Annotated in this window: 45 protein-coding genes and 1 tRNA gene (2 of these 46 cut by a window edge); 27 read left to right on the plus strand and 19 right to left on the minus strand. The window is 49.2% G+C overall.

From position 1 onward, the window contains the following. Both H579_RS24415 and speE read left to right on the plus strand, forming a co-directional pair. Positions 1-804, plus strand: the 3' portion of a protein-coding gene (locus tag H579_RS24415; protein ID WP_051227351.1) for an SEL1-like repeat protein. Its footprint begins 294 nt before the window's first position; only the last 804 of its 1,098 coding nucleotides appear in the window; its start codon lies off the left edge, out of view; the stop codon is at positions 802-804. A gap of 193 nt (positions 805-997) precedes the next feature. After that, on the plus strand, positions 998-1,858 hold the full coding sequence (gene speE, locus H579_RS0105775; protein WP_028299894.1) for a polyamine aminopropyltransferase: 861 nt from the start codon (positions 998-1,000) through the stop codon (positions 1,856-1,858). Between the two features lie 153 nt (positions 1,859-2,011). On the opposite strand, the gene H579_RS24420 is transcribed toward speE, so the two are convergent. The 5 genes from H579_RS24420 to H579_RS0105805 form a co-directional block, all read right to left on the minus strand. Continuing rightward, positions 2,012-3,058: an extracellular catalytic domain type 2 short-chain-length polyhydroxyalkanoate depolymerase gene (locus tag H579_RS24420; protein ID WP_051227352.1), complete on the minus strand. Its 1,047-nt coding sequence runs from the start codon at positions 3,056-3,058 to the stop codon at positions 2,012-2,014. 303 nt (positions 3,059-3,361) lie between these two features. Further along, the gene (locus tag H579_RS0105785) at positions 3,362-4,429 is read right to left on the minus strand and encodes an HD domain-containing phosphohydrolase (protein ID WP_028299895.1); all 1,068 of its coding nucleotides are present in this window, start codon (positions 4,427-4,429) and stop codon (positions 3,362-3,364) included. Beyond that, positions 4,429-7,137 (minus strand): PAS domain S-box protein, encoded by a 2,709-nt coding sequence (locus H579_RS27660; protein ID WP_051227353.1) that lies wholly within the window; start codon positions 7,135-7,137, stop codon positions 4,429-4,431. The genes H579_RS0105785 and H579_RS27660 overlap by 1 nt, the downstream gene beginning before the upstream one ends. Positions 7,138-7,892: 755 nt before the next feature. Continuing rightward, positions 7,893-8,387, minus strand: coding sequence for a Panacea domain-containing protein (locus tag H579_RS0105800; RefSeq protein ID WP_211224671.1), 495 nt, complete (start codon positions 8,385-8,387; stop codon positions 7,893-7,895). Positions 8,388-8,640: 253 nt separating this feature from the next. Beyond that, positions 8,641-8,717, minus strand: a tRNA-Arg gene (locus H579_RS0105805). 328 nt (positions 8,718-9,045) lie between these two features. Here H579_RS0105805 and H579_RS0105810 point away from each other — a divergent pair. Further along, positions 9,046-9,465 carry a c-type cytochrome gene (locus H579_RS0105810; RefSeq protein ID WP_245583219.1) on the plus strand — a complete coding sequence of 140 codons (420 nt, stop codon included), beginning with the start codon at positions 9,046-9,048 and terminating at the stop codon, positions 9,463-9,465. 154 nt (positions 9,466-9,619) lie between these two features. On the opposite strand, the gene rep is transcribed toward H579_RS0105810, so the two are convergent. The 3 genes from rep to H579_RS0105825 all read right to left on the minus strand — a co-directional run bounded on the left by rep (position 9,620) and on the right by H579_RS0105825 (position 14,020). Continuing rightward, positions 9,620-11,638, minus strand: a complete 2,019-nt coding sequence (rep, locus tag H579_RS0105815) for a DNA helicase Rep (RefSeq protein ID WP_245583220.1) — start codon at positions 11,636-11,638, stop codon at positions 9,620-9,622. Positions 11,639-12,265: 627 nt separating this feature from the next. Further along, the gene (locus H579_RS0105820; protein WP_028299900.1) at positions 12,266-13,195 is read right to left on the minus strand and encodes a porin; all 930 of its coding nucleotides are present in this window, start codon (positions 13,193-13,195) and stop codon (positions 12,266-12,268) included. Between the two features lie 525 nt (positions 13,196-13,720). After that, entirely contained in the window at positions 13,721-14,020 is a 300-nt protein-coding gene (locus H579_RS0105825) for a hypothetical protein (RefSeq protein WP_028299901.1), read from the minus strand. A gap of 470 nt (positions 14,021-14,490) precedes the next feature. Here H579_RS0105825 and H579_RS24430 point away from each other — a divergent pair, with 470 nt between their 5' ends. After that, complete coding sequence (locus H579_RS24430; protein ID WP_084623965.1) at positions 14,491-15,456, plus strand: LysR family transcriptional regulator; 966 nt, start codon at positions 14,491-14,493, stop codon at positions 15,454-15,456. 154 nt (positions 15,457-15,610) lie between these two features. Here H579_RS24430 and H579_RS0105835 read toward each other — a convergent pair whose 3' ends face one another. From H579_RS0105835 to H579_RS0105855, 5 genes are all read right to left on the minus strand, one after another. Then, complete coding sequence (locus H579_RS0105835; protein WP_028299902.1) at positions 15,611-18,811, minus strand: efflux RND transporter permease subunit; 3,201 nt, start codon at positions 18,809-18,811, stop codon at positions 15,611-15,613. Positions 18,812-18,814: 3 nt separating this feature from the next. Beyond that, positions 18,815-20,035, minus strand: coding sequence for an efflux RND transporter periplasmic adaptor subunit (locus H579_RS24435; protein WP_051227354.1), 1,221 nt, complete (start codon positions 20,033-20,035; stop codon positions 18,815-18,817). Between the two features lie 347 nt (positions 20,036-20,382). Continuing rightward, on the minus strand, positions 20,383-21,417 hold the full coding sequence (locus tag H579_RS0105845) for an ABC transporter substrate-binding protein (RefSeq protein WP_028299903.1): 1,035 nt from the start codon (positions 21,415-21,417) through the stop codon (positions 20,383-20,385). Beyond that, positions 21,417-23,594, minus strand: a complete 2,178-nt coding sequence (locus H579_RS0105850; protein ID WP_028299904.1) for an MFS transporter — start codon at positions 23,592-23,594, stop codon at positions 21,417-21,419. The genes H579_RS0105845 and H579_RS0105850 overlap by 1 nt, the downstream gene beginning before the upstream one ends. Continuing rightward, positions 23,591-24,424 carry a hypothetical protein gene (locus H579_RS0105855; RefSeq protein WP_245583221.1) on the minus strand — a complete coding sequence of 278 codons (834 nt, stop codon included), beginning with the start codon at positions 24,422-24,424 and terminating at the stop codon, positions 23,591-23,593. Before H579_RS0105855 ends, H579_RS0105850 begins: the two co-directional genes overlap by 4 nt. A 329-nt stretch (positions 24,425-24,753) precedes the next feature. Here H579_RS0105855 and H579_RS0105860 point away from each other — a divergent pair, with 329 nt between their 5' ends. Genes H579_RS0105860 through H579_RS0105870 form a run of 3 tightly spaced genes read left to right on the plus strand, consistent with a single transcriptional unit; the run spans position 24,754 to position 27,726 of the window. After that, positions 24,754-26,814 carry a type VI secretion system Vgr family protein gene (locus H579_RS0105860; protein ID WP_028299906.1) on the plus strand — a complete coding sequence of 687 codons (2,061 nt, stop codon included), beginning with the start codon at positions 24,754-24,756 and terminating at the stop codon, positions 26,812-26,814. Further along, positions 26,814-27,380, plus strand: coding sequence for a DUF6931 family protein (locus H579_RS0105865; RefSeq protein WP_028299907.1), 567 nt, complete (start codon positions 26,814-26,816; stop codon positions 27,378-27,380). The genes H579_RS0105860 and H579_RS0105865 overlap by 1 nt, the downstream gene beginning before the upstream one ends. Before the next feature lie 46 nt (positions 27,381-27,426). Then, positions 27,427-27,726, plus strand: coding sequence for a PAAR domain-containing protein (locus tag H579_RS0105870; protein WP_028299908.1), 300 nt, complete (start codon positions 27,427-27,429; stop codon positions 27,724-27,726). A gap of 127 nt (positions 27,727-27,853) precedes the next feature. Here H579_RS0105870 and H579_RS0105875 read toward each other — a convergent pair whose 3' ends face one another. Next, a complete protein-coding gene (locus H579_RS0105875) occupies positions 27,854-28,867 on the minus strand; it encodes a phosphatidylinositol-specific phospholipase C domain-containing protein (protein ID WP_028299909.1) in 1,014 nt (337 codons plus the stop codon). Between the two features lie 468 nt (positions 28,868-29,335). Between H579_RS0105875 and H579_RS24440 the strand changes: the two genes are divergently transcribed. The 16 genes from H579_RS24440 to H579_RS0105955 all read left to right on the plus strand — a co-directional run bounded on the left by H579_RS24440 (position 29,336) and on the right by H579_RS0105955 (position 49,816). After that, a complete protein-coding gene (locus H579_RS24440) occupies positions 29,336-30,703 on the plus strand; it encodes a type VI secretion system protein TssA (protein WP_036565502.1) in 1,368 nt (455 codons plus the stop codon). A gap of 47 nt (positions 30,704-30,750) precedes the next feature. Then, positions 30,751-31,275: an Hcp family type VI secretion system effector gene (locus H579_RS0105885; protein ID WP_028299910.1), complete on the plus strand. Its 525-nt coding sequence runs from the start codon at positions 30,751-30,753 to the stop codon at positions 31,273-31,275. 25 nt (positions 31,276-31,300) lie between these two features. After that, a complete protein-coding gene (gene tssB, locus H579_RS0105890) occupies positions 31,301-31,801 on the plus strand; it encodes a type VI secretion system contractile sheath small subunit (protein ID WP_028299911.1) in 501 nt (166 codons plus the stop codon). Continuing rightward, on the plus strand, positions 31,801-33,282 hold the full coding sequence (gene tssC, locus H579_RS0105895; protein WP_028299912.1) for a type VI secretion system contractile sheath large subunit: 1,482 nt from the start codon (positions 31,801-31,803) through the stop codon (positions 33,280-33,282). The genes tssB and tssC overlap by 1 nt, the downstream gene beginning before the upstream one ends. 92 nt (positions 33,283-33,374) lie before the next feature. Beyond that, positions 33,375-34,805: a type VI secretion system contractile sheath domain-containing protein gene (locus H579_RS0105900; RefSeq protein WP_028299913.1), complete on the plus strand. Its 1,431-nt coding sequence runs from the start codon at positions 33,375-33,377 to the stop codon at positions 34,803-34,805. A 37-nt stretch (positions 34,806-34,842) separates the two neighbouring features. Then, entirely contained in the window at positions 34,843-35,271 is a 429-nt protein-coding gene (tssE, locus tag H579_RS0105905; RefSeq protein WP_028299914.1) for a type VI secretion system baseplate subunit TssE, read from the plus strand. Next, positions 35,264-37,060 (plus strand): type VI secretion system baseplate subunit TssF, encoded by a 1,797-nt coding sequence (gene tssF / locus H579_RS0105910; protein ID WP_028299915.1) that lies wholly within the window; start codon positions 35,264-35,266, stop codon positions 37,058-37,060. The genes tssE and tssF overlap by 8 nt, the downstream gene beginning before the upstream one ends. Beyond that, positions 37,051-38,004: a type VI secretion system baseplate subunit TssG gene (locus H579_RS0105915; protein ID WP_028299916.1), complete on the plus strand. Its 954-nt coding sequence runs from the start codon at positions 37,051-37,053 to the stop codon at positions 38,002-38,004. Before tssF ends, H579_RS0105915 begins: the two co-directional genes overlap by 10 nt. A gap of 11 nt (positions 38,005-38,015) precedes the next feature. After that, positions 38,016-40,625, plus strand: coding sequence for a type VI secretion system ATPase TssH (gene tssH, locus H579_RS0105920; protein WP_028299917.1), 2,610 nt, complete (start codon positions 38,016-38,018; stop codon positions 40,623-40,625). Positions 40,626-40,762: 137 nt separating this feature from the next. Then, positions 40,763-41,479: a substrate-binding periplasmic protein gene (locus H579_RS0105925; RefSeq protein WP_036565503.1), complete on the plus strand. Its 717-nt coding sequence runs from the start codon at positions 40,763-40,765 to the stop codon at positions 41,477-41,479. A gap of 2 nt (positions 41,480-41,481) precedes the next feature. Continuing rightward, positions 41,482-42,477: a type VI secretion system-associated FHA domain protein gene (locus H579_RS0105930; RefSeq protein WP_028299919.1), complete on the plus strand. Its 996-nt coding sequence runs from the start codon at positions 41,482-41,484 to the stop codon at positions 42,475-42,477. Beyond that, positions 42,474-42,971 carry a type VI secretion system lipoprotein TssJ gene (gene tssJ / locus H579_RS0105935; RefSeq protein WP_028299920.1) on the plus strand — a complete coding sequence of 166 codons (498 nt, stop codon included), beginning with the start codon at positions 42,474-42,476 and terminating at the stop codon, positions 42,969-42,971. Before H579_RS0105930 ends, tssJ begins: the two co-directional genes overlap by 4 nt. Positions 42,972-43,016: 45 nt before the next feature. Then, positions 43,017-44,306 (plus strand): type VI secretion system baseplate subunit TssK, encoded by a 1,290-nt coding sequence (gene tssK / locus H579_RS0105940; RefSeq protein ID WP_051227355.1) that lies wholly within the window; start codon positions 43,017-43,019, stop codon positions 44,304-44,306. Between the two features lie 5 nt (positions 44,307-44,311). Continuing rightward, entirely contained in the window at positions 44,312-45,532 is a 1,221-nt protein-coding gene (icmH, locus tag H579_RS0105945) for a type IVB secretion system protein IcmH/DotU (protein WP_028299922.1), read from the plus strand. A 16-nt stretch (positions 45,533-45,548) separates the two neighbouring features. Further along, positions 45,549-49,019 (plus strand): type VI secretion system membrane subunit TssM, encoded by a 3,471-nt coding sequence (tssM, locus tag H579_RS0105950; protein ID WP_028299923.1) that lies wholly within the window; start codon positions 45,549-45,551, stop codon positions 49,017-49,019. Continuing rightward, positions 49,019-49,816, plus strand: coding sequence for a protein kinase domain-containing protein (locus H579_RS0105955; RefSeq protein ID WP_028299924.1), 798 nt, complete (start codon positions 49,019-49,021; stop codon positions 49,814-49,816). The genes tssM and H579_RS0105955 overlap by 1 nt, the downstream gene beginning before the upstream one ends. A 257-nt stretch (positions 49,817-50,073) precedes the next feature. On the opposite strand, the gene H579_RS0105960 is transcribed toward H579_RS0105955, so the two are convergent. Then, the gene (locus tag H579_RS0105960) at positions 50,074-51,591 is read right to left on the minus strand and encodes a YifB family Mg chelatase-like AAA ATPase (RefSeq protein WP_028299925.1); all 1,518 of its coding nucleotides are present in this window, start codon (positions 51,589-51,591) and stop codon (positions 50,074-50,076) included. A gap of 274 nt (positions 51,592-51,865) precedes the next feature. Continuing rightward, positions 51,866-52,123 (minus strand): accessory factor UbiK family protein, encoded by a 258-nt coding sequence (locus H579_RS0105965; protein ID WP_028299926.1) that lies wholly within the window; start codon positions 52,121-52,123, stop codon positions 51,866-51,868. Positions 52,124-52,614: 491 nt separating this feature from the next. On the opposite strand from H579_RS0105965, the gene glnK (H579_RS0105970) reads away from it, so the two are divergent. The 3 genes from glnK (H579_RS0105970) to glnK (H579_RS0105980) all read left to right on the plus strand — a co-directional run bounded on the left by glnK (H579_RS0105970) (position 52,615) and on the right by glnK (H579_RS0105980) (position 54,773). Beyond that, a complete protein-coding gene (gene glnK, locus H579_RS0105970) occupies positions 52,615-52,953 on the plus strand; it encodes a P-II family nitrogen regulator (RefSeq protein ID WP_028299927.1) in 339 nt (112 codons plus the stop codon). A gap of 58 nt (positions 52,954-53,011) precedes the next feature. Beyond that, positions 53,012-54,256: an ammonium transporter gene (locus tag H579_RS0105975; protein WP_028299928.1), complete on the plus strand. Its 1,245-nt coding sequence runs from the start codon at positions 53,012-53,014 to the stop codon at positions 54,254-54,256. 178 nt (positions 54,257-54,434) lie between these two features. After that, complete coding sequence (gene glnK, locus H579_RS0105980; protein ID WP_028299929.1) at positions 54,435-54,773, plus strand: P-II family nitrogen regulator; 339 nt, start codon at positions 54,435-54,437, stop codon at positions 54,771-54,773. A 285-nt stretch (positions 54,774-55,058) separates the two neighbouring features. Here the strand turns inward: glnK (H579_RS0105980) and H579_RS0105985 are convergent, their stop codons facing one another. The 3 genes from H579_RS0105985 to H579_RS27665 form a co-directional block, all read right to left on the minus strand. Beyond that, positions 55,059-55,505 (minus strand): copper chaperone PCu(A)C, encoded by a 447-nt coding sequence (locus tag H579_RS0105985; protein WP_028299930.1) that lies wholly within the window; start codon positions 55,503-55,505, stop codon positions 55,059-55,061. 76 nt (positions 55,506-55,581) lie between these two features. After that, a complete protein-coding gene (locus H579_RS0105990; RefSeq protein WP_028299931.1) occupies positions 55,582-56,187 on the minus strand; it encodes an SCO family protein in 606 nt (201 codons plus the stop codon). Positions 56,188-56,198: 11 nt separating this feature from the next. Next, the gene (locus H579_RS27665; protein WP_051227356.1) at positions 56,199-56,666 is read right to left on the minus strand and encodes a hypothetical protein; all 468 of its coding nucleotides are present in this window, start codon (positions 56,664-56,666) and stop codon (positions 56,199-56,201) included. A gap of 312 nt (positions 56,667-56,978) precedes the next feature. Here H579_RS27665 and H579_RS0106000 point away from each other — a divergent pair, with 312 nt between their 5' ends. Continuing rightward, on the plus strand, positions 56,979-57,671 hold the 5' portion of the coding sequence (locus H579_RS0106000) for an AEC family transporter (protein WP_028299932.1). It continues 237 nt past the right edge of the window; only the first 693 of its 930 coding nucleotides appear in the window; it begins with the start codon at positions 56,979-56,981; its stop codon lies off the right edge, out of view.

The raw sequence follows: 57,671 nt of genomic DNA on the forward strand, positions 1-57,671 counted from the left end.
ATGGCCAAGATGCATGACTTTGGTGACGGTATTCCCGAAGACAATGATCGGGCGATTTTCTGGTATCACAAAGCCGCTGAGCTGGGCCATGTTTCCTCAATGGTCAATCTTGGTGTCATTTATGATACCGGTGAAGGTGTTGAAGAAGACAACGCAAAAGCCCGTGCTTTTTACCTCAGTGCAGCACAACAGAAAGACTCTGATGCCCAATACAATCTGGGCCTGATGTATGAAAACGGTGAAGGCATTGAGCAGGACTACAAGCAGGCGGTGAATTGGTATCAGCTGGCCGCCAATCAGGGGGATCTGAATGCCATGGTTAATCTGGGGCGTCTGTACCATCTGGGTCAAGGCGTGGACCAGAGTGAACAACAGGCCCGTTACTGGTTCCTGAGAGCCGCAAAAGCCGGTGAGCCCAGTGCTCAGTTTAATCTGGCCGGTATCTATATGAGTCCGCAAGCGCAAGCGCCTGATTTTGAACAGGCCGCACGCTGGTATCGTCAGGCAGCCCATGGTGGTATTCGTCCGGCGATGTGGCAGCTGGCCAATATGTATCGTGTTGGATATGGCGTGAAAAAAGACAGCCGTCAAGCGTTTCGCTGGACTCATAAAGCCGCTTATTCCGGTATGGTTCCGGCGCAGTATCAGCTGGGTTTGATGTTTCTGCAGGGTGAAGGCACGCCTGTGAGTTTTAAACTGGGCATGCACTGGATCACTGTCGCTGCCCGCCAGGGGTATCCGCAGGCTCAGGCTTATGTCAGAGCGATTATGCAGGACCAGCAGGCGCAACCGATACAGATGTAGTGTGCTGCTTCCATTCGGGTCTTGCCTCTCTTTAAGTTTGGGCTTAAGTCGTTAATTTTTTCAGCGTTTGGGAAAAGTTAACGACTTTTTTAATGTATCCTGTTAAAAAGCACTTTGTTTCGGGCATAACATTCAGTATCGTTGCGCCCCTTCAAATTCTTTGCCTTTTTACACCCTTTGTTTTGAGGTCATCATGAGCGAACAACTGGATAACAGCTGGTTTACCGAAGTATTTTCTTCCTGTGGCTCTGCCTTTTCCATGAAGGTAAAAGCCAAGCTGCATGAGGAGCAAAGCCCTTATCAGAAACTGGAAATCTATGAGACAGAAACCTACGGTAATCTGATGGTTATTGATGGTTGTGTCATGCTGACGGATCGTGACAATTTCCTATATCACGAGATGATGTCTCACCCGGCACTGTTCACGCACCCTGATCCTAAGCGTGTGGTGATTATCGGTGGCGGTGACTGCGGTACGCTGCGTGAAGTACTGAAGCACCCAGGTGTTGAAAAAGTAACCCAGATCGATATCGATAAGTTGGTAACCGATCTGTCAGAGAAATACTTTCCTGCCCTGTGTGACAGCAACGATGATCCGCGTGCGGAGCTGCTGTTTGAGGATGGCGTGAAGTGGGTTGACGATTGTCCTGAAGAAAGCATCGATCTGATTATCGTAGATTCCACCGACCCTGTTGGTCCGGCTGAAGGTCTGTTTAAAGTAGACTTCTTCAAGCGTTGTTTCCGAATTCTGAAGCAAGGCGGCATTATGGTGCAGCAGTCTGAATCACCGCTGTACCATACCAATAGCATTATCCGTGACCTACACACTGATATGCAGGCAGCGGGTTTCTCAACCACGGCTACCCTGCCTTTCCCTCAGCCGGTTTACCCATCAGGCTGGTGGAGCTGCACCATGGCCGGTAAAGGTACAGATGTGAAAAGCTTCCGTAGTGATGAAGCGGAAGGTAAAGGCTTTGAGACCGAATACTACACGGCGGATATCCACCGTGGCGCTTTAAGCCTGCCACCGTTTATGAAAAAAGTACTGGGCTAATCGCCTGTATTGGAATATCAGCTGACAGCCTGATGTTCCTCCCTGCCTTTTCAGTCATAAAAATAGCCCCTGGCGTTTTGTCAGGGGCTATTTTTTTGTCGCCAGAGGTTTCGGATAATAAGTGCAGATGCTTGAGGGAATAACAGGCTTCCTTCAGGAGCGGCTGTGTAATTCTGTTTGTGGTTTGAGCTGTTGTATCATGCCGACAATCGCTTTGAGCTGTTGATTATCGCGGGTATAAAAGCGGTCTTTCTCATAACCCCACCAATCCCAACAGCCCTGTGGATTAGGCAGGCTCTTTTTCGCCTGTGGATAGAGTAATACGATGCGGTTGGTATCGGCCCAGCGATTAAAGCCGCTGTGCTGGAAAAAACTATTACCAATCACTTCAGCACTTTGACTGCAGCCGTGCAGTACCACATGCAGCTGGCACTCCTCTTCACCACTCTTACAAGCCTGCGGCAGATAGAGATAACCCCGGTCCAGCATGCCTTTACCTTCATAGAAGTCACTTTGCCCAAATTCGATCATGTCACCTTCCGGCTGATTGCTTGGGGCGTTGAGCTTGCCATACAGCACTCTGAGTGCCTCCCCTGCCCCATCAAAATGGCAGTTTTGCAGGTGGTTGCCATCTTCAACACCGCACTCAGTATTGGTTAACAGGGTTGGAAAGGCATGGCCGGCCTGAGGTAAGCCAGTAATTCGTATATTGTAAGAAGCGACCAGTTTTTGATAGAAACCGATCAGGCTTTCAGTGATTTCAGGCTTTACCACCTGATCTTTTTGACCATAGAAGATATACACAGGGTCATCGACCAGTAGAGCGGGGTCGCCAATCAAGCGCTTACGGCTGGCTCGGTGCAACATGGCCATACGTTCATCTAAGCTGGCAATAGGAAATTGGGTCTGCATACAGGACATCAATGCGTGGCTCAGCCCTTTCATGGCACAGCCCCAAGGGCCGGCAGAAAAGATAGCAGCCCCTTCAATCAGTTCGGGGTATGCCAGATGCAACTGGTTTGCCAGATAACCGCCCGATGAAAAACCGGAAACGGTGACCCTGGGATGATCGAGGCTGGGGAGGGAAGGAAGCCGGGAATAATGCGTATCCGGCTCACTGGAACTACAAGCTGTCAGTAGAAGCAGGCTCAATAGGAAAAAAATAACAAAAATAAATGGTGTTGATTGGCGACAGTGCATGTCTAAACCTGGGCTGAAGGGTATGACGCTAAAGATAACGAAAATAGGCTAAAAAGCCTATTAAGCCTTATGCTAATAGGCTGAGTTAAGGGAATCTGCTACCTATCTTGAGGTAGTTCTCCAACTCTTTTCTTTATCTGAACATGACTAAAAAGTGGACCTCTTTTACCCCGGAAAGAGCATCTGTATTTGCACCTTTTCCCAGAGGGCTGTGGTCAGAATATGGCGCTATCAGTTGTTATCCACAATTTTTATCCACGAGCTACCCATGGTTAACCACAAAGTTATCCACAGGTGAAGGGGTTATGTCCCAGGTTCTTTGTGGGTATCACGGATCATCAGAATTTCTGTCAGGTTATCCATAAAAGCATCCACTAATGCCGGATCAAAGTGCTTGCCTTTGTTTTCCTGAAGCAGGTTCAGTGCATCTTCTACCGGCCAGGCTTTCTTGTAAGGTCGTTCAGAGGTTAGAGCATCAAATACATCGGCGATGGCACATATACGGCCGACCAGCGGAATTTCATCCCCTTTCAGGCCATTAGGATAACCACTGCCATCCCACTTTTCATGGTGAGTCAGGGCAATGTCCCGCGCCATTTTTAGCAGCTCGGATTCAGCACCTTCCAGAATATCTGCTCCAATCTGAGCATGACTCTGCATGATCTCCCATTCATCCGGTTCAAACTTACCGGGTTTAAGTAGGATATGATCGGGAATACCGATTTTGCCGATATCGTGCATCGGGCTGGCGTTCAGCAACAGATCGCACTCGGATTCACTCATTCCCATCACCTCGCCCAGAAGACGGGAGATTTTGCTCATACGCACAATATGCAGGCCGGTTTCATTATCCCGATATTCTGCGGCACGACCCAGTCGGCGTACCACTTGCAGACGGGTTTCATTCAGCTCTGCGGTACGCTCCTGAACTTTATGCTCCAGAGACTCATTTAATCGCTCTAATGCTTCGCGGTAGAGCTTACTTTCCAGCAGGTTGCTGACCCGATGTAGCAGCTCGTTACGTTCAAACGGTTTGGTAACATAGTCTCGGGCGCCCAGTTCCAGCGCTTGCGTACGAAACTCCTGAGCACTCTGAGCTGTCAGAACCAGCACCTGAGGTGTACTGCCAAAGCGTTCTGTTAATGCCTTCATGACGGCAAAGCCATCCATATAAGGCATATTAAGATCCAGCAAAATCAGATCATAGTGATGTAACTCAAACAGATCGCAGACCAGACGGGGGTCCATGGTTGACTGAATACGCTCGTATCCTGCTTTGGCCAACGTACGTTCCAGCAGTTTTACATTGACTGGTTCATCATCAACTATCAGAAGCTTAGCGTTATATATGCTTATCTCGGATGCCGTCATTAATTCTGTCCTGTTTGTGCCTGATTGGCATCGGGTAGCCAGCTATCCAGGCGATCAAGGAATGGCTGGACCTCTATCGGTTTACTGATACATTCAGCGAAGCCTGCTTCGACACCCAGTATTGTGGCCTCTATCGATGTATCGGCCAAAATTGCGAACACTGGAATATCGTCTACTACTAAGTGCTCTCGCTGTTTTATTGCTGCCAGGAGGTCAAAGCGCCCCATGTCAGGAATACTGACCCCTAACAATACCAGATCTGGCTGTTGTTTGCTGATCATCGTCAGCCCTTCCCCAGCAGATACCGCATGCAGCAGTTGTATCTCTGGGCGTAGCTGAAAAATCTGCTGTAGCTGTTTAAAGTCGTTGTTGCTGTCTTCAATATAAAGAACAGTATATAGATTAGCTTGTTCCTGTTGATCCTGGTAATAAGGAATATCCAGCCAGAAGGTACTACCCTGGCCTTCCTGACTGACAAAACCCAGTTCACCACCCATGTTGTGTGCCAGTTTTTGGCTGATGACCAGGCCAATTCCTGTGCCCTCAATGTTTAAGGCTTCTGCACCCAGGCGGTGAAAAGGTTGGAAAATATCCCCTAGCTTGTCTTCTGCAATGCCTAAACCAGAGTCTTGAACTGAAATGCGAATCATCGATTCACCGGAGCGTGTGATATCCAGCTTAATATCACCACCATCTCGGTTGTATTTCACCGCATTGGATAATAGATTCAGCAGAATCTGTTTAACGCGCATACGATCAGCAAAAGCCGCTAAGTTCTGGTTTTTCTGTTCAGTGTAGAGGATAGTAATCTGACGACTATCGGCCTGGGTCTGGGTTAATGTCAGGCACTCATGCAGTATTTCCTGAAGTGATACCCTCTCCAGTGCAAGATCAACCCGGCCTGCTTCAATTTTAGCCAGGTCGAGCACTTCATTAATCAGTTCCAGCAGATGACGTCCGGCATTAACGATTTCATTAACGTTTTCCAGCTGGGTTTCATCCAACTCTTCCAGTTCGAGTAACTGAGCAAACCCTAAAATCGCATTCAGGGGCGTTCTTAGCTCATGACTCATACTGGAGAGAAATTGGGATTTTGCCACATTGGCCCGCTCTGCTTCCTCTTTAGCGGTAATCAACGCATGTTCAGTCTGACGCCGGTTAATACCCAGAGCGATCACATTACACAGTCGATAGAGCAGTTTCTCATCTTCTTCATTATGACTATCAAAGGCCCGCATGCTTAGCACCGCTGCACCAATGAGTTCGTTGTCCAGAGTCAGGGGGATAAGAATATGGCTATGAGCGGGTACCTGATTACAGTGGCGGCAGCTCAAGAGTGTTTGACTGGTTTTTTCTTCTGCCAGTTTTTCCAATGCGCTGTGCAGGTCAGGGTGATTAGCCAGGTTACTGTCACTGACAATATTTAGTTTGGCTAAAGCGCGCCATTGTCCATCGGGCTTTTGAGGAGCCAGGTGCACCGAGGCGATAGACATCAACCAAGGCAAGGACTCAAGAATAAGCTCCAATGCCCGGTGTAGATAGTGGCGAACAGAGCTGCCCTGTAAGGTCAGTTGGAAGAGTTGACCAATGAGTTGTTCCTGAGCGGCTGCCCGACGAATTTCAGCCTGTTGAGCCTTGATCTCACTGAGATCAACAAAAGCACCAACATAATGAGTGGTTTCACCAAAATCATTTTTTACTGCCGTGATTGTGAGCCACTCTGGATAAATTTCTCCATTCTTACGTTTATTCCAGATTTCACCATCCCAGCGTCCCAGCTGATTGATTGACTGCCACAGCTCCCGGTAAAACTGTTGATTTTGCCGGCCAGAATGCAGCACCTGGAAGGTTTTGCCAGCAATCTCATCAGGGCTGTAGCCTGTAATCTCACAGAAGGCGGCGTTCATCTCAAGGATAATGCCGTTGTGATCCGCAATCACAATGCCTTCATGGGATTCAAAAGCAGTGGCCAGCAGGCGCAGCTTCTCCTCATCCTTTTTACGGGCGCTAATATCGTGATAAGTGCCTAGAATACCGCTGACCTGGCCAGCATCATCGCGAATAATCTGCTTGTGGCCCCGTATCCACTGTACTTTACCGTTAATCTCAAGGGCTTCCTCAAACTCAACGCTTTCCTGTTGGCCGGATAGCAACAATTGGTCCTGTTGAGAGAACGTCAGGCGATTATGCTCTGACCAAGGCATCTGTTTGACCTGATGGCCCCTCAACTGATTAGGGTTTTGCATGCAGGCATCGGCCAGAAATGCCTGATTTGCACCAACATATTCCTGTTGTGTATTTTTCCAAAACACTCGGGTTGGGATGCGATCCATCACCAACTGCATCACATTATGACTGGTTAGACTGGGGTCAACGGGGTGATAGTTGTGCAGCTGCTGGGCAAAACACTGAGCCCAGGTTGGGCTAAATGCAGGCTGAGGCAGTTGGTCACTATAAAGCACAAAATCATTATTCAAGGGGATCTGCTGCAGACCTGACAGATCCGGTACCTCGGGTGAGGCACTACAGCCTGACTGGCTATGTTGAAACAGCAGTTTGCCCTTATGATCGGCAATATAAAGCGCCCCGGCTTGCCATTGTTTGGCAATAAAGGCCATGGTCTCGCATACCAGCTGTTCTTTTGCCGGATGAGCATAGCCCAGTGCAAACAGTTGCTCACTAAATTCCTGTGTGGTCATGGTCTGCATAGTAAAATGCTATTTTGCCTCTTTAAGCTGCTTCTAGCACAAAGCGCAGTTTGGCCAGATGAAAATATTGAACACAGAGCTTTCGAATTCAGTATCTTCTGTATCAGGGGTGACAACAAATGACTTTTTCAAAAATGCTCTAGATAGAACTATAGCGTTTCTTGAGCGAGAGAAAATCAGAAATTGTTAAATTTGAGATGGTTAAAGAGGAGTCGAGCGATTAAACCCCCTATGTGTTAAGCACCTACACAGAATCTTTCGACATATCCACCCTTATCGTCTCCGACCACGACAGTTATCAGAGAGCACAGATCAATCATGCTGCAGAAAGAAAGGCCAAGCGATGGTAGCGAATGGCTCTTACTTTACTTGGTAGCCACATCAGTGAAGAACTTCTTTATCTTGGGTGAAACGAATGGTGACTTTAGCAATCCCTGGCATACGTAGGCGTATACTGATTCAGAGACAGTACCATAGGGTTGGAACAGTTTTTGGTTAACACCTGTAACCAACTTCTGAACCTCAATGATTCTTGCCCTACGATAGTCCACGAAGCTGGGGCGCTTAATGGGGGTTAAGCACACAGCTGTCATCATATCGCTGGCCGTGCTTGATGCTGGATATGCTGACAATAAGCACCAGCTGTTCTTGAGTAACAGGATCCGTTAGCAAGATGAATAGATGTTTGCGGTCAGGGTCATGAGCTGGGCCAGAGGGAATCAGCAGCGTAGCTCGCTTTATTGGAAAGAACAGGCTCATAGACTGCCGAATAGCTGATCTAGTTTCCTCTGTTCTTGCAGGCTGGCGCTTAGGTTTTTGGCAGTGGCTGCATCGTAACCTACAGCCCGAAATATATCCTGATCTGATATAGGTCTGGAGCTACCATTAGGGTCTTGCCACTCAGGGCACTGGTCATGGGTGTAGTCCCGTATCTGCCACCGGGTCATGTGTCCGAACTCTTGCCAGACCTTTTCCATGACGGAAATCTCTGCTGGGCTTATCTCATCCAGATCGTCAATGGATGTCACCTGATGTGACAGAGCGACTTCATGGTTAGCCTTATCTGTTATCCATGACTCCCAACCACCTGCAACCGGTTCCACGTTACCGTCGATACATTCCAGTGTACGAGACAGCACAGGGCCGTGTGGCATGGAGACGGCGCAATCGTCAGAGATAGGAAAGCCATAATCCCGCATAGCTTCCCGGTCAGCAAGATACATCAGCTTCATAAGCTTTAGGTGCGACATTCTCCCGCCTCGTTTGAGAAGGAAAAAGGCAGCAATCTGTGCGGCTTTGCGTTCAGTAAACATGATGCTTATTTTCGACTGGCTTAAGGTTGGTATTAGGCAACTATAACGTCAGGCAGGTTCAGGATAAAGTTGTTTCATATTATGCATAGCCGTATCACTTTTGGCAGGCAGCTGGCAAAAAGCAATCCCGGTTTTGGGGAATGATTCACCGGTATGATGTGACTTAAAATGCCATTAAAGCAGGCTGAAATGGCCCGCTCGGCGCGATTTGAACGCGCGACCACCGCCTTCGGAGGGCGGTACTCTATCCAGCTGAGCTACGAGCGGGCAGTGGTGCAGCATTTTATGGAGTAATGAGGCGGATGTCTACCGGAAAACCGGTACAAATTTCGATAACCGTGTGTAATCCAAGCTTTTTGTTCGTTGAATTTGCTCTGTGAGCCGATTTTATTCATAGCCTGATAAATCAGGCAGTTAAATGTCAAAAAACGGCATTTATTTGACTTGATCAGGTATCTCAAGGCCCTACTATCCCTGTTGGCTATTTCCGCTAAGACTAATTGCCGCTATACTTCCGGCTTTTATGGTTTATAGAATACACACCCGAAGAGACGAGGTTCGTTTTTCTAGGGATCAGTGATTAGAGGTGGTGAGAGTGAAACGCAGCGGTATGATCGCAGGTGTAATGGGCGTGCTGATGGGTGCGGCTCTGAGTACATCAGTACAGGCGGCAGTATCTAAAGATGCAATTGCTGAGCGTCTGAAGCCAGTAGGTGACGTTTGTCTGCAAGGACAGGATTGTGGTGGTGCAGCTCCAGCTGCGGCAGCCGGTGGTAAATCTCCTGAAGACCTGTACGCAACTGTATGTGGCGCTTGTCACAACACAGGTGCCGCGGGTGCACCTAAGAAAGGTGGTGCAGGTGCTTGGGCTCCTCGTATTTCCCAAGGCATGGATACGTTGTACAACCATGCTATTAATGGTTTTAACGCTATGCCAGCAAAAGGTGGTAATCCTTCTCTGAGTGATGATGAAGTGAAGTCCATCGTGGATTACATTGTAGAAAACAGCAAGTAAGCTTCGCTTCACTTATTGTTGCTACAATAAAAAAACCGGCAGACCTGACTGCCGGTTTTTTTTATGCCTTGGATTTACGCAGAGACTCAGGATCGGTGTAATCAATCTCCCCCTCTCTTAGCCGATAGCGTTTAATCCTTATGCTCCAGAATCCCTATAACCCCAGGCTCTTTTTCAGGCTGTCCAATGCGGCATTGCCCCGTTCACGCTTGGCTTTTTCCGGCTCCTGCTCTTTCCCTTCCCAGGCGAGATCATCCGGTGGCAACTCGTCGAGAAAGCGGCTCGGCGTACAGTTCATCATCTCGCCAAACTGTTTACGCTGCTGAGCAAAGGTCAATGCCAGGGTGCGTTTAGCACGGGTAATACCCACATAGGCTAAACGGCGTTCCTCTTCGATATTACCATCATCGATGCTGTTTCTATGGGGCAGCAGATCCTCTTCCATGCCGATAATATAGACGTGAGGGTATTCCAGACCTTTTGACGAGTGCATGGTCATCAGCTGCACCCGGTCAGAATCATCTTCCTGCTCCTGCTGTTCCAGCATATCGCGCAGTACCAGACGGGCGATGGCATCTTCAATACCTGCTCCCTCATCATCTTCCTGCATGCGGCTCAGGGTATCCTGCAGGGAGTCCACCAGAGTCCAGACATTAGCCATGCGGCGTTCCGCGACCTGAGGCGAGCTGGAGTTTTGATACAGCCAACCCTCGTAGTCGATATCGTGGATCATCTCGCGAATCGCAGAGATGGAGTCATCCTGATAACAGCGCTGGCGGGTTTTCTCCAGCCAGTGGTTAAAACGCCCTAACTTTTCGACCTGTTTTTCGCTCATGGTTTGTTCCAGGCCCAGTTCGGAGCAGGCCTTAAACATACTGATATGGCGTTGATTGGCGTAGGTGCCCAGCTTTTCCAGGGTTGAGGGGCCAATCTCACGCCGGGGCATATTAATCACCCGCAGGAAGGCGTTATCGTCATCCGGGTTTACCAGCAGTTTCAGGTAACCCATGATATCTTTGATCTCATGACGGGCAAAAAACGAGGTGCCGCCACTGATCTTATAGGGTACCTGAAACGCCTGAAGTTTGATTTCTAATAGCCGGGCCTGGTGGTTACCGCGATAGAGAATGGCAAAGTCTTTATAGCTGGCATTTTGCTTGATACGGTTAGTCAGGATCTCCGTTACGACCCTTTCCGCTTCCGCATCTTCGTTACGACAGCTGATCACCCAGATCTGATCTCCTGCCCCCATCTCACTCCACAGGGTTTTCTCATAGACGTGAGGGTTGTTGGCGATTAAAGTGTTGGCCGCTCGCAGAATCAGTGAGGTGGAGCGGTAGTTCTGCTCCAGTTTCACAATACGCAGGCTGGGGAAATCTTCACCCAGTTTGACCAGGTTTTCCGGACGGGCCCCGCGCCAGGCATAGATCGACTGATCATCATCCCCTACTACGGTCAGCGCGCCGCGGAAGCCAATCAGCAGTTTCACCAGTAGGTACTGGCTGACGTTGGTATCCTGATACTCATCCACCAGCATATAGTGAATTTTGTTCTGCCAGCGCTCTAAAACTTCAGGGTAATCCCGAAGCAGGCGTACCGGCAGGCGGATCAGATCATCAAAGTCCACGGCATTGTAAGCCTGCGGGTGGCGGTCATACTCCCGATATACAGCGGCTGCTAAGCTCTCTTTATCGTTCTCGGCCAGGCCCAGGGCTTGTTCCGGTTCGATCAGATCGCTTTTCCAATTGGAAATCATACTCTGTACCAGACCGATAATTTCAGCGTCAGTCTGGAAATCTTTATGCATCAAGTCCTTGATCAGCGACTTGGTATCCTGATCATCAAACAGGGAAAAACCGGCCTTATAACCCAGGATTTTGTGTTCCTTGCGGATAATCGTCAGACCCAGATTATGGAAGGTGGAGACGGTTAAACCCCGGGAATCGGAGCCCTGCACCAGCTTGGTGACACGCTCTTTCATCTCCCGTGCGGCCTTATTGGTAAAGGTAACCGCAGCGATACGATGGGCCTTAATGCCGCATACCTTAATCAGATAAGCGATCTTGGTAGTGATTACACTGGTTTTACCACTGCCAGCACCGGCCAGCACCAGTAAGGGGCCACCGACATACTCAACAGCTTCACGTTGACGGTCATTCAGACGGGAGAGCATGGACAAGATTCCCATGGCAGTAGAGTTGATCAGAAAACGTTATTTTAGCAGCACACCAACAAAAATTAATGGCAATCGATAAATTTCCCTTGAGATAACGCTTGGCTTGGCAGATAGCGTTGGGGCGATAAGGTGTTAACCCTAAGGGCGAGGTATCTAATACTCAAGCATAAAAAAACCGGGCAAAGGGCCCGGTAAAACAACCGATTCTTAAGCAGCGCGAAAAAGATCGGTTTACGATTGAGTAGAAATTCGGAACTCGGTTTCTCTGATTGCTCGCCTCCTCTGTAGCCTAAATTCGTTACGATCAGTTTTTGCAGGAGCCCGGGTATACCCCGGTTTCCGGTGATCGGCCGGAATGTGCTGTAAAAAACTCAACAAAATGGTCTCGGATAGAGACAGTACCCATCTTGGCCCGTGTGATTTTTCGAAGGGGCCCAAAACCTTTTTGTTGAGCTGTTTATCCCTACCTATCACTACTGCTATTTTTTAGTTTCAGATCTTCTTGGTTTTGGAGTAAACCACCGGCCCAATTGGGGGATCAGACCGATGGTTTGTTTCTCTCAACCCAGGTAGCTATCCATATCTAAAGCAGTACTGCTATCTGGGTCGTTACCGCTCAACAACTTAGAACTTAACACGCATACCAGTCAGGAAGCCTGCATCGACGTTGTCTTCGTCAGTGTCTGCGATTTCAGCAAATACACTCACGTTTTTCTGTGCCGGGAAGTTGTAAGTTACGTTGGCGTACCATTCTGTGACATCGTCACCTGCTTCCGGTTCGATGTTAGTGGCACCAATCGCTACTTTTGTGGACTTGTTCACAGCGACTTTGGCAACGATATTAGCCTGATCGGCTGTGTCTTCGATGGCACTGAAATCTGCACCTACTTCAACCATACCTGCGTCATACATGGCGCTTACACCCCAGGTATCAACGGAATCTGCATTTGGCGTCACCTTCATGGTCTGATAAGCCGCCGCCAGTTGCAGGTTGTTTAGCTCGGTACTGGCAAACAGGTCAAATACTTCACCGTCGGCACTGGACTCGCCATCAGATTCCAGTTCAACAGAGGCAGTCAGATTAACCGCACCAAAGGCTGCATCCAGACGTACCACATCGTTACCGTGAGTGCCCTGACTGTCGAAACCATCTTCAGACAGAGTGTTCTCGTAGGCCGCTTCAACACCAAACTCATCGGAACCGAAGTCACGTTCACCGATAGACAGGGCAACGTTTTCGTAGGCTAAACCCACGTATGCCTCTTCCAGTTTGCTACCGTCTTTTTTGCCTTCTGCATCGTCTTTGAAACCAAAGTCCAGCTGACCAAATGCGGTCAGGCCATTACCCAGGTCATAAGTGATGCTGTTCTTAATCTCCAGATCATCAAATTCAACATCCAGGTTTTGGTCATCGCCTGCGTCCTGACGCAGTTGAATCTGCCAGTCACCCTTCATCTTGTAGGTCAGGCCATCTTTTTCGTAGATCGTGGCCGCATTGGCGGCACCGGCTACGCTGGCTGCTACAATTGCGCTCGCTAAAACTAGCTTCTTCATTTACTTCCTCCTGCTATAAGGACTCTGATCGAACGGTCATAACGCACCTAAAAAAGTACCTCGTTACCCTCCAGCCCAAAGGATGGCGAATACGGTAGTTTTTCAGGGAAACCTTTTTAGGCACTTTGTAAAAAGCTTTTAATTAAAAGATCTGTTTTGTTTAATTAAAATTCGTATTCCGTGAAATTTTTCTGTTCTTTATTAAAACTATTATTAATCAGAAATAATTTTTGATTAATTAGCAGGCAATAGAGTACCGTCAACACTAAATAACTTGAGTGTTAAAAGATTGTTTATTGCCTGGATAAAGCGATACCCCTAAACTGCTAAGCACAACGCTACAAATACACAGATACGTACCTTATGCTTAGATTTTAGTAGCGTGAGAGGCTATATCCTCAGATACTCGCGTCATCATCGCTATGTAATAGATGGTTCTATTGATATGCTTTTATTATTCTTGTCGTAGATATAAACAGAAGTCTATATTCAGCCTTCCAGGATGAACTCAACCTGAGGGTAGGATTACAGCAGCGCTTCCTTAGAATTTTCAGCAGGCTCCAATAGATCAGCAAACAGATTGCCAGAGCTAAAAGTTACTTTTGAATCAGCTAGTTGTGACTCAGAATTATGACTGGATGGATCCAGTGCTGAGAATACAGAAAGGTTAGAAGAAGCCGTTTTAGTCTGGGAAGTCATGATTGCTTCCTGAGAATTGGCTTGAGGTTCCAGGCCCGCAAATACAGCATTAGTGTTGCTGTCAGCCATAACTTGAGTAGACAGCGCGGTAGAAGTAATAACAAGTGCTTTAACAAATTTGTTCATTTTGAGAATCTCTCGGCTTAATGATGTTTGACAAGATGGGGCTATTTTATGCCGAGATATTTTTTTCAGAAGACCCTGATTCGTTATTATAGTGTTAACCAATAGTTAAAGCTGCATAAGGAACTTTTTCTGCACAGTGGAACTTTAAAAATTAAATAAAGTCACCATATTGTTTATATCATTATTTTTCCCTTGTCGCTGCTATAAACAGCAGCTTTGTCATTTTTCTGCCACACTTTATATTGGCATATTGGCATATTGGCTAAGCAGCGAAACATCAGAGTAATGTACACACCTACACAAAAGTGTTTTGATATTTTTTGACCAATGGCTGAAGCATGACGCCATTTACTAAAGAGAAACTTTTGTGTGAGTGCTTATCCTGCTCTCTGGATTTTTGGGTGAGTAGTGAATTTCGATCTGTTTTGCTACCTATTCCTATTTATCCGCTACGAACTTTGGAGCCCCACATGATTCCCAGTCAGCTTCCCGTGTTTATCTCGGTGGTTAACAATGGCAATTTCTCCGCCGCAGCCCGCCAGTTGGGTGTATCCTCGGCTGCGGTGAGTAAGTCGATCTCTCAATTAGAGAAAACGCTCAGTTTGCGCTTGTTCCATCGTACCACCCACTCCTTAACACTGACTGAAGATGGTCAGGATCTGCTACGCCGTACAGAGCCCTTGTTAAAAGAACTGGAAGATCAGATTCGTCTAAGCACGGATAAGCAGTTATCAGCCCATGGTAAGCTTAAGGTTAATCTGCCTGATAGTTTTGGTCGTCAGGTGGTGATGCCGTTACTACCGGGTTTTATGGAGAAATACCCGGATATTGAGTTCGAGCTGAACTTTGATGACGCAGTGAGCGATCTGGTTAAGGAAGGTGCCGATGTGGGTATCGGCGCCAAAATTAATGAGGATAGCCGTCTGATCGCCCGTCGTTACTATAATGTACAGCCGATTACGGTGGCGACGCGAGGTTATCTGGATAAACACGGTTGGCCGGAAACCCCGGAAGACTTAGCTCAACACAACTGTATCGGCTATCGCTCCTCTAATACCGGACGTGTTATGCCTTGGTCCTTTATGCGTGATGGTATTGAGCATCACTTTGAGCCGCGGGGTAATCTGGTGGTCAATAACTTCTCTGCTGCGATGAAAGCCGTTGAGATGGATATGGGAATCGCGACGGTCGGGGCGTGGTATGCCAAGGAATGCTTAAAAGAGGGTTGCCTGCAACGTCTGTTACCAGGCTATGCGCCAGACCCGGTGACTATCTGGATCTATTATTCGTCCCGTAGTTATCTGCCGGCAAAAACCCGTCTGTTTATCGATTATATGTTGGAAAACTCCATCGATGAGCAAGCGATGATCCTGGCGTGTGAGCAGGCTGAGTCCGCTCGCCAGACTGCGCTATTCAATCAGCACGTGGCCAGTTAATGCTTGCCTTTTTGATCATCTAAGCGTCTTGCTGTGGGCAGGAGCATAGCCTGTAAAGCAACCGCTGAAACGCAGACAAAAAAATAAGCCAGTGGATTAACTCACTGGCTTATTTGTTTTTGCATGATAGATTCAAACAGGTCTGGTTTTAGCTTTAACCTGCAGCCACCGTCTTTTCTTTTATATCCTCTAATTCCCCGGTATGGTCTTTGTTTTGAGCTTTTTTCTCACGTTCAAAACGTGTTACTGCCATATAGAAGACCGGCGTAAACAGCAGGCCAAAAAAGGTCACGCCCAGCATGCCGGAGAATACCGCAATGCCCATCGCCTGACGCATCTCTGCACCGGCACCGGTCGCCAGTACCAGAGGCACGACACCTGCCGTAAAGGCAATCGACGTCATCAGAATCGGACGTAAACGCAGACGACAGGCTTCCAGAATCGCATCCAGACGGCTTTGACCACTGAAGCGACGATCCCTGGCAAACTCCACCATCAGAATAGCGTTTTTACAAGCCAGTGCCACCAGTACGATCAGAGCAATCCGGGTAAAGATATTGTTATCTCCCTGCATCAGCCAGACCCCGGCCAGGGCTGATAGAATGGTCATCGGAATAATCAGCACGATGGCCAGTGGCAAGGTCAGACTCTCATACTGAGCCGCCAGCACCATAAACACCAGAAGTACCACCAGCGGGAAGATATAGATCATGGTATTACCCGCCAGGATCTGCTGATAGGTCACTTCAGTCCACTCAAAGGCCATACCATCCTGTAGTGTCTTGTTCAGGATCTTTTCAATCGCTGCCTGTGCCTGATCGGAACTGTAACCCGGTGCCGGACTACCATTCAGTTCAGCGCTTGGGTAGCCGTTATAGTGCATCACACGATCAGGCCCGATGGTCGGCTCTACGGTCAGTACTGCACCTAAAGGCACCATATCACCTGCCGCATTACGGACTTTCAGACGCAGAATCTGTTCCGGGTCCAAACGGTAATCTGCTTCAGCCTGAGCATTCACCTGATAGGTACGACCAAACAGATTAAAGTCATTCACATACAGTGAACCCAGATAGATCTGCAGGGCATCAAACACTTCCGATAGTGGCACACCTTGCAACAGCGCCTGCTCACGGTCGATATTGATATCCATCTGCGGTACCTGGATACGGAAGCTGGAGTAAATACCCATTAACACCGGATCTTTACGGGCTTCAGCCATTACCGCTTGCAGGTTATTAAACAGGGCATCAAAACCTTGATTGGTTCTATCTTCAATCTGCAGCTTAAAGCCACCGGTAGTACCCAGACCCAGAATCGGTGGTGGTGGGAAGACCGCCACAAAGGCTTCATCAATGGCGGCAAACTGAGCATTCAAACGACCCGCAATGGCACCGGCTGATAGCGACGGATCTTTACGCTCCGTGAAATCATCCAGGGTGACAAACACAATGCCGCTGTTAGAGCTGTTGGTAAAACCGTTCACCGACAAACCTGGGAAAGATACGGTTTGTTTAACACCTGGCGCTTCAAGTGCAATCTGTTCCATCTCACGCACCACTGCTTCGGTACGATCCAGACTGGCGGCATCCGGCAATTGAGCAATGGCGACCAGATACTGTTTATCCTGTAGTGGGATAAAACCACCGGGCACTTCATCAAACAGCTTAATCGTACCGCCGACCAGACCGATATAAACGACACCCACCACGATGCCCAGGCGAATCAGACGACGTACGCCTTTTTCATACAGGTCACCGCTGCGATCAAACACCTTGTTAAACGGTTTAAACAACCAGGCACCAAACAGCAGATTCATCAGACGGGTCAGCCAATCCGGCTTAGCATCATGGCCTTTCAGCAACAGCGCCGACAGCGCGGGTGACAGGGTTAACGAGTTAAACGCCGAAATCAGTGTGGAAATGGTAATGGTCAAGGCAAACTGTTTATAGAACTGACCACTCAAACCCTGAATAAAGGCCGTTGGGATAAATACCGCACACAGCACCAGGGCAATAGCGATAATCGGACCAGTCACTTCTGTCATCGCCTGTTTAGTGGCTTCCACCGGGCTCAGGCCCAGGCCGATATTACGTTCAACGTTCTCCACCACCACGATGGCGTCATCCACCACAATCCCGATAGCCAGCACCAGACCAAACAGCGATAGCGTATTGATGGATACGCCTAACCACTGCATCACGGCAAAGGTACCAATCAGAGATACCGGCACTGCAATTAACGGGATAATGGATGCACGCCAGGTCTGTAGGAACAAAATTACGACGATCACCACCAGCAGAATCGCTTCCAGCAGGGTATCAATCACCGCATCAATGGAACCACGAACAAATACCGTCGGGTCATAGGCGATCTTATATTCCACACCTTGCGGAAAACGCTCTGCCAGCTGATCCATGGTCTGACGCACCTGATTAGACAGCTCAATGGCATTCGACCCCGGACGCTGAAAGATAGGAATCGCAACGGCTGTCTGACCATTCAGCAGCGCGCGCAGTGAGTAGGAGTCTTCACCCAGCTCAACTCGCGCCACATCTTTCAGGCGGGTAATGGCACCTGATGGATCAACCTGTACGACAACTTGTTCAAACTCTTCCGGGCTTTGCAGTCGTCCCTTCACATTCAACAGCACCTGGAACTGTTTATCATTAGTGACAGGTTGAGCACCTAAGGTACCGGCTGCCACCTGACGGTTCTGTTCCCGTACCGCTTGCACAACATCACCCGGTGTCAGATTACGGGCCGCCAGTTCATCCGGTTGCAGCCACAGGCGCATGGAGTATTTACCGCCACCAAACAGCTGTACATCACCGACACCTGGCAAACGCGCCAGCTGATCTTTGATATTCAGATCGGCGTAGTTGGACAGATAACTGATCTCACGCTCACCGGTCGGAGAATACAGGTGTACCACCATGGTCAGGTTAGGTGAGGCTTTTTCGGCTACCACACCTAAGCGCTGTACCTCCTGAGGCAAACGCGGCAATGCCGAATTCACCCGGTTCTGCACCTGGACCTGAGCACGATCAAGATCCGTACCCAGCGCAAAGGTTGCTGTCAGGGTCATACGGCCATCGGTGGTGGCCTGAGAAAACATATACAGCATGTTTTCCACCCCGTTCAGCTCCTGCTCCAGTGGCGAGGCCACGGTTTCAGCAATCACTTTTGGGTTGGCACCAGGGTAATTGGCGGTCACCACCACGGTGGGTGGTACTACTTCCGGGTATTCACTGACCGGGAGCTGGAACAGAGACACCGCCCCGCCCAGCAGAATCAACAGTGACAGCACCGCCGCGAAAATAGGGCGCTGAATAAAGAAATGACTGAACTTCATGGCTTAACCTGCCTTCGCCAGCATCTGAGTATTTTTGGCTCGATCAGACTCTGACAACTTCTGTTCAGAGGCTTCTGGCATCAGTTTCATCTGACTCAGGTCACGACGATCAATTTCCACTTCACGGGGTTGAATCGGCATACCCGGACCAACACGGGCCGGGCCATTGACCGCAATACGCTCACCCTTGGCCAAACCTTGCTCAATCACACGTAGCTCACCGATACGCACACCGGCAGAGACTTTGCGATAGGTCAGGGTGTTGTTGGCATCAACGGTCAGCACAAACTGGTTTTCCAGATCGGTGCCTATAGCGCGATCCGGCACCACGACACTTAAACGCGCATGATCAGCCGCCATGCGTACACGGGCAAAAGCTCCCGGACGCAGCGCCGGTTGAGTCGCCTCAAAGGTCGCACGCACACGCAGGGTGCCTGTCCCCGGGTTCACGCGGTTATCGATAAAGTCCAGTTGACCCTGATAAGGGAAACCCTGATCACCACTCAGTTGCAGTGCGGCCATCAGACCAGATTGTGCGTCTACCTGCTGAAACTGACGATTCCAGGTCCGCTCATCCACATCAAAGTAAGCATGCAGTTGGTCGGTGGATACCAGAGTGGTCAGTACACTGCTACCGGCCTGCACGTTATTACCTGTGGTGATATAGGCATTAGAAACACGCCCTGAAATCGGCGCACGAATCTCGGTAAACTCCAGATTCAGCTCAGCAGCCTGTAATGCAGCAGACACAGAAGCCAGCTCGGCATGACGCTGACTGACCAGGAAGCCACGGGCTTCTGCCTGTTCATCCGACATCGCATTACGGGATTGCAGGCTTTTAGCCCGCTTCGCTTCGGTCTGCGCCTGACGTAGCGCAGCCGTCGCCCGGACACGCTCTGCTTTCAGACGCTCGACTTCGGCCTGAAAAGGGCGCGGATCAATGCGTACCAGCAGGTCGCCTTTTTTGACGTAACTGCCTTCCGTGAATTCCACAGAATCAATCACACCACTGATTCGTGGACGTAATTCAACCTGTTCAGGGGATTCAAGACGGGTCGTAAAGGTATGCCACTCAGTCACTTCAGTGTGCAGTACCGTTGCGACATCGACAGGTTGTAACGGACGTGCCTGTGCTGGGGCTTTGTCCTGGGAATCGGCTTCAGCGATACAGCCACTCAGGCTAACCACTGCAAGTGTCACGGCCAAATAGGAACGCCATGCCATAATCTGCCTCCGGAAAATAGGGTTTCAATGTGCGATTGAGAAAAGAGTAAGGGACATATTCTGGCAACACTGGTGACAGCTGCTGTCAGTAGAGTTGCCAGAACGAGTCTGTCAGATGGCGCAACTTTCGCAGAAAGCCCTTTAAACCTGTAGCAGGCAGAAGGTTTAATCGGTTTTAACTGTTGGTTTCATCAATGGTGATACGGTGGTAAACCAGAGCATTTATTGTTTGAGCGGACGTGATGAGCGTGGGTGCTGAGTAAGAGGTAGGGAAAGCTGGCAGCGGCAGAGCTCAACCTTGTGGATGGGGGCAAAGTAGATTGCCATGCACAAGGTTGAGCCAGTGTTCAACGTTCCTTATTGACCAGTTCTGAGAAACGGAGCAGCTGAATAGGAGGGTAAAGCTCCAGCTGTCGGGCAACGGCCATATTGATAAAAACAGAGTAACGGCTCATTGACGGGATACTCAGATTTCCTGGTACCTGCTGGTTAAACAATACCTTTTTGGCTTGGCTTCCCGCCAGGCGGCCAACATTGTAGTAATGGTTCGCGATGGATAACAGCGCATTGGACTTAGTCACCATCACCTCATAGGCACTGGCTACAGGCAGGCCATGATCATTAGCTGCGCTCGTAAACTCATCCCTGATTTGGCGGTTATAGGAGCTGGACCCCACATAGACAACCTCTGCTCCCTCATCTGCCAGCTCGCGCATCAGCTGCGAAACCTGGCCGGGAAGAGGCTTGCCTTTATCATCCAGGCGATAAGTCTTTTTAACCAGTTCAAAATCCATCTCCGGGGCCAGTTGCTCCAGCTTTTGGGTATTCAGCACAGAGTTCAGCTCTGCGGTGCTGTAGATCACCCCTATTTTTTTGGCATCCAGGTAATCTTTAATCGCCCTGATCTGGACCTCTTCCGGTACCCGGTTTCTGACCCCTGTGACATATTCACGTCCGCTACGCTCATAGGATTCAACGATACCTGCACCGACCGGGTCAGCAACTACCATAAAAAGTGCTGGAATATTACCCAAATAGCGTTCAGGGTTATTGCCATTGAGCGGGCCAATCATCTCTTTTGAGACCGATGTGCCCCAGGTAACCACCAGATCCGGTTTCAGGCTTTTGGCTTCCTGCAGAAAAGCAGAAATGCGGTTTTTGTCCTTGGCTGCATCACGAACAGTCACCTTGATAGGAAGGTTTTGCTCAGTCAGATACTGTTTGAAGCCCTGGCAGGCTTCTTCGCAGCCCCGCCAAACCACCATGAATACTTTTGCAGGATTCTGCTCAGAAAAGCTTTTTTCCTGAGCCGCTGCGGTGGAAAACCAGACAATTGGCAGTAGGCAAAGCAGCTGAATACTGGCTTTAATCAGGGCTCGCATTATGATGTTGCCTCCTGTTTTTTAGCGCTTAAATGCATAAAGACTCCCATCACAATACCTGTAATCACGATGCCGGTGCCGACAATAGCCATCGCTTCGGCAAAGCTGTAAACCACCAGCAGGCTGGCAACCATGACAGGACCTAAAACACTACCAATGCGCTCTGAGGTTCTTAACAGGCCCAACGCTGTAGTGCGGCCAACTTCAGGGGTTGCTTCTGCGGCTTCCATCGCTGCGGCAATCAGTGGTGCTTTCAAAATAGAGTGTGCTACACCCATCAAGGCAACGGCCAGAAGCATGCGTGCGACAGAATCTTCTCCATAAAGAGAGATCAGGATAATACCGGAAAGAATCGTACCCAGTACCACCAGCTGCTTCATCTGACCGCTGTAGTCTGCAAAGCGGGAAGCCAGAGGGCTCAGTGGGATAATCACCAGTGAGTAGACCATCATAATACGGCCGATTTCAGACTGACTGGCATCCAGAGACACCAGGTACAGCGGCACCATGTAGTAGAGAAAACCGGTCAGGATAATCTTGGCTGGGATTGCACAGAACAGCACGATAAAAGCAAACTGAGTATTGCGGAACAGCGCCATAGCACCGCCGCTGGCACCCGCTTTCTTGTCACTTTTTTTGCTGTCTTTATCAATATCAGAAGACAGCATCATCCAGGCCAATACACCGGCAAACGCCGCAAGGAAAGCAGATAGCAGGAAGACCGGTTGATAACCGATACGATCCGCGATGATTCCACCCAGTGCCGTACCACACATGGTGGCTGTCATGAGCACACCAACAAAGATCGCCATACCTTTGGCGCGATTATCGGAGGAGACAATGGCGGCGATATAGCCCTGACAGCTGATGGTGATAATGGCATAACCCAGGGCGGTGACACCACGCCAGAAAATAATGTCATACACATTCGATGCAAAAGCACAGCCCAGATAGCCAGCCAAAGCCGGAATCAGTCCCCAGAAGAACAGACGTTTATTACCCCAGCGATCCACCCAACTACCAGCGAAAGGTGTCGCAGCGGCGATCACAAACATAAACACCGAAATGGGCAGTCCCATAACGATATCTTTGCTGAACCAAGGATTTGGTTCATAAAACTCCGCCACAAAAAGCGGCATAAAGGACTTCTGCAGTTCCTCAGCGAAGGCAAAGACAAATAATGGAATCCGGGCATCCATAATACTGCCATGCTGCTCTTTCAGCACATTCATCAGGCTGAAACGTTCAGCAAGCTTACGCAGCCTGGTTCTGACCGGGCTTGAAGATGTTTTATCGGTAGGTGTGATCTCCTCCGGTGAAGAGATTACACGACCCTGACCTTCGCTAATCTGGTCCAGGGTATTGCGAAAACGTTGCTGGAGTTGCTGGGAGTCTTGATTCAGGCTACGAATATAACGGCCGATGGAGCCGGAGCCGTGCAGGTTCTGATTAACCGAAAAGTCGCCTGAGGCCTGACGTTTTAGCAGGGCTTCTGATTTTTGTACCGGCCCGGAGACGTAGAACATCACCACCACCATAACCACTTCAAACGAGACTAGGAGCACGGCAACCAGCACGATCGCGATATCGAAAAAAACATCAGTGAGCTGGGTGCGGATAAAACCAGTATCCAGGCCAACATGAACTGCACCGTAACGTTGGCCATTGTGCTCAAGAGGTAGCCAGATATTTTCTGCGGCTACACCACTTTTGTCTCCCAGAGGCAGTAGTTGGACCAATTCCATACTGCCCTGTAGCAGCCGGGTAAGGAAGTTAGCCTGCAACATATCCTGTGATGCCAGGTCTTGTTGTCCTGACATAGTACTCTGGAAGGATGCGTCAGATATCGTCCCACCTTGATAGACAATATCACCCTGTGCAGTGGTGATGGCCAGGTAAGTCAGTTCTGGATATTTCGCGACTGTATCTGACAGATAAGTATCCATGCCTTTGATCTTGTGAAAAGGCACGCCAACATCCACTGCCAGCGTTGTATCCTCCCGCACAACCTCGGCAACCGCGCTGGCTTTTTGTATCAGTAGCGGTTTCAGGGCGATATTAAACTCAGTCAGGGTATAGATGGCACTGATGACAGATGCGAGAATTGTGCTGACCAGCGTCAGAACCAGCAGACGCCGGTTAATAAATCCAGTGAGTCCATCGGCATGATCAGTCATGATACGCGCTTACCTTCTGACGAGTTAGGAGTGGCAGAGATCTTATCCAGTTCGGATTCCACCTGATGTTTCATTTCATTACTGCGGGAGATCTGATGGGCAAACTCATAAGCCATAGAGCCCGGTTTGAGCGAGGCAGGCATCTCCTTGTTGCCTTTGGCTGAGAGTTGCTGATTGATCAGCTTAAATACGCTGTTTACTTCACCAAAACCAAAGCGAACCGCGATGAAAATCAGCAGTGCAAAGACCGCAAAAATCATCAGAGTCATCTCAAGCAGGTGTAGCTTTACCTGAGCAACCGTGCTGCCATAAGACGCTTTGTTATAGGCGATGACAATGCTACCGATCAGTTGCTGGGTGCTGTCAAACAGCTGTTGCCCGCTATAGAGCGTGATCTCTTTTTCCAGCGTCCAGGAGGTCTCTTTACCTTTCAGTGCTTTTCTGAGCACCGCTTCGCTATCGTTATAATCCAGCCAGCGCTGATCAGTGGAGAAAAGTACATCGCCATTTTGATTGATGACAAGAATGCTCTTCACCTGAGGATCTCTGGATTTACTGCGTTGGAGCAGCTCTGGCAGGTTATCCATCTCTTTTAAAGGCAGCCCCAGTTGTTCAGCCTTAATGATGGAGCGCTCCAGTGACGAAGACATCACCTGTAACTGAGATGACACAACCCCGGAAATCAGGTTGTTGAACTTCATGTAGTTCATCAGGTACAGCAGACCCAGAACGCTGGCAAGGATGATCCAGATCGTCATCACCAGTTTTAAATGTACTTCGATAAAGGCTCTCATCTCATTCCCGGTAATTTCCAGAATTAAAAACGCCATAATGGCGAATTATAGGTTAATAATATTATTTTCTTTATTTCATTCAGTTACATTTGCACTCACAGCACTTTCTGTTTCATTGAATACAGAATACATAGAATAAAAAGATATAATATCAGTTTGTTGCCTGAGTTCTGGTATCGCCGTCTCGTTTTGAGATAAAGTTCCCGAACTCCTGATGGCTTTGATGCAGAATTTAACGTAACTTATAAATTCCCCTGCACTCTTTTTCTGACTTATCAGGCTGTTTTCTGAAAATTTCATGCGTCAGTTACTGGCAGGAGTGAAATAATATAATTCATCTGCGATGCATCTGAAAGGTACCCTTCATGTCGTCTGCAAGAGATTCAAAAAGCAGCTGCCTGGTGGCATCTTGCAATGGAAAAGAATATGTACTGACGCGCCTGAACTATCAGGAAAAGCTGTCGGGTCCCTGTACGATTGAAGCGGATGTGCTGTGTGAAAGCATGGTCGCAGCAGACTGGTTGGGTGAAACAGTCCAGTGTGAGCCGAAGGATGCGGTAGGTGACAGTGCCAGTACGCTCAGAACATTCTCAGGTGTAGTGACAGGAGTCGAGACTCTGGCCACAGCAGAACACGATAACTATTACCAATATCGCCTGCATCTGGAACCCTGGTTATTCCTGTTGCGTTATAGCCGAAACAGCCGGGTTTTTCAGAGCAAAAGTGGCAAGGATATCGTGTCGGAGATCTTTGATGATCTGGGCTTTAAAGGCTCTTACAGCATAGACTCCATGCCCTCAGATAAGCGTGAATATTGTTTACAATTGGATGAAAATGACCTGGATTTTGTACGCAGAATTCTAGCGGAGGAAGGCGTACATATTTACTCTGGCAGCGATAAAAACGCTGGAAAAATGTTATTGCATGATGCGGCTAAGCCTTTCAGTAAAACCGGCTGTGTTTCACTGGATGATGAGCGTACACCAAGCGGAGAATATCCTGTTATCGACCGCTGGTTACCAGGGCATCACTACCATGCGGGTAAGCTGACACTGTCTGGCTATGATTATGGTCAGAGCAAAATGGTTACTGGTACGAAAAAGCCAGGACAGACTGTGTCGGGGCATAGCAAGCTGGAAGATGCCAGGTATTATGAAACAGGCATTACCGGAACTTTCAGTGATTTGAAGTCTGCTGTGTTGGCCAGCCGTTTAGCCCAGATAGAATCTGAATACTGGCATATTAATGGTAGTACAGATAGTTATGAATTATTCATAGGGGGGCTTATTAAGCTGGAAAATCATCCGGATGATAGCCAGAAAGGGGAGTATCTGATTACGTCACTGAACTATGAGTTTACTGTGAATAGTCAGAATGCATTTGAACAGGTTTGCCGGTTCAGCTGTGTTCCTTCCAGTCATAAATATTACCCTGAGTTTATTGAAAAGCCTCGGGTGCATAGTATGCTGAGTGCGGCAGTGTCCGGAGATGGTTCAGATCCGGCATCTGATAAAGAGGGGCGTATTCGTATCAAATTTCACTGGGATAAAACGACCGGTGATAAGACCAGTTGTTGGGTACGTGTGGCTCAGTCTATGGCGGGCAATGGCTATGGCGTACAGTTTATTCCCCGTGAAGGACAGGAGGTGCTGGTCAGTTTTCTGAATGGGGATCCTGATCAGCCTGTTGTCACCGGTAGTCTGTATAACAGTAAGCATACTCCGCCCTATCCTGCCGCTAAAACCACTCTGTCAGGCATTAAAACCCAGCTATCCGGAAAATCGAATGAGCTGAGGTTTGATGACAATAAAGATAAAGAGCAACTTTATCTGCATGCGGCTAAAGACATGCTGACCGAAGTGGAAAACAATCAGGAAACAAAAATTCTGGCTGAAAGAAAGGTGCAGGTGACTAAAGATTCATCTCATAGTACAGATGAGAATCTGACCGTCAGTGCAAAGAAAAATATCAGCAGTTCGGCGGAAGAAAATTACGCCCGTAAGGCCGGCAAAGATGTATCGGATGATGCCGGTGATAATTACAGCCTGAAAACCGGAAAAGAGATTAGCCTGAGTGCTGGCAGTGACTATAGTCTGAATGCAGATGGTGATGCCAGCGTTAAAGCCAGCAATATCTATTTAAAGGCGGATTCTAAAATAGAGCTGAGTGTTGGCAGCAGTAAAATCACTATGAGCGGCTCGAAGATAGAGATTAAATCGACCAATATTGAGATTAATGGCAGTGCTAAAGTAGATATCAAATCATCGGGTGCGGTGAATGTGAAATCCACTGGAAATCTGAAATTATCCGGGTTGAATGCTGAGCTGGCAGGCAGTGTCAGCGCTAAGGTATCAGGTGGTGCGACAGCTGAATTGTCGGCCAGTGGGCAAGCAGCCGTCAAAGGCGCGATAGTGATGATTAACTGATGATATATAAAAAAATCCCCTATACCGATAGTCAGATACTGTTACAGCAGTTTGAACTGTCAGAGCCGGAACTTAAGAAGACACTGGCTCTTCTGTCGCCCCATGAAGTGATTGAATATTTAACGGATCAGAAGTTATATATTGATCTGATTAATTATCTCTCTCATGGTCTGCCTGTCAGGGAGGGTATCTGGTGGGCCTGTCTTGCGATGGATCTTCGCCTTGATACCTGGGGGGCAGAAGAACAGAAGGCATTGGCAGAGTGTAAGCGCTGGGTCACAGAGCCGGATGAGCATAAGCGCAGAACGGCAGAATACTTTGCTGAAAAACTGGAGAATACCAGTGCGGTGCGCTGGCTGGCTCAGTCGGTCTTCTGGAGTGGTCAGGGCAGTATTGCACCGCCAGGTGAACCTGTCACTCTGCCGCCTGATTTTCTTCACGCAAAAGCGTCGTCCGGAGCTATTAATACTGCAGCTGTGATCCCGGAATGGGATGGCTATGAAGAATATTATCAACAGGTTATCTCATCCGGGCTGGATCTGGCACGAGGCGGCTCCGGCCAGTAAATATGATCGCTTATGAGTATAAGTATCCCGAATAGGAGTATTGAATATGCCCCCTGCTGCCAGATTAACAGATATGCACACCTGCCCAATGCAGACACCTGCTGTTCCTCCTGTTCCTCATGTGGGCGGTCCTGTGGTGGGGCCTGGAGTTCCTAATGTTCTGATTGGCAAAATGCCGGCTGCAGTGCTGGGAGATAACTGTATTTGTGTCGGGCCTCCTGATGTGATTGTCAAAGGAAGCTCAACGGTTATGATCAATAAAAGGCCTGCGGCTCGAATGGGGGATACAACAGCTCATGGTGGTAGTATTGTTATCGGTTGTCCGACAGTAATGATTGGGGGGTGAGTTGCAACTTGCCTGCCTGAAGATCGTGAGACTTCTGATAACAGGCAGAATAGGTGAGTGTCTCATCAGATTTTTCCTGTATTTGCGGTTAGAAGCCGATTTATACAGGAAAAATCATGAACCGGTATTAGTCCTCAACGATATCCAGAATCTGTCGGCGATTCAATCTTCGGCTGGCGGTGAAAACGTTTGAACGGTAGACATTCCGGCATTTAAAGTTATCGACGAAGTCCATTAAGACAATGTTTACACTGTCATACATCTCATTGTTCAATAAATTATTGAACAGGCCTTTGACATTATCTCTGGAGCCGACACCTGACTGAGTGGAAGACTGGATATTTTTGAGATAAGTCTGAGTCTGGTACCAGCTATATAAACGATCACTCTGTAGTTCGTATTTTTTCAGTTTCTTTTGTTGTGTACTCACAGATTTTCCGGCCCATGGGCTACCGGAGAAACTTCCGGATACTCCCAGTCCATTAGTGCAGGCATCATTCTTTTTATAGTGATGAAGTCCACTGGTCTGATTGTGTCCTGTGAAGTCTTTATCGAAGATAGCGATAGCTTTTCCCCGTACATCCCCGACGCGAATGCGAGCCAGATTGCCTGTGCCCTGATAAAGCAGGTTGTTATCTCCGAGGATTTCACTGACCAGGTTCATAACGGCGTGAGGTACTTCTTTACTTTTGGTGAATCGGAGAATGCAGAACTCTGTATTACGCTGCTGAAGAAAATTCTTGACTTCATTGAGCTGGCTATCGAGATCGGCACCTTTTGTGCCAGTCTTCTTATCACCGTGATAGAACCTTATGCGTCCCCGGTCAACATCCTCACCGTTGGTGATATTTTCAATGGAGTTTTTTTTCTTAATCTGAACGGATCGTGAAACAGGTGTTGATTGGCCAATTCTATTCCTTTCCCTTACTAACCGTGCTCTTAGGTCAAAGAAGCGAGATCCCGCATTTAACTGCCCTCCTAGCCCTGTATGCTGGCAGATTGCCGCGCCTTTCCAGCCCAGGATACCAGCATTGGCTGTATCACCTGAGAAAATACCAGCGTCATGGCTGCCTGGCATGATGATGTCTGTGAGCAGTGCATCATCACTCAGATATTTTCCCATCCAGTTATATCCGGGCATATAAGTACTCCTGTAAATACTGATGTTATTTTGTGGCGTGGTTAATGCCGGGCGACTACTTTTATAGAGCTTCAGCCTGTTGGAACTGCATATCATTTGTTTAATGTGAGCTTAAGACAGAAATAATGTTGTGACAACATTTGTTTACAGATGCTAGTGGAAATAGGAACTACATCACAAATGTTATATTGGTTTTTTGGGTGGTCTGTATTTATCTTGTTGATATTAATAGATTTTTTTGTTTTTTGTGAACTGGTTCAATATCTTTTTACGGATAAATTCGTTGCTTTTTCTTTTAACAAAAAATAACCTTTCAAGTAATTCAGCATATAGCAGGTTAATAATTCATACCGACTGACTATTTATAAGCATTCGTTTAATTATTGATTGTCATAAAAAATTGAATTGTTTTTTGTTCCAGACTGTAGTCAGGATATAAGATCCGTATTGTTTAATGAGGCAAAATAAATGCAGCATTTATTAGACCCGATCAATGATGATATGCCATGTGGCGATTATCTGAAAAATAATCGCTCGGCATACCGGGGGCTAAGAAATAGCTATAACAAAGCCTTATCCGCATTCAGAACCATGATGGAGTCTCCGGATTCCATGCAAAATGATGAGTTGACCGAAACTAACAGAGTCTGCTGGGTTGAACTCTCTGCTCTTTGTGAAAAGAATCTTGCCTCGGTATCTAAGGATGTTGAAGTCTTTTGCTGGTTTATTACTGCTCAGATTTTTTCAGATAAACCTCTGGAAAATCTGAGAGATAGCCTTGAAACACTCAGAAAAGTAATAGAGCAGTACTGGGAGTATCTGAACCCCAGGCCTCCTGTTGAGAAATTGAAATCAGATGATACGGCCGGTCAGCAGAAAGAGTGGGCGGAAATCAGAGTGAAACCTCTGATTCAGTTGATTGGCGAGTCAGAGGGTAGTGGCCTTCTGTATATGCCTCTGCAAAATATAATCCTTGCGGGGCAAACAACATATAACCAGTACTGTGTCGCAGAAATATCCGGAAAAGCACATGAGCTGAAAAGTCAGCTTGTAGCTTATTTACCTGATGAACGTGCAGAAATTTGTGCAAGAATTGAGTTGCTCATCGGGATTCAGCAGTCCATAGAAATGCTGGATCTTCTGGTTAATGAGCGATGCCACGAAGCCGGGGCTTCTGGTATCAGCTTCCTGTTTCTGAAACATACCTTTGCAGCACTGACTAACGCCTTCCAATTCCTGTTTGCTGAAGAGATTACGCCATGGCCAGGTCAGCCTGTGCCTGAAGAGGAGGATGGTATTCTGTCGGAAGTGAACGGTCCGGTTCAGGATGCGTCTGGTATTGAAAGTGCTTTGGTTAATAATGATGTCGTTACTTCTCCTCCTTTGAATACGGAGGTACTGCAAAGCGCTTCGGATGCGATATCGCCCGTCTTTGCCGCTAACGAGCACATTGGTAACAGAGACCAGGCTTTTAATGAGTTAAGAAAAATAGCAGATTTTTTTCAGCGTACGGAACCCCATAGTCCGGTATATATGTTGCTTGAGAGAGCGATTCGCTGGGGATACATGTCTTTGCCTGAACTATTACAGGAAATGGTGGGAGAAAACCAGCCTGTAATGGATAGGATTAGTCAGCTGGCGGGGCTGGAAAATACAGAAAAAACAGCAATTCCTGACGTAAGTGCTGTGGCTGCTACACCAATGGCCAGAGAGCAGGATGCGCAGAAACCGCCTCAGCTACAGAAGGCCGTTGAGACGATAACTGATGATACGCAAGAACCACCTTCTTCCGGTAGCCCGGAAAAAAGTTCAGGTGTATCGGACTTCGAGTGGTAACGCACTCACCTGTACAGACAATAAATTAGCGAAAGAAAGGAACTATCATGGCTTCAATGTATATGCGTATTGACGGCATCAATGATATTAAAGGTGCTGCAACAATTGGCGAAATCGGCGGAAAAAAAGGCTTCTTTGCAATTAACTTTATGGACTGGGGCGCTGCCCGTGGCGTAAGTGTTGATGTTGGTAATGCGAATAATGCCGATAAGGGTATGGTTGCATTAGGCGAGATTAATATTGCTCGTGAATCCGATGGCGCATCTCCGCAGCTGACAACGTTCCTTTTTTCTCCGGGAGCGGAAGGTAAAACGGTTGAGATTCTGCTGACGAAACCTTCCCGTGAAGGCAGTGGTGCAGATCCCTACATGGTTATGACACTGGAAAAGGCTCGTATGGCGCACTACAGTGTGTCATGCAATGATGGTGGCCTGCCGGGTGAAACATTTTCTATGACTTACACCACGTTAGCCATCACCTATTATCAGGAAGCTGATGGCGGCAAAATTGAGAAAGGCGATACCGTTAAGTATGACGTGACTACCGCTAAGCTTGAGTCTAAAGCCAAATAAGCCTAATTAAACCGGGAGATTGAACGTGGCCTTGAATTCACAACATAAAAGGGTCAGCAAAAACCGTGTCAGCATCACCTATGATGTTGAAACCAACGGGGCTGTTGAAACGAAAGAGCTTCCATTTGTTGTGGGAGTGATTGGTGACTTTTCTGCTCATAACGAGAACAGGGAAGATCTGGAAGACCGCACTTTCTATCAGGTGGATAAAGACAATTTTGACACCGTGATGAAGCGCGTAGGTCCAGAGCTGAAAATGAAAGTAAACAACGCTCTGTCTGATGATGACAGTCAGTTTGAGGCCGCACTTAAGTTCAACTCCATGAAGGATTTTGAGCCTGACGCTATTATCGGCCAGGTTGATGCCCTGCAGAAGCTGGCGGATACCCGCTCTCAATTAAAGTCCCTGTTGGCTAAAGCGGATCGTTCCCGTGATCTGGAAAAACTGTTGAAAGAAGTACTGCAAAGTGCAGATACCATCAATGCGTTATCTTCAGAGCTGGGTATTGATAAGGGAGAAGCATAATGAGTGGTGCAGAGTTAGAAAATGGCGTACAGGCCGCCACCGAAGAAGGTTCCCTGAGTTTTCTGGATCGTGCGATTGCTGCGACAACCCAAACTCCGGCTGATACAACCAAGGAGCTGTTTTCTGTTCTGGCGGAGCAGGCTCTGGATGGCACCGTGGTTTGGGACAAGAACGTCACAACAACCATCGAAAAAGCCATTGCTGAGATCGACAAGCAGATGTCCCGTCAGTTGTCTGAAATTATGCAGCAGGATGAGTTTCAGCGTCTGGAGGGTTCCTGGCGCGGTCTGAATAAGCTGGTTAAAGAGAGCGAGCTGGGCCCAAGTCTGAAAATCAAACTGGTTGATTTCCAGAAAGAGGAGCTGCTGGACCAGTTTGAAGATGCGCCAGCTATTGATCGTAGCCCGCTGTTTGATGCGTTGTACCAGAAAGAGTTTGGTACAGCGGGTGGGCAGCCTTATGGCCTGTTACTGGGCGACTATACCTTCTCCCATAAGGATGAAGATGTCGCTCTGATGCGCTATATGGGTGAAGTGGCTGCAGCCAGCCATGCGCCTTTTATTGCCGCGGCAAATCCGGAAATGTTCGAATACAACACCTTTGAAACCTTTGATGAGGGTAAGCCGGTTGCAGCGGGTTTCGATTCTCCAACGTATGCAGCCTGGAATGCCTTCCGTGACAGTGATGATGCCCGTTATGTGACGCTGACGCTGCCGCAAACCATGGCGCGTCTGCCTTACGGTGCAAAGGGTCTGGGTACCAACGCTTTTAACTATGAAGAGTTAGCCACGGATGCCGATGGTAACCCTTGTCCAAAAGATAATAGTCAGCTGGTCTGGTCTAATGCGGCGTATGAGCTGGGTCTGAAAATGACTCAGGCGTACACAGCCTATGGCTGGTGTACCGCCATTCGCGGTCTGGACAATGGCGGTAAGGTTGAGAATCTGCCTAATCTGACATATCTGTCTGAGGCTGGCGATATTCAGCAGCAGTGTCCGGTTGAAGTGAATCTGACCGATGAGCGTGAAAAAGAGCTGAGTGATCTGGGCTTCCTGCCTTTGGTGCACTATAAAAACACCAACTATGGCGTATTTATCGGTGGTCAGACGACACAGCGTCCTAAGACCTATACTGATCCAGATGCCACCAGTAATGCGGCTATCTCGGCGCGCCTGCCTTATATCATGGCCAGTAGCCGTATCGCCCATTACCTGAAAGTGATGGGGCGTGACAAGCTGGGCTCCAACCTGGAAGCGCCGGATATTCAGCGTGAACTCCAGTCCTGGATCGATCAGTACACCAATTCCGGTGCCATGGGTAATGCTGAGCGTTCGAAAACACCTTTGTGCGAATCCCGCATTGAAGTTGTGGAGCAACCGGGCCGTCCGGGTGCTTACTCTGCTGTGGCTCACCTGCGTCCATGGTTACAGCTGGAAGAGCTGACGACTTCAGTACGTATGGTAACCAAGATCCCAGGCTAATCTCTTAACCCTCCCTGGATTAAGGTAAGCAAAGGCAAGCGTCCACTTTTGTCCGTGGATGCTTGCCTGATGACTCTCAGGACGCTCCAACGATGTTTGATCAGGACTGGCAACAGCAATTTAATGAACTGGACGCGGCTGACAGCGACTATTTGCTTCAGGCGCTTGAACTGATCAGACAGTTAAACCCCGATATTCTGGCCGACCCGCAGCAGCTTAAGCGCTTTCTGGTGCGTATGATCGCGCAGCTGGATCAGGCGTTGTCCCGCCAGTTATCCCATATCATGCATGCTGATGATTTTCAGGCTCTGGAAGCCCGCTGGCGTAACCTGCACGAACTGGCCTGTCTTCCCGTCAGCTTTCAGCGTATTCGTATCCGTATGATAGATATCAGCTGGCAGGAGATCTCCTACGACCTGAATACGGCGAATACGACCCGAAGTTCTGTGCTTTATAACACCATCGGCAATCGTGAACTGAATACTCTCGGGGGAGAGCCTTACAATATCATTGTTGTCGATCATGCGGTTCATATGGAGATGGATTTTGATGATGATTACGATGATCTCTATACACTGGAACTATTAGGGCAGTTGGGTGAGGCCGTTTTATGTCCTTTTATTCTGTCAGTATCCGATAGCTTTTTTGGTGAGAACAGTGCGGACTGGCTATCGGATACTCATCGAATAGAAAAAATCCTGCAAGGCCCGGACTATCAAGGCTGGCAGCGCCTGCGGCAGGTTAAATCAACACGCTTTCTGGGTCTGGCAATGCCGGATATTCAGTTGCGCAAACCGTATCAGAATTACCCGGTGCGCTTTATTTTTAATGAGATGGATGAAGGTTTCTCGGGTGATTTACGTCCGGCGGTGAGCCGAAATACCGGGCTTTGGGGCAGTGCGGCCTTTGCCTTTGCCAGCACGGTAATGCGCGAGTTTAACCGTATCAGTTGGTTTGGTTTTATTAAATCCCGTTGGCAGGATCGCTATCAGGGGGCTTTGATCAATTTGCCTGAGTCCGGCGCTTATCGCTCGGTGTATCAGCAACCTCAAAGCTTTATCCGCCTGTTTGGTCATCTGGCCAGCTTTTACTCCAATCAGGGTTTTATCCCTTTATCCCATAGTCCGCTAACCAATAAATACTTTTTTGCCGGTAATCACTCCATCTGGCATGCGGGGGATTCGGATCTGGATAAGGTCAGCAGCCAGATACAGACGACATTGATGAGCTGCCGTATTGCCCATTATCTGAAGGTGCAGATCAGGGAGATGCTGGGCAGTTATCAAACTGCTCAGGAGTGTGAGATTCACCTGAGCCGCTGGCTGGATCAGTATTGCAGTAATGTGGCCGATGCAGATGAGAAGGTGCTGGCCAAGTATCCGCTGAGTAAGGGACGGGTAATGGTTAAAGAGCTGCCCGGTGAAAAGGATCGTTTTAGTTGTGAGGTGCTGATCAAACCTCAATATCAGTTTGATCATTTCTGTGGCGAGATGCTGCTTTCAACCGACCTGTTGGCCAGCTAATAAGCGGATAATCCGCAAGTAATCATAAGGTAATCGGATGTCTTTCTGGAACGCATTTCTAAACAAAGAGCAGGGCACTGAACGCAGCGACGAACTGGTGCGCTCTGTGGAATATCAGTTGTGTGCTCTGTTTGGTTCTGAAGCACCACTGATGCCGGTTTCCCATCGCTTTAAACAGGTGCGGCAGTCGAATTTCTGCTATGGCCTGGAAAGTATTCAGTCGATCAGCAGCCAGATGGATAAAGATGAGTTTACCCGCTATGTGCGTAAGCTGGTGCAGGCATTTGAGCCTCGGCTGAGCCAGGTTTCCGTTGAGGTGTTTGAGCGTGACGAAACCCGTAACCGCATTAATTTCTCCCTGACCGCACAGCTGAATACTCATCAGGGCATCCGTATTGTGGAATTTGACAGTAATATCAGCCTGGCAGACCAGGGTGCAGAGATAGAGGGGCAGGATATTGTCTGATCAATTGATGCGCTACTACGAGCGCGAGCTGGCTTATATCCGTAAAGCATTATCAGGTTTTGCTCAGCGTTTCCCGGAGCAGGCCGAACAGCTGCAGCTGAATAAGAACAGCGTCGAAGATCCCAGTATCACACGTTTGCTGGATGGTATGGCTCTGCTGACGGCTCGCACGGAGCTGCGTCTGGATGAGCAGTTGCCGGATATCCTGCAGGATCTGTTGAACCTGTTATACCCGGGTTATTGTCAGATCGCACCCAGCTATTGCCCCATTCAGCTGGAAGAAGATCCTGAACAGCTGAGCGAGACCGTGATCTTACCTGCAGGCAGCCAGTTGGCTCTGCCACTGCCCGAGACACAACAGTCAGAGTCCCGGCAGGCCCTGTTTACCACCTGTGATGATCTGGTGATCTATCCATTTCGCATTCAGGATGTCAGGGCTGAAATCGCGCCTTTTAATCATGAACCTCCGCCCGGTGTGAAAAATGCGGAAGGAGTGATTGAGATTGAACTGAGTTGCTGTGATCCGGCAGGCCTGTTTAACCAGCTGGACGTCGAGCATCTGGATTTTTATGTGCGCGGTTTTGAGCGCAATGCTGCCAGTTTGATCGAACTGTTGCTGAAAGAAGTGCAGTACATCTCTGTGGGTGATCAGTCCGGTCAGCACTATCGGATAGTAGACACAGATCAGTTAGGTAGCCGGATTGCTGACCCTGATCTACAGTTTTTACCGGCTTATCTGCAGCAGTTCACCGGCTATGATCTGTTGAGGGATTACTTTATCTATCCTGATAAAGCGGCATATTTTCGTTTGAGTCGTTTCGGTCAGGCGTTAAAGGGGCTGGCTCATAATACTCTGGTCTTGCGTTTTTATGTCCGTTATCTGCCCGCTGAGTTTCTGCGGATGTTTGATACCCGGGTCTTTAGCCTGAATACCGTTCCGGCGCTGAACCTGTTCCGTCAGCAGGGTGAACCCCTGAATTATGATTTCAGTCAGCTGACCATGCCTGTGGTGGCCGATATCGGTAATAACAGCGTAACAGAAGTGGTGAGTATTCAGGAGATCCGGGAAGTACTACCAGACAGCGAGCGCCGCGTTGTGCCTCTGTATGAAGCCCGTTATCAGGCCAGTAAAAACCCTTTGCAATGGCAGGGGCGTCAGCATTGGGATCAAAATGGTCAACGTCATATGGAGCTGTCTCTGAGTAGCCCCTATTACCTGCCGGACCAGGACAGTGTAGTGCTGGCAATGGATCTGATGTGCTGTAATGGCCGCAGTCCCTGTCTGGTTGCAGAAGGCACTGAGGTTGAGAGCCTGGAAAGCATCGACCTGCCTGGTGAGATGAAAGTGGTTTCAACGCCATCATCACCCCGCTACCCCGCTCTGGATAACAGCCTGTACTGGCGTTTTATCGCCTTGCTGAATAATAACTTTGCGTCTTTGTTGCAAACCCATGATCCGGTTGCGGCTTTAAAGGATGTATTGACTCTGTGCAGTCAAAGTCAGTTGTGTCAGGCCGCCGAAGCGATCAGAGAGGTCAGTTATCAGCAGGAAGTGAGTACCATGAATATCTGTGGCCAGAACACCTTTGCCAGTGGCACCCGGGTTAGGGTCACGGTGGATACTGATGCTCTGGATGGTAGTTTTGCGGTGTTAAGTCAGGTGCTGAACAGCTTTTTCCAGCAGTTCTGCAGCTTTGACCGTTTTATTCAGGTGAATGTCAGTCAGTTTGGTAATGATGCCAATCAGTATGACTTTCCGGCGGTACATGGTAGCCAGTTATGCTTCTAAAAGCTCAGTTGGCGCAAGCTCCGCAGACATTTGATTTTATTCAGGTCGTTCGCTTGTTAAGAGGGATGAAGCTTAGTCAGAATATTTTCTTCTGGGCGGAGCCTATGCCAGCGGGGTATGCCAGAGAGATCACTGCCGTTGAGCAGGTAGGCTCTGTATCTCGCTACCGACTGGGGCTGGAAGCCTTATCTGGTGTTAAGGGGGTGCTGCCCGCTTATTTTCATGAGGAACTGCTGTCCAGTCTGCACGATGAAGACCGTGCGCTGGATGAATTCCTGAACATCTTTAACCATCGTTATTTTCAGTTATTGCACCAGGCGATAGAGAAAGGACATCTGCAGTTACGGGAGGAGCAGGAGAGCCAGAGTGGCCGTCTGACTCGTTTGGCTCAGCGCAGAATCCTGGCCTGCCTGTCTGATACCGATACGTTGGCAACCCGCTCCGAACAGAGCTATCTGCCTTACACGCTGCAGCTGGGGATGAAGGTGCGTAGCCTGACCGGTTTGCGTCGCTTACTGACAGGATATTTTGAATTGCTGATTCATGTCGAAGCCGCACCGCAAAGTATTTATCGCTTACCTGCCGGATCGGCCACCCGGCTGGGGCAGCAGTTGGGACAGAATCAGAAACTGGGCCAGGGCTCCGTGCTGGGGCGGACTGCAACCTTATGCTGGCAATGCATTGAGATACGGGTCGAACCCAGAAATCAGCAGGAATACTTCCGTTTGCAGAGCGATGAACACTTTTCCTCCCGACTGAGGGATCTGGCTCATATCTATCTGAGAGAGTACACCGATCTGCGCCTGTACCTTTTTGTCAGGCGCGAGTTTATCGACCAACCGCGTTTGTCAGCTGATCGGCGACTGGCGGTTCGTTTAGGGGAAGGCAACTGTCTGGCTCCTGAGCGTTATCCTGAACAATATAAAAAAATTCTCCTTCAATAAGGACTCTGAACATGCCACAGGTAAAGTTAAGCAATCTGGTAGGAAAACTGGACACCGATCTGAAACTGGCTCTGGAGCAGGCTGCCGGTGCAGCTATGAATCAGAATGTGCCTGCTATTGAAGTGGAACACTGGTTGCTGCAAATTCTGACCATGAATGATGCTGCTTTTATGCAACTGTTGGATCAGCAGAAAATAGATGTTTCGGGCTTGCAGCAGGAACTGAATCAGCGGATTGAGCGTCTGCCGAAAGGCAGTGAAGGTCAGCCAACCATCAGCAGTCAGTTAAGTGAACTGATTGAATCGGCCTGGATGCTGGCCTCGGTGAATTTTGGTCACTATCAGGTGTCCAGCCTGCATCTGGTACTGGCACTGAATCAGCCGGATCGTTTTGGCGTTAAGCCGGTTACACTCAAAGCGTTTGCACAGCTCTCCGTTGAGGCGTTGCAAGCTCAGATCAGTGCCCTGAAAACCTCAGCACCGGCATCCGGTAGCAGCACCGAAGGGGCACCTATGGCGGCCGGTCCGGTTGAAGGTGGCGCACTGGACAAGTATACGGTTAATCTGACCGCACAGGCCCGAGAAGGGCGTATCGATCCCATTTCCGGTCGTAATGGCGAAGTGCGTAAAGCCATCGATATTCTGGGCCGTAAGCGTCAGAACAACCCGATTCTGGTGGGTGAACCCGGTGTCGGTAAAACCGCAGTAGTTGAGGGTTTAGCCCTGCGTATTGCCGAGGGCAATGTACCGGCCAGTATTCAGGGTGTTGAAATTCATTCCCTGGATCTGGGCTTGTTACAGGCCGGTGCCAGTATTAAAGGTGGGTTTGAAAATCGCCTGAAAGATGTGATTAACGAGGTGAAAAACTCACCGGTGCCGATTATCGTCTTTATCGATGAAGCCCACACCCTGATAGGTGCCGGTGGCGCTGCAGGTCAGAATGATGCAGCGAATCTGTTAAAACCGGCACTGGCCCGTGGTGAGTTCCGTTCTATCGCCGCGACGACCTGGGCGGAGTACAAAAAGTATTTCGAAAAAGACCCTGCACTGACCCGCCGTTTCCAGGTGGTCAAAGTGGAAGAACCCACTGCAGAAGATGCGATCCAGATGCTGCGTGGTGTGTCGGAGTCTCTGAGTGAGCACCATGGCGTCTTTATTAAAGATGAAGCCATTGAAGCCGCCGTGAATCTGTCCATTCGTTACCTGCCATCCCGTCAGCTGCCGGATAAAGCGATCAGCCTGATGGATACCGCCTGTGCCCGTATCGCTCTGACTCAGGGCGCTAAACCTGAACAGATCGAACAGCTGGAGCAGCGCATTCACTATATCGAAAGCGAGCTGGCGGCGATGGAAGCGGAGCAGGCGCTGTTCACTGAAGGCGCAGATGTGATCAGTGCGCTGCAGGAAAAAATCAATGAGCTGACCACCGAACTGGAAAGTTGCACTAATCGCTGGGAGCAGGAGCAACAGCTGGTTGAGCAGATTCGTGAGCTGAAAGCTACGCTGCAGCAGGAGCATGCAGATAACAGTATCGACCCGGCGAAACAAGCTCAGTTACTGGCGCTGTTGGATCAGTTACAGCAGGTGCAGGGGGATGAGCCACTGGTACATGCCCTGGTGGATCAGCAGACCATTGCCAGCGTGATCTCCAGTTGGACGGGGATTCCAGCGGGCAGCATGATCAAAGATGAAATTACTAAACTGCTGACGCTGGAAGACAGCCTGCATAAGCGGGTGATTGGCCAGAAAACGGCGATCAGTGAGCTGTGTAAGAGTATCCGTATCTCCCGTGCCGGTCTGACCGATAGCCGTAAGCCGGTGGGCGTGTTCCTGATGTGTGGCCCCAGTGGTGTCGGTAAAACCGAAACGGCTATGGCGCTGGCCGATCAGGTATTTGGTGGCGGTGATAACCTGACAGTGATCAATATGACGGAGTTTAAGGAGGAACACAAAATCTCCATGCTGCTGGGCTCCCCGGCAGGTTATGTCGGTTTTGGTGAAGGCGGTGTGCTGACCGAAGCGATTCGTCGTAACCCTTACTCGGTACTGCTGCTGGATGAGATGGAAAAAGCCCATCCGGGTATTCATGATCTCTTCTATCAGATTTTTGATAAGGGACATATCAAAGACAGTGAAGGTCGCACGGTGGATTTCCGTAACACCATTATTATCATGACCTCCAATGCGGCGGATCAGGCGATCTGTGATGTGTGTGAGGAGAGTGAAGAGCGCCCTGAGAATAATGATCTGGTAGAGCGTATTCGCCCGGAACTGCAGAATTTCTTTAAACCGGCCTTCCTCGGTCGTGCCACTGTGATCCCTTATTATCCTCTGAACAATGATGAGCTGGGCCAGATTACACAGATCAGCCTGAACCGGATTCGCAAGAAACTGGATGAGCAGTATCATGCCAGCTTTGAGTGGGATGATGCTCTGGTTGAGTTTATTGTCGGCCGTAATACCGATCCAACCACAGGTGGCCGTGCGGTTGAGCAGATTATCAATCGCACCCTGATGCCAAAACTGGCGGAAGAGTGTATCGCCCGTCTGAGTGAAGGTGAGCCGATCAGCCGTGTACATATTGGCGTGGCTAATGGTGAAATAGCCCTGGATATTCAGTAGATGTGGATTTGAGCCTTGTCTTGAAACAGGTGCTTTCGCTGTGACAATCATCCGGTTTGCAGAATAACAGGCCGGATGATTGAACAAGGCATTCATACTGAACAGAAGATACGACAACCCGGAACCTTGTGACCACCATGATCATAGAAAAATCTAAACTCTGGCTGACCGGTTTACTTTCTGGCTGCCTGCTGCTGGCAGGTACGCCCTCTTATGGCCTGGACCGGGTCAGATTGGCTACTCAGTTATGGCCTCCGTACCAGACTCTGGATGATGGTGTGATGGGCGGTATTGCTCTGGAGCGCGTGCAGTGCACGTTCCGTCGCATGCAGCAGCCTTATGAGCTGAATATGATGCGTTGGGATAAAGCTCAGCTATTGGTTGAAACAGGAAAAATGGATGGTTTCTTTGCGGGGTCAAAAAATTCAGCCCGCGCCCGTTATGCCACGATGTCGGAAGCCGTGATCTCAGAAGATCTGTCCTGGTATTTTAATCCTGGGGTGAATCTGAATGCCAACGATGAATCATCAAAATATAAAGCCCGTTTTGGCGCTAAGTTTAATACCAGTAAGTGGTTGTTTCTTAAGAAGAATGGATACAACGTCATTAAGAAACCCAGGGATGCTGAAGCCCTGCTGAAGATGCTCTGGCAAGGGGAGATCGATGTGGCGCTGGAGTATGAATTGGTGTTTGAGCATTATATGAAGCAGTTGGGCATTCCTACGGATTATTTTCGTAGAGTGCCTATCAGAACCCAGGATCTGAACGTGCATTTTTCCAAAAACTTCCTGAAGGAGAATCCGGGCTTTCTGGATCGCTTTAATCAGGCCTTAAGACGCTGTAAGCAGGGTTAATTATGTCGATCAGCATACAGTTAGTTGAAACTCCCGAAAATGAGCAGGTTGGCAGTCGTCAACTCAGTCTGCCTGATGCCGGTGGCACTATAGGTCGCTCCTACGACTGTAATATTCAGCTGCCTGACTTTCAGCGCCAGTTATCCCGAATTCATGCTGAAATCAGCCGGGATGATAAAGGTCAGTACTATGTCACTGATCGCAGCATGAATGGTCTGTTTGTGAATAATCGCTGCTTAGGCAATGGGCAGCGTCAGGCGATTAATGATGGCGATCTGCTGCGTCTGGGGGACTATGTGTTACTGGTCAGTGATATGCAGTCTCTGTTCTCTATCCCAAAAGAGGCGGCTCCTTGGGATGATGACCAGCCGGAAGCTGTGCGTTCAGAACCGGTTTTTTCCATGGATGATCTGAAAAAAGAGGAACAGCAGTGGGGGAATCGTTATGACGATGATGAAGTGATCATTGCCGATAACGAGCCGCTGAGCACCTTTTCTCACGATAAAGTGATGCAGGACGATCATGTGGGCTATGACCCATTTGATGATGATTATGAGCTGGAGATGACTGGGGCTGATTTGAACTCTGGCCCATCATTGACCGGTGGGCCTTCGGGTCGGCCATCTTCAGGTCAGGTATCACCACGCAGCCTGACACTGGAGTCGGGAGCTGACTTGCAGGCGGATCAGCAACTGATTCGGGACAGCCTGAGTCAGCTGAATCAGCTGATCGATAAGCAACGTCAGGTGCAGAGTGAACAATATAGCCACGACCGTCTGATGGACTGTATCGAGCGGGCACTGAGCCGCTTTCTTGAAGAGCTGGACCCTGCCGGTCAGGAGGAGATGTTCCGGGATTATATTTCCGGTTGGGGTAATAAAGATAAAAAATACTGGCGCTTATATCGCAAGCAGTTCAGCCAGAAGTTACAGCGCAAAGAATATCACCGCCAGTTTGCGGCCCTGTTTATTGAAGAGTTACGAGGAAAAGGTCAATGAGGTTTCTGAGCCTTCTGACACTGATGACGGTTCTGGTATCAGGCTGTTCATCTCAGCCGGAACAACCCCTGCCATATCCATTTACTGTGACGCTTGATATTGCAGATAACGTTAATCCTTATGGTACCGGTTCGGCCCATCCTGTTGTCATCAGGATCTACCAGTTAAGTGAGACGGGTCAGTTCAAAAATGCCAGCTTTCTGGATCTCTACAATAAAGACCGGGATACCCTGGGTAATGCCTTGATCGACGTACTCAACTTGCAGCCACTGGCTCAGGGAGAGCATCCGGTTGAGCTGGACCTTCAGCCGGGTAGTCGCTATCTCGGTGTGTTTGCTGAGTTTGCCAATTACACCGACGCTGAGAGTAAAGCGGTGATCACACTGTTACCGGACCAGTCCGATCAGGAAGATCAAATTATTCGGATCAACCTGAATGGACTGAAGATTAGTATTGAACAATATGAAGACAAAGCCTGGTGGCAGATTTTTTAGGGGAAAGACGTGAGACGACATCGCAAAGTAGTTTGGAGCGAAGGTATGTTCATCGCTCCCCAGCATTTTCAGCAACAAGACCGCCATTATTACCATTATATTGAGCGTTATATTGCCGCTGCCCGGGGTAATCAGATATACGGCTGCAGTGAACTGCAAATTGATCGGGAACGGCTGAAAATAGGGAAATTTGCCATTACCAGCTGTAAAGGTATTTTCCCGGATGGCACCTATTTTGAAAATGACAGGGAGTTGATTCTTGAAGTGCCTGCAGCCACGCTGGAAACCGATATCATGCTGGCGGTCCCATTGGCGATTGATGGTGAGGTGGAGTACGGCGAACAGGCGGAAAATCTGCGTTATTTCCAGGAAAACCTCTCTTTGTTTGATGCCAGTCAGGCAGGGAATAATGCAGTAGATATTCCTGTTGCCCAGGTTAATGCCCGTTTGATTATGGCAGGCGAAGACACGACGGGGCTGTGCACTATTCCTGTCGCCAGGGTACTGGAGTGCCATGATAGCGGGGCGGTTGTGCTGGATCATAGTTTTATTCCGGCTGCGATTCAGTATCAGGCTTCCGCTTTGCTGACAGAGCGTATGAAGGAGCTGCAGGTATTGACCGAAAACCGGGCGCGTATGGTGATGCAGCGTATCAATAATGGCATGGATCGTAAGAGTGAACAGACGCTGATGCGGGAGTACCTCTGGCTGCAGACGCTGAATCGTTGGATTCCCTGGATTCATAACACTCTGGAAACCCCTCAAACCAGCACCTGGGAGATTTATCAACAGCTGAATGTTATGTCTGCGGAGCTGGCCAGTTTTGAGCCAGCGATGGCTGAGCCTGGCCCGGTCTTGCAAAGCCATAACATGAAAGCAGCGTTTAATCCTCTGTTCAGTCGTCTGCGTGAACAGCTATCTCTGGTACAGAGTGATAGTGTGAAAGAGTACGACTGGGATACAGGGTTGTTTGAGAAGCGTCGTTTACTGCGTCTGATGATTCCTGAGCTGCATAGCATGCGTGATCAGCGTTTTGTGCTGTGTGTACAGTCATCCATAGGTACGGCCAGCCTGGCACAGTTATTCCCATCGGCCTGTAAGTTATGCGGATTGAGTCAGATTGCTGATGTGGTGCGCAATGGTTTGTCAGCGGTACCTCTGACCGCTTTACCTGTGGCACCAGGTGAGCTGAAACCTCAACCGGATGTTTGCTATATCGAGATCGATACCCGCCATGCTTACTGGGCCAGTATGGTGGAAAAACGGGAACCTCTTGCGCTCCATGTGGATAGCCGCTTGCCGGATCTGGATCTGAAACTGTACGCGCTGGGATAGTCATCATGAATATGGATTACCTTGACGAAGCGACTGTGGCTATTAATCAGTCGGAGCCGGATAACCGATCGGCTGAGGTGGCAGGACACGATATCCCCTTATCGGGTTCTGCAGTACTGAAGCATGAACTGTTGAATCAGAGCTTTCTGCAGGGCTTCAGTTATCACGATAATAATCTGATTAATGCCAGTGCGGAGTTGCTGGGCTTGTGTGCCAGCATCCACAACATGTCGGAGCCTGATGACCTGTATCGTTTTCGTCAGGGGGTTATCCGAAAAATTACGGATCTTAAACAGCGTATCGGACGCTATGATTACCCTCCTTCTGTAGCGGATAAGACCTGCTTTCTGTTCAGTATTGTGCTGGATGAGTTAATTCTGCACAGCGACTGGGCGGAAAACAGCGGTTGGGAGAACCAGACATTTGTCAGTGAGCTGTTTGGTGTGCGTAACGGCGGCGAGCAGTTTTACTGGTTGGCTGAAAAGGCGTTATCTCAGCCGAAGCTACTGCTGGATCTGGTTGAGCTGATCTATATTTTTATTCGTCTGGGTTTTAGAGGCCAGTATCGTCAAAGTGGCCGCAAGGATCTTGAACAGCTGACCCATCAACTGGAGCGCGTGATTTTTCAGGCACGTCCGGCTGTTGGTATTCAGTGTCAGACTCAGGTTAAGCAGCCTGGGAAAAAGCATCTGCCCGCCCGCCCAGCTCATTTTCTGCGTCAGCTGTTGTTGTTTCTGGTCGCGATTGCTCTCGCCTGGGGGGCTACCCGCTACTGGTATCAGGCCACTCTGGAGCAGCGGGCCCGTGATTTTATTGGCTTGTCCGAATTCAGCCAGTCTTACCTGAGTCAGGATGATGATCGTGTGGTGACCTATACCAGTACCGATGAAGAGATGAGTCTTGCCGTACAGACCTATGGTCGTTTACCTGCCGCGAATAGTCAGAAGACCGGATCTGAGTCTGGAGCAGAACAAGCACAGACAGAGGCGTCTTCGGCTTCTTCCGGTCAGCGGGAGTGGACCGTACAACTGGCCACTGTTAATAACCTGAGCCAAGGCGAGCAATTTATTCAGGACAATCAGCTGGACTCTCTGGGAGCAGAGGTCAGAGCCTGGAAGAACCGCTATCGGGTGATTATTGTCGCGGATAGCCGTCAGCACGGTAACACACTGGTCACCCAGGCCCGGTCATTGGGTGTTAGCGACGCCTTTCTGTTTCTGAATTAATGTGCAGGTAAGTTCGATGGAAAAGATAAAACTGGCTTACTGGCCATTTGTTCTCCTGATGCTGGTGCTGTCTGCCCTGTTTTGGGCGGGTAGTTTCTGGCTTGAGTGGTGGCAGTGGCAGCCGCTCTGGTTGCCGGTGTTAAGTGCAGGTATATCCCTGTTGATTGCTGCATTGCTCAGCTTTGGTATACGGTTGTTGCGTTTAAGGCAGTTGCGTAATCAGCCCTCGGAAGAGGTGTTACGACAGAAACAACGTATCGCTCAGCAGCAGAAACGCACGGCGGCGCTGTTTAATGTTTGCTGGCGTCAGCTAAAGCCCCGTCAAAGTGATCCGTATCAGATCCCCTGGTATTTTGTCATACACAGTCAGTCGATGGCCGATGATGATCATCTGTTGCGTCAGATGGGTATGGAGCCCCTGATGTTGGATGATCGTACTGACCATGATTTACCCGTACATTTCTGGATCAGTGAGTTTGCAGTGCTGGTCAGCCTGCCGGATCATTGGCAGGATGCGGGTACAGAAGCCTGTGTGCAGACGGTGCTGAAAAAACTGAAATCTTATCGTCCGCGTCAGGCGGCTAATGGGGTGCTGCTTGCAACGCCTGTAAGAACGCTGTTAACCACTCAGCAAACAGCGCTGGATGCTCTGGCGCGTCAACAGAAGCTGGTGTTGCAGGCTCTGAATAAACAACTGGGTGTTAATCTGCCGATTTACAACCTGTTGACCCGTATGGCAGATCTGACGGATTTCAGTGAGAGTTTTGCAGTACTGGATGAGCATCGTCAGGAAGAGCCGTTTGGTGCCATGATGCCGGTGCAGGATAAACCCGGTTACGACAGCCAGTGGTTTGAGCAATCGTTTGACCAGTTACAGGCCACCATGACACAGCAGATCAGTGCCGGGCTGAAATTGCAGTTGAATGCGGATTTTCGCTCCTCTGTGTTGGCTGCACCCTTCCAGTTTGGTCTGTTGAAATCAGAGCTGGGGCAGTATTTCTCAATCCTGTTTCTGGATAATCAGTTTGAAGAAACCGCACTGAATTTCCGGGGCTACTTCTTTACCAGTACTCACAAGGAAAGCGTGCCGGTTGATCCTCTGAGTCAGCACCTCGCATCGGATCTGGAGCAGAACCGAGTCAAGGGACGTGAGGCTCAGGTGCATGGCCGGGGCCTGTTTGCCAAGCGGTTGTTGCGCCGGGATATCCTCAGTGAGCGCTTCCTGGTTGGGGTAAATACCACCCGGGAAGGTCTGTATCGGGTGATGAAGTTTACCTGGACCAGCGGCTTGATCATGCTCTTCCTGTGCTTCCTATGGTTGCTGAAAGCCAACTTTGATTATTTCCATGGGCTGGATGACCGGGCATTAGCTCAGGCTGAAAGCTACAAACGCCAACTGGCTGAGAACCCACCGGATACCGATGATCTGGCATCACCGATCTTCAGTTTGAGCGAACTGCGAAATGTCAGCCTGATCTATAGTGAAGAACCGCCTTGGTATGTCCTGTCCTGGTTACCTGACCCAAGTATCCGACATCCCGCTTATGCGGCTTATCAGACAGAGCTGAAAGAGATTCTGCTGATTGTGCTGCGGGACTATCTGATGAAGGACTTATATGTCTATAACAAGCTGGAAGATCGTGTAAAAACTCTGGAGCTGTTTAATCTTCAGCAGTTATTGTTCAGCCCTGATCGGGAAAGTAACGATGCCCTGATGGAGTACTATACCCACTTCATGCAGGAAGAAGGGCAGGGTGACCCGGATACACTGGAGCACTTTCGTCAGTTGGCTGCTGATTTGCTAAAACCGGGTGTTGTACCTCCGGCGAATAATGAGCCTCTGGTTGAGCTGGTCAGAAACCGCCTGTCCACAGAAGATATCAGTGATCTTCTGTATCAGCATATTCTGCAGCAACCGGGCTTCAGTGAGCGTTTGGATATGCGTGAACGCCTGGGACAGCACTACCGTCAGACGCTGGCATTTGATGAAGCGGCTGGCGCTTATATGATTCCCTATATCTTTACCCATGAAGGTTTCCGGGAGTTGATGCAGCGTACGGGTTTTCAGCTGGCGCAGGAAGCTCTGAAGGAATATGAAGGGGTGATTGATCGTATCAGCAATGAAAATGAGCTGAACCGGATCAACCGTAAACTGAAACAGCGCTATATCGATGACTATACCGCTTACTGGCAGCGTCTGGTAACCGGGGTGCAGTGGCAGTCGCCGGATAATTGGGCCAGCACTCATCAGCAACTGACACTGTTGAGTGATCCTGTCTTTTCTCCGCTGAAGCGCTTTTATCGTTTGGTGTCATATCATACCAACCCGGATGCTGAAATAGCTCAGGCCGAATCAGAAGAGGATAAGAAAGCTGGCGTTAAGCTGAAGGGAAAAGCGAGTAAGGTTGCCAAGCATGCGGATCAGCAGGAAGCTGACAAACAGGCTCGTCTGGCGGAAGAGCGTCAGGAAAATGCCCATCGGGTTGCAGAAGGTATCAGACAATCGTTTGAGCCGTATCATAACCTGATTAAAGCGGATGAAAGCGGTCTGACCCGTCTTGATCTTGCATTGAACCAGTTGATACAGATTCAGGAGTGGCTGAAAAAAGCCTCCGGCGAAGCATCCCGGGGGCAATACTTCCTGACTCAGTTAGCCGAAGCAACCAGCATCAGCCCTCTGGAGCGTACGCTGACACTGGCGGATAACTACCAGAGTCCTCTCTTACGCACGATTCTGACCGGATTGTCCGAACAGGTGAACAGCCTGGCGATGCAGGATATCCGGGCACTGATTAACCGTGACTGGCAGCGTAATGTGCTGGATCACTATAACGCCCAGATTGCCAGCTTCTACCCCTTCAACCAACAGTCTGCAATGGATGTCAGCCTGAAAGCCTTTGAAGATTTCTTTGCTCCAAAAGGCAGAGTGGCTGATTTTGCGAATCAGTATCTGGTCTATTTCAGTGCCAGTGAGAACAGTAATCCGGTATTGCTCAGCTTTTTACCTGGGCGTTTCATGAGTTTGAACGCCGGTTTCTGGCGCTCGATGGAAGCGGTGTCGGATATACAATCCGCCTTCTTTATTGCTGAAACTTTTGGGCTTAAATTCGCGGTACGGGCTCAGCAGATGACACCTCAGCTGACGGAGTTCTCAATCGCCAGTGATCGTGTTATCTACAGCTACCGTAATGGCCCATCCCTGTGGACAAATATTAGCTGGCCTATATCCGGTAGTGAGGCCTGGGACCTGAATGTACGTCTGAAAAACCTCGATGCCAGTCAGTCTCAGCAAACTTATCCAGGTATCTGGAGCTGGTTCCGGTTGGCGCAGGACTTAAACGGTCAGCCCACTCAGGAGCGGGCGATCAGTCAGCTGACCGCACACTATGGCGAGTCATCGGCAAAAGTGTTGCTACGGGTGGATGGTGATCATAATCCTTTCGTAAAAGGTTTTTTTGATCAGCTGAAACTGCCTGGAAGCATCTGATGTCATTGACAGTGTCTCTGCCTGTACTCTTATCCGAGCGATGGGATCACTACGCAGAGGTCTGTCAGATCAGCCCTTGTGTCTGGCGACTCAGGCACAAGGCGACCAGCCAATGGCACTATCTGAAGTTCGCAGAAGAAAGCATTCAGCGGCAACTGCTGAATAATGAAGTGTACTGGTTACAACGCTTATCGGGTCATTATCTGCCTGATATAATCGCCGCTTCAAACGATACGGCACACTCTCATTCCCGTCACTCCCATTCTCAGCACTCTTGTTCTCGTTCACCCATCTGGCTGATAACCCACGAAGTGCCCGGCCAGCCTCTTAATCAGCTGATTCGCTCGAATCAGATTAACCGTAGTGACTATCGGGCGATTATTTCCGACCTGTTTGCGGCGCTACAACACAGCCACCAACAAGGTGTTGTACATAGTGATATCAAACCAGCCAACCTGATCTGGTGCCATAAAAGCCAAAGACTCTCACTAATAGATTGGGGCAGTGCCGGTCGCGCCGGTAGCCTGATCTCGCAACAACCCTGGCGCAGTTTTAGTCCATCTTATTCCCCGCCGTCACTGCAAAGAGGGGAAGGCTATATTACCCCCTTGGTGGACTGGTACAGCTTTCTGATTATGGATCAGCTACTGCGACAGAAACCCTTACCTACTTTTGACTGGCAGCAGAGTGATAGTGTGAGTGGCTATTATCTGGAGCAAGGATATTGCCCGGCTTTGTCTGAGAAGCAGAGGGCGTTTTTGCTGGAGGCTATGAAACAGCTTGATCGGTTTGGTTGATGAGTATTGTCTTCTCAAAGCTAAAATCTGCTTTGTTGCGATCTTGCAGGGGCCGAATAATACTATTCCCGATAAGTTTCTTGATATCAGAGTAGGTCGGATAAGCGAAGCGCCATCCGACACTGACTCCGATACCGGATGATTGTCGGAAGGCGCCTTGCGGCTTTTCCAACCTACAACAACTTATCTGGTTTAGTATAATAGATCATCGGAGGGTTATAAGACAGACAGTGTCTGGCCTCAGGATATCTCAAATTTTACCCCACCTGTTGCATATAACGATCCAGTTGTCTGAGGCCTAAGGCTTCAGACACGGCTGAAACGCCTACTTGCTCCTCGTTTGCTAGATCTGCAATAGTACGAGCCACTTTTAGGATGCGGTGATAACTGCGCGGCGACAGGCCCAGTTGTTCCATGGCTTGTTGTAGGAGTTGGCTGGCATTGGGTTGCAGTTGTATTAGTTGATCCAGTTCTCTGCCAGTAAGATGGGCATTGCTTTTACCGGCTCGGCTGAGTTGTTTCTGGTGGGCCTGGGTGACTCTTGCCTGGACTACCGAGCTGGCTTCACCGGGGCTGACGCTGGCGAGCTGCTCCGGTGGCAGGCTGGTAACGGCGACTTGCAGGTCGATACGATCCAGTAAAGGGCCAGATAAACGGCTTTGGTAGTTTTTCACTTGTTTGGCGCTACAACGACAGGATCTCAGGCTATCACCAAAATAGCCGCAGGGGCAGGGGTTCATGGCGGCGACTAACTGGAATTTACTGGGATACTTAACCTGTTGATTGGCGCGGGAGATATGAATCTCGCCGGATTCCAGGGGTTCACGCAGCACTTCCAATACGCGGCGATCGTATTCGGGCAGTTCGTCTAAAAACAAGACGCCATTATGGGCCAGGCTGATCTCACCGGGTTTCGGTCGTGCGCCTCCTCCGACTAATGCTACGCCAGAGGCTGTGTGGTGTGGGCTTCTAAAAGGCCGCTGGCCCCACTCTTCCATATCAAAGCGTCCGGTGATGGAGGATAGCGCCATCACTTCTAGGGCATCCTGTTCGGTCATGGCCGGTAAGATACCCGGCAGGCGGCTGGCTAATAGGGTTTTTCCTGTGCCCGGTGGGCCGACTAAGAGCAGATGGTGCTGTCCTGCGGCGGCGATCTCTAAGGCTCTTCTGGCCTGAAATTGGCCTTTAACATCCATAAGATCAAGCATATTTAAAAGTTGATGCTGTCTCTGCTCTGGATGAAGTTGAGCCTGTGGCAGCTGTTGCTGGCCGTGTAAGGCTGCAGTGACTTTCAGCAGATGGTCGGCGGTAAAGACCTGATTGTCCTGTGGCAGGCAGGCTTCGCTGGCGTTATGACCTGGCACGAGCATCTTGCGCCCAATGCGGGCGCAGGCCAGAGCGGCAGGCAGAATACCGGATACCGGCCTGAGTTCGGCTGATAGTGAAAGTTCGCCGTAACACTCAAAGTCTGCCAGCTGATCGACGGGGATCTGGTTGGAAGCGGCTAAGACCCCCAGGGCAATGGCCAGATCGTAACGCCCGCCTTCTTTGGGGAGATCCGCTGGAGCCAGATTAACTGTGATACGGCGTTGAGGATACTCGAAACCGGCGTTAATCAGGGCGCTACGGACTCTGTCCTTGCTTTCACGTACGGCGGTTTCGGGCATGCCAACAATGGCTAAACCAGGTAGGCCGTTGGTGAGATGCACTTCGATGCGCACTTCCGGGGCGTCGATGCCGACAGAGGCGCGGCTGTAGAGTACGGCTAGAGTCATGGCAAACTTCCCTGTTGATGGCTGGCTCACCTTGCTAAAGGTAAGGTGGGCATCCTGCCCGGTATCGCTGGGGTATGTATCTGTTAACTGTGTTTTACAGGATTAAAATCAAGCGTAGTTCCAATATATGACGCCTTCAAGGTGGATATGTGAGTTTCTGCATTAAAAGTTCAGCCCACTTTGATTTGTATCTATATTGAACGAATCCTGCAGGGGTGGGCTGTGTATCTGAGCGGACAAGGCGAGGGTGGATACGGTTTTATCTGGCGTGTTGTTAGTTGCTCAGTTTTGCAATAGCGGCTTCCATCTCTTTCACTTGCTTTTCCAGTTGATCCACCTTGCTACGGGTGCGCAGCAGAATCTCACTTTGAATATCAAACTCTTCCCGTGTGACCAGGTTCAGTTTGCTGAATGCGTTTTCAGCGATCAACTGTACCTGGCGTTTCAGTTCAGCTTCTCCGGGTAACCCTTTGTCACCCAGTTTTTCGCTCATTTGACGGGTGAACTCAGAAATCATTTCGGGTTTTAACATGGCAAGACCTGTTTCTAACGCTAATTAATTTGCGCCCTATAGTACTTGTTTTATTGCTGGATTGCCTCTTTGTTACGGTTGTTTTGGCTGGACGCTGTTAGGTGACCTCACACTTTTTATAAGGTTAATGCACGGATTTTCCGCTTCTTTGTGTGGAGTTCAGCCCTGCTATTTTTGAGCGTTGGGCCTATCGGATGCTCGAAAAAAGGTCGTTGTTTTGTGGTGCGTTTGAATTGCACAAAAGTGGTGCATTTGCTGGGGCAAGGGTTTTTCGCAGTGCACTCTTTTGGCTCCGTTTATAGTTTTTTTAAACACTAAATGCAGTGAAAAACTATTAACCATATGAAAAACAATAAGTTTTTTTGGTTGGCACAAGCTATGCAAAACCTATAGCAAGCTGGCTGAAAGGTGATGCACCGTAAATAGCCACAGATTTTTAAGGAACACTTTAATTTAATTGAGTCACGATTTTTTCGTGTAGGGGTAAACCAATGAAACTGGTCACAGCAGTCATCAAACCGTTCAAACTGGACGATGTGCGTGAAGCCTTATCAGATATTGGTATTCAAGGTATCACGGTTACAGAAGTGAAAGGATTTGGCCGTCAGAAGGGCCACACCGAGCTGTATCGCGGCGCGGAGTATGTGGTGGATTTTCTGCCAAAAGTAAAACTGGAAGTGGCTGTTTCTGATGATCAGGTTGATCAGGTGGTTGAAGCAGTTACCGGTGCAGCCAATACCGGCAAGATTGGTGATGGCAAGATCTTTATTACTGCACTGGAAGAGATTGTTCGTATTCGTACCGGCGAGCGCGGTACTGACGCTATTTAAGTAAACAGCAAGAGTGCTGTTTAACTAAAAATTTTTCCGCCTTTGGAGGGCCTTTCCAATGGAAGATCTAGTTCAAGTCAAGTATGCGCTTGACACCTTTTATTTCCTGATTTGTGGTGCGCTGGTCATGTGGATGGCAGCAGGTTTTGCCATGCTGGAAGCCGGTCTGGTTCGTGCTAAGAACACCACTGAGATTCTGACCAAGAACATCGCACTGTATGCAATCGCCTGTACCATGTACCTGCTGTGTGGTTACTACATCATGTACAGCAGTGATTCCGGTGGCATTCTGCCAAACCTGGGTTTCCTGATTGGCGATGAAAACACCACTGAAGCCGTACTGGCCGGTGGCGAGGATGCGCCTTACTACTCTGCTCGTTCGGATTTCTTCTTCCAGGTGGTATTCGTAGCGACCTCTATGTCTATCGTGTCTGGTGCGGTTGCTGAGCGTATGAAACTGTGGGCTTTCCTGGCTTTCGCTGTGGTAATGACGGGTGTTATCTACCCAACGTCTGGTTACTGGACATGGGGTGGCGGCTTCCTGAGTGAAGCAGGTTTCTCTGACTTTGCAGGCTCCGGTATCGTTCACATGGCAGGTGCTGCAGCAGCGCTGGCGGGCGTACTGATGCTGGGTGCTCGTAAGGGTAAATACGGTCCTAACGGTGAAGTACATGCGATTCCTGGTAGTAACATGCCTCTGGCGACTCTGGGTACTTTCATCCTGTGGATGGGTTGGTTCGGCTTCAACGGTGGTTCCGAGCTAAAACTGTCTGATGTAGGTGAAGCTAACGCGGTTGCACAAGTCTTTGTTAATACGAATGCGGGTGCTGCTGGCGGTGCGATTGCGGCTCTGATCCTGGCTCGCCTGTGGTTCCGTAAGGCTGATCTGACGATGGTACTGAACGGTGCTCTGGCAGGTCTGGTTGCGATCACGGCTGACCCTCTGTCTCCAAGCGCTTTCGCTTCAACCATGATCGGCGCTGTGGGCGGTATCCTGGTAGTGTTCTCCATTGTCTTCCTGGACAAGCTGCGTATCGATGATCCAGTAGGTGCGATCTCTGTACACGGTGTAGTGGGTATCTGGGGTCTGCTGGCTGTACCTCTGAGCAACACTGATGCAACGTTCGCTGCACAGCTGCTGGGTATCGTTTCAATCTTCGGCTGGGTATTCGTAGCAAGCCTGGTGGTATGGGGTGTACTGAAAGCGGTGATCGGTATCCGTGTATCGGAAGAAGAAGAGTACGACGGTGTTGATATTGCTGAGTGTGGTCTGGAAGCTTACCCAGAGTTCACTAACAAATAAGATCTACCTAGAAAAACTATCTTACCGATAGAATAGAGGCATGACCTCACTGATTGGGCACCCTAAGGGTGCCCTTTTTTATTGCCGGTTATCGCAGTATGCTATACACAGATTAAAACGATGGATACTATTCTAGCGATAACCCAAATGGGGTTGCCGTTTGCACAGGAGCATAATAATGAAACTGGTTACTGCCATTATTAAACCTTTTAAACTGGATGATGTACGTGAGTCTCTGTCTGAGATTGGCGTTCAGGGCATCACAGTGACAGAAGTAAAAGGTTTTGGCCGTCAGAAAGGTCACACCGAGCTGTATCGTGGTGCGGAGTACGTGGTAGATTTTCTGCCTAAAGTAAAACTGGAGATCGCGGTGGGTGATGACATCGTTGATCAGGTGATTGATGCGATCACTAAAGTGGCGAACACGGGTAAGATCGGCGACGGTAAGATTTTTGTGTCACCGCTGGAGCAGGTGATTCGTATCCGTACCGGCGAGAGCGGTGCAGACGCGGTTTAAAGTCCAGAGCTAATCTGGCAGAGGGAGAAAGCCCCGGTGTATTGATTGAATACACCGGGGCTTTTTTATATGACGTTTGCTCACTCATGAGGGGGTTTCTGACTATTAATACCATTCCCGATAAGTTTCTTAATATCAGAGTAGGTCGGATAAGCGAAGCGCCATCCGACACTGACTCCGATATCGGATAATTGTCGGAAGGCGCCTTGCGGCTTTTCCAACCTACAACTACTTATCTGGTTTGGTATAGGAAGACCGTTTAAGCGAGGCTTAACAGTAGTGATATCAGTGCTGATGCTTCATGCCCATTTGTACTTTTTTCACAGGCAGTTCGACAGTGCTCATGGAACCGTTGCTGAAGTGCAGTTTGACACGAATCTTCTCGCCCTCTTTCAGCTGCTGTTTCAGGCCGATCAGCATCACATGGAAACCACCAGGCTGTAGTTTGACAGAGCCATTGCCTGGTATCTGGATCTCAGGCACCTGACGCATCATCATCACACCGTCATGCACCATATGGGTGTGCAGTTCTACAGTCTCAGCCACAGAGCTTTGTGCCTTGATCAGGCTTACCGGGCGGGCTGAATTATTCTTCAGCATCATAAAGATTGCGGAGTTTTCCTGGCCTGCGGGCACGGCACGGGCGTAAGGGTGCATCACATCCACCACCTGACCGGCCAGGGCAAAAGGTGCGGTTAACATCAGCAGTAAACTCATAACCCATTTTTTCATGGTGCTTTCCTTTATAAGTATCGTTTCAGAAGAGATTGTTGTTCTGTTTTAGTGAGTTATTGCATGTTGCAGCGTCTTACAGCTTGAGCTGACGTTTGAGTGCGGCCAGCAGGTCATCCGGTGAGGCGGAGTGGCTGACGGTCTCAACCACCTGACCCTGACTATTGGTCAGATAAAAAATCGACGTGTGATCGACTGCATAACCCATAGCACTGCCAGCAATCTCGGCTTTCCGGTAGAAGGCACCATAACGTGCCGCCAGCGCTTTAATATTCTCTGGGGTATCGGTCAGGCCAACAATATTGCTATGGAAAAACTCGGTGTAGTTTTTCAGGTGTTCCAGGGTATCGCGCTCAGGGTCAACGCTAATCAGGATACCCTGCAGGCGGGACATGGCTTCTTCCGGTAACTGCTTAAAGGCGTGAGCCATTACCGACAGCGAGGTCGGGCAGATATCCGGGCACTGGGTATAACCAAAATAGATCACATTCAGTTTGTCGCCCTGCTGGCTCAGGTCAAAAGGACCGTCAGCAGATTGCAGCACAAACGTCCCGCCAATCTGAGCGGATGTCTGGCCCTGTTCCATCTGCTGTTTCTGGTAGTACTCCATACCGGCGACCAGAGCCACTGCTGGGATCAGCATCACCAGCGCTTTGAGAAAGTGTTTTTTAAAGCTATCCATTGGGTATCCCGTTAATGCTGTAGCACATCAAAATCAAACCAAACCTGTTTTGGTCCCTGGTTGGTGTCCAGATCTATTCGACCACGCCAGTGCATCACCCGTTCCGTACATACGCTAATGGTGCCGGTTACAGCCAGCTCATTGCGTTTGTCGGTTGGGTTAAAGGCATATTGATGTATGCCCATGTACATATTTTTACCCGTCAGAGCCATCTTGGCGGAGTTCAGGCGTATGCCCTGTGCTCGTATGGTAAAATTTGACGGTTGCAGTGCCAGCACTGGCCAAGGGGATAAATGTATGTTCAGTGTCTGCCCCGAGTCCAGTGTGACTTGACATTGGCCCTGATCAATCACGCAACCCGGCGTGCTGTTTTCATCCACTTCCATCAGGCTCTGCAGGTGGTTGCCCAGATAGAGCAGCATGACCAGCAGTGCAGCAGCGGTCAGGCTCCAGAGCAGTTTCATCTGATTTGCAGACATCGTTTTTGCCCAATTATATTTTGCTAGAGTTTAACGAAAAAAATTTGGCCTGCCGTGTGACCAAATGCCGCACAATTTCTATTATATAGCGCGATAAAGCGGCTGCCTGAGTGAAGATTTAAAGATCGATTTTCTGCCGCAAAAGTTTGGAATTTATCTACCCATTACAGGCTGTTTTTATCTGCTTCAAGGTAGGTGTTTGAGTGGGTAATCGTTAAACTTCGGCTTTGTTTTTGAGCTGCTGAGTTATGCCGCTATGGTGGCGTCATTTCTCGTGTCGATATTAAGTGTGTATACGATGAGGTTAGACCGATGACACTGATTCTGGATGCTCTGGTGCCCGTTTTTCTGGTGATTATGGCTGGGGTGGCTCTGCGTCCACTGAATTTTCCGGGCGGGGATTTCTGGCCATTGGCAGAGCGCTTTACTTATTTCTTCCTGTTTCCGGTGATGCTGATCAGTAAGATGGCCAATGCGGATATCAGTGAGGTTGCTATTGATCAGCTGGCGCTGGCGATTGTCTCGTTACTGGTGGTTATGACGCTGTTTCTGGTTGCGCTGAAACCAGTACTGACCTCATCCGGCCCCTCGTTTACCTCCATCTATCAGGGTGCGATACGCTTCAACACCTATGTGGTGCTCGCTGCTGCAGAAGCGATGTACGGTGATGCGGGCCTGACCATGGCGGCAGTGACCATTGCGATTATGGTGCCGCTGGTCAATATCCTGTGTGTGGTGATCTTTAGCCTGTTTGCGGGGCAGTCTGGCGGGGGGATTGTCAGCACGCTAAAGGCGATGACGAAAAATCCACTGATTATCGGCTGTGTGGTGGGGGCCAGCTTAAATCTGGCGGGTATCGGTTTGCCCGGTTGGAGTGCGTCAGCATTTGATATTGTCAGTAAGGCCGCGTTGCCGTTGGGTCTGTTGGCGGTGGGTGTAGCGCTGGACCTTAGAAGCTTAAGCAGTGCTTCCTGGCCGCTGATCTCATCCAGTGTGATTAAGCTG

Origin of the sequence: Oceanospirillum beijerinckii DSM 7166 (assembly GCF_000422425.1) — a bacterium.
GTDB lineage: Bacteria > Pseudomonadota > Gammaproteobacteria > Pseudomonadales > Halomonadaceae > Oceanospirillum > Oceanospirillum beijerinckii.

What these genes read in the sequence shown, in the direction of transcription:
- H579_RS0105870 (WP_028299908.1), top strand. Translation starts at nt 27,427, where the DNA reads ATGCCCCCTGCTGCCAGATTAACAGATATGCACACCTGCCCAATGCAG.
- tssH (WP_028299917.1), top strand. Translation starts at nt 38,016, where the DNA reads ATGCCACAGGTAAAGTTAAGCAATCTGGTAGGAAAACTGGACACCGAT.
- H579_RS0105975 (WP_028299928.1), top strand. Translation starts at nt 53,012, where the DNA reads ATGGAAGATCTAGTTCAAGTCAAGTATGCGCTTGACACCTTTTATTTC.
- icmH (WP_028299922.1), top strand. Translation starts at nt 44,312, where the DNA reads ATGAATATGGATTACCTTGACGAAGCGACTGTGGCTATTAATCAGTCG.
- H579_RS24435 (WP_051227354.1), bottom strand. Translation starts at nt 20,035, where the DNA reads ATGGCATGGCGTTCCTATTTGGCCGTGACACTTGCAGTGGTTAGCCTG.
- H579_RS0105825 (WP_028299901.1), bottom strand. Translation starts at nt 14,020, where the DNA reads ATGAACAAATTTGTTAAAGCACTTGTTATTACTTCTACCGCGCTGTCT.
- H579_RS0105900 (WP_028299913.1), top strand. Translation starts at nt 33,375, where the DNA reads ATGTTTGATCAGGACTGGCAACAGCAATTTAATGAACTGGACGCGGCT.
- tssE (WP_028299914.1), top strand. Translation starts at nt 34,843, where the DNA reads ATGTCTTTCTGGAACGCATTTCTAAACAAAGAGCAGGGCACTGAACGC.
- H579_RS0105955 (WP_028299924.1), top strand. Translation starts at nt 49,019, where the DNA reads ATGTCATTGACAGTGTCTCTGCCTGTACTCTTATCCGAGCGATGGGAT.
- tssJ (WP_028299920.1), top strand. Translation starts at nt 42,474, where the DNA reads ATGAGGTTTCTGAGCCTTCTGACACTGATGACGGTTCTGGTATCAGGC.
- H579_RS0105960 (WP_028299925.1), bottom strand. Translation starts at nt 51,591, where the DNA reads ATGACTCTAGCCGTACTCTACAGCCGCGCCTCTGTCGGCATCGACGCC.
- H579_RS0105855 (WP_245583221.1), bottom strand. Translation starts at nt 24,424, where the DNA reads ATGGCGTTTTTAATTCTGGAAATTACCGGGAATGAGATGAGAGCCTTT.
- H579_RS0105845 (WP_028299903.1), bottom strand. Translation starts at nt 21,417, where the DNA reads ATGCGAGCCCTGATTAAAGCCAGTATTCAGCTGCTTTGCCTACTGCCA.
- H579_RS0105785 (WP_028299895.1), bottom strand. Translation starts at nt 4,429, where the DNA reads ATGACGGCATCCGAGATAAGCATATATAACGCTAAGCTTCTGATAGTT.
- H579_RS24420 (WP_051227352.1), bottom strand. Translation starts at nt 3,058, where the DNA reads ATGCACTGTCGCCAATCAACACCATTTATTTTTGTTATTTTTTTCCTA.
- H579_RS0105990 (WP_028299931.1), bottom strand. Translation starts at nt 56,187, where the DNA reads ATGGATAGCTTTAAAAAACACTTTCTCAAAGCGCTGGTGATGCTGATC.
- H579_RS0105915 (WP_028299916.1), top strand. Translation starts at nt 37,051, where the DNA reads ATGCTTCTAAAAGCTCAGTTGGCGCAAGCTCCGCAGACATTTGATTTT.
- H579_RS0105865 (WP_028299907.1), top strand. Translation starts at nt 26,814, where the DNA reads ATGATATATAAAAAAATCCCCTATACCGATAGTCAGATACTGTTACAG.
- H579_RS0105925 (WP_036565503.1), top strand. Translation starts at nt 40,763, where the DNA reads ATGATCATAGAAAAATCTAAACTCTGGCTGACCGGTTTACTTTCTGGC.
- H579_RS0105965 (WP_028299926.1), bottom strand. Translation starts at nt 52,123, where the DNA reads ATGTTAAAACCCGAAATGATTTCTGAGTTCACCCGTCAAATGAGCGAA.
- H579_RS0105985 (WP_028299930.1), bottom strand. Translation starts at nt 55,505, where the DNA reads ATGAAAAAATGGGTTATGAGTTTACTGCTGATGTTAACCGCACCTTTT.
- H579_RS27665 (WP_051227356.1), bottom strand. Translation starts at nt 56,666, where the DNA reads ATGTCTGCAAATCAGATGAAACTGCTCTGGAGCCTGACCGCTGCTGCA.
- tssM (WP_028299923.1), top strand. Translation starts at nt 45,549, where the DNA reads ATGGAAAAGATAAAACTGGCTTACTGGCCATTTGTTCTCCTGATGCTG.
- glnK (WP_028299929.1), top strand. Translation starts at nt 54,435, where the DNA reads ATGAAACTGGTTACTGCCATTATTAAACCTTTTAAACTGGATGATGTA.
- rep (WP_245583220.1), bottom strand. Translation starts at nt 11,638, where the DNA reads ATGCTCTCCCGTCTGAATGACCGTCAACGTGAAGCTGTTGAGTATGTC.
- H579_RS24440 (WP_036565502.1), top strand. Translation starts at nt 29,336, where the DNA reads ATGCAGCATTTATTAGACCCGATCAATGATGATATGCCATGTGGCGAT.
- H579_RS0105800 (WP_211224671.1), bottom strand. Translation starts at nt 8,387, where the DNA reads ATGTCGCACCTAAAGCTTATGAAGCTGATGTATCTTGCTGACCGGGAA.
- H579_RS0105875 (WP_028299909.1), bottom strand. Translation starts at nt 28,867, where the DNA reads ATGCCCGGATATAACTGGATGGGAAAATATCTGAGTGATGATGCACTG.
- H579_RS0105835 (WP_028299902.1), bottom strand. Translation starts at nt 18,811, where the DNA reads ATGAAGTTCAGTCATTTCTTTATTCAGCGCCCTATTTTCGCGGCGGTG.
- H579_RS27660 (WP_051227353.1), bottom strand. Translation starts at nt 7,137, where the DNA reads ATGCAGACCATGACCACACAGGAATTTAGTGAGCAACTGTTTGCACTG.
- H579_RS0105860 (WP_028299906.1), top strand. Translation starts at nt 24,754, where the DNA reads ATGTCGTCTGCAAGAGATTCAAAAAGCAGCTGCCTGGTGGCATCTTGC.
- tssC (WP_028299912.1), top strand. Translation starts at nt 31,801, where the DNA reads ATGAGTGGTGCAGAGTTAGAAAATGGCGTACAGGCCGCCACCGAAGAA.
- H579_RS0105850 (WP_028299904.1), bottom strand. Translation starts at nt 23,594, where the DNA reads ATGACTGATCATGCCGATGGACTCACTGGATTTATTAACCGGCGTCTG.
- speE (WP_028299894.1), top strand. Translation starts at nt 998, where the DNA reads ATGAGCGAACAACTGGATAACAGCTGGTTTACCGAAGTATTTTCTTCC.
- H579_RS0105930 (WP_028299919.1), top strand. Translation starts at nt 41,482, where the DNA reads ATGTCGATCAGCATACAGTTAGTTGAAACTCCCGAAAATGAGCAGGTT.
- H579_RS24430 (WP_084623965.1), top strand. Translation starts at nt 14,491, where the DNA reads ATGATTCCCAGTCAGCTTCCCGTGTTTATCTCGGTGGTTAACAATGGC.
- glnK (WP_028299927.1), top strand. Translation starts at nt 52,615, where the DNA reads ATGAAACTGGTCACAGCAGTCATCAAACCGTTCAAACTGGACGATGTG.
- H579_RS0105885 (WP_028299910.1), top strand. Translation starts at nt 30,751, where the DNA reads ATGGCTTCAATGTATATGCGTATTGACGGCATCAATGATATTAAAGGT.
- H579_RS0105820 (WP_028299900.1), bottom strand. Translation starts at nt 13,195, where the DNA reads ATGAAGAAGCTAGTTTTAGCGAGCGCAATTGTAGCAGCCAGCGTAGCC.
- tssK (WP_051227355.1), top strand. Translation starts at nt 43,017, where the DNA reads ATGTTCATCGCTCCCCAGCATTTTCAGCAACAAGACCGCCATTATTAC.